Genomic DNA, 57,671 nt, shown 5'->3' on the forward strand with positions numbered 1-57,671 from the left:
GGGGGGGGGGGGGGGGGGGGGGGGGGGGGTGGGGGCGCGGCAGAGGAGCCCCTCATCCGCCCCTGCGGGGCACCTTCTCCCGCAGGCGGAAGAAGGGAATCAGCCGCGGCATGTCTGGGGCACCTTCTCCCGCGAGCGGGCGAAGGGAACCGGCCCGCACCTGACGAACACGACATGACCGCCGACGTGCCCGCCACCGCCCTCAAGTATCTCGGCGGCTATCCGCCCGAGGTGCTGGCACGCGTGCGTGCGCTCATCGCGCAGGATCGCCTGGGCGCCGTGTTGGCCGCGAAGTACCGTGATGTCCACGCCGTGCGCAACGACGGCCAGCTCTACACCTATGTCCAAGCGCTCAAGGAGCGCCACATGCGCAAGGCCGCGCCATTGGGCAAGGTGCTCTACGACGGCAAGCTGCAGGTGCTCAAGCACGCGCTGGGCACTCACACCACCATCTCCCGCGTGCAGGGCGGCCGGCTCAAGGCCAGCCGCGAGATCCGCATCGCGAGCGTCTTCCGCGACGCGCCGGCGGACTTCCTGCGCATGATCGTGGTCCACGAGCTGGCGCACATGAAGGAGGCCGACCACAACAAGGCGTTCTATCAGCTGTGTACCCACATGGCGCCGGACTACCACCAGTTGGAGTTCGACCTGCGGCTGTGGCTGACGCAGCTGGATCTGGCGCGTACAGCCTCGTCTCCAATGCCCCCCGGTTGAAGTCCCGTCGCCCATCCGTCGCGTCGCATCGCAAATCGCAACGTACGCGCTGCGCCACGAAAACCGCCGCCCTGCCGTCATCACCCTGGCCGCGCGGGCCAGGTGGCATCACTCGATCCGGCGCCAGGCCCGCCCGTCGAACGCGAGGATGTCGTCCTCACCGACGGACCAGAGCACGCCATCGGCGCTGCTGAGGCTGTGGCAACTGCGAGGGATGAGGTCGCCGCCCATGTCGACCAGTTCCAGTCGATCGTCGTGCAGCCGGTACAGCGCATGCCCGGTGGCGACGTAGAGCGTGCCGTCGAACCATTCCATATCCCGCAGATCGGCGTCGGTCGCCGCCTGGTCGACGATCGCCCAGCCCTCGTGCCAGCCGCGTATGAGCAGGCCCTGCAGGCCGCAGGCGTACACCCAGCCGTCGCCTGCGCAGACGACCCGCGTGAGCAGGCGGTCGGTGGGGCTGTCGCAGCGCGTCCAGGCCCGGCCGTCGCCGTGCCAGATCTCGCCGTGCCAGCCGACCGCGTAGACATCCTGCTCGCTGTAGCCGTGGATGGATTCGAACCCGAACACGACGTCCGGTGCGGGTTGGTCGGGCATGTCGCCGTGCAGCGCGACCCAGTGCCCCGGCTGCTCGCGCTTGAACACCTGGCGGTCCATGCCGCACACGTAGGCGAAGCCGCCGATGTTGCGTATCTCGCGCGGGGTGCCCGGGCTCACCCCGGGGCCGGCGATGTATTCGTCGTAGTCGTCGTTGTTGCCCATCACGCGAACGCAGCCGTTCTCGCCCAGCGCGATGGCCTGGTCCTTGGGGGTCTGGGTGATGCAGACCGAGTGCGCCGCCCAGCGGCCGATGTCGTACATGCCCCACCCGCCGTCATCCCAGGCGTAGAACGCGGTATGCGGCAGGCCATCGGCCTGGAGATCGGGATCGATGCACAGGACGTAGGCGAGGTCGGCATAGCGCACGGCGCCGCTGCGGTAGCGATAGCCGATGTCCTTGAACTGCATGAGGCAGTGCTCCTTGGGGCCGGGGTGCGGTGTCGCGCGTCGCGCGGTGGCCCGGCAGGCATCGCGCGACAGGCGGCGGCAGAGGTGGTGATACGGCGCTGCCGGTGTCGCCGGCTCGCAGGCGCATGGCGCACGTCGGCAGGCCGGGGTCGGCATGGTACCCCGGCCCGTGTGGTCGGTTCCCTAGCCATGCGCGATGCGTCACGCACCCCGGCGATGCCGATGCGAGCCGCCGTGGCCGCGTGCGTGCGCATGCGCGCGTAACGCTACGAAACGAGCAGGGGCAACGCGAGAGGGCGCCCGAAGGCGCCCTCTGCACATGTCGCGGATCTCCGCGCGATCGCGCCCGGTGCGCGATTCGCGCCGGCCTCACTTCAGCCCACGATGCTCCAGCAGCGGCTCCACGCTCGGGTCCTGGCCGCGGAACGCACGGTAGGCCTCGGCCAGATCGCGCGAGTGGCCGATGGAGAGGATCTGCTCGCGGAAGATCTGGCCGTTCTCGCGGGTGAGTCCGCCGTTCTCGCGGAACCACTGGAAGGCATCGTGGTCGAGCACTTCCGCGCCGAAGTAGGCGTAGTAGCCCGCGCCGTAGCCGCCGCCCCAGATGTGATTGAAGTAGCTGGTGCGATAGCGCGGCGGCACTGCGGGCAAGGCGACGGCGTACTTCTCCAGCGACTGCCGCTCGAACGCATCCACGTCCTGCTTCGCGTCGCCCGCGGGCAGGGTGTGCCAGGCGAGGTCCAGCAGCGCGGCCGAGAGATACTCCGTGGTGGCGTAGCCCTGGTTGAAGGTGCGCGCCTTGACGATCTTGTCCACGAGTTCCTGCGGCATCGCCTCGCCGGTCCCGTGGTGCTTGGCGTAGTTGGCGAAGACCTCGGGGTCCAAGGCCCAGTGCTCGTTGAACTGCGACGGAAACTCCACGAAATCGCGCGGCACATTGGTGCCGGCCAGGCTCGGGTAGCGGGTGTCGGAGAAGAACCCGTGCAGTGCGTGCCCGTACTCGTGGAAGAGGGTGATCACCTCGTCCCAGCTCAGCAGCGCAGGTTGCCCGGCTGCGGGCTTGGTGAAGTTCTCCACGTTGTAGACCACCGGGATGGTGCCGGTGAGTCCGTCCTGCTCGACGAAATTGCCCATCCACGCGCCGCCCTGCTTGCTGTCGCGCTTGAACGGATCGAGATAGAACAGCGCGATCTGCGTGCCGTCGGCGTCCTTGATGTCGAACACGCGCACGTCGGGGTGATACACGGGAAGATCGGTGCGCTCGGTCGCGGTGATGCCGTACAGCTGCTGGGCGGCGAAGAACACGCCGTCCTTGAGCACGCGGTCCAGCTCGAAGTACGGGCGGATCTGCGCCTCGTCCAGGTCGAACTCGGCCTGGCGCACCTGTTCGGCGTAGAAATCCCAATCCGCAGCACCCGCGGTGAAGCCGCCGCCCTGCGCATCCACCACACCCTGGATCTTGGCCAGCTCCGCGCGCGCGCGCGCCGTGGCCGCCGGCACGGTATCGGTGAGCAGCTTCAGCGCCACGTCGGGCGTGCCGGCCATCTGGTCGGCGATGCTGTAGGCGGCGTAGTTGGGAAAGCCCAGCAACTGCGCCTTGCGCGCGCGCAACTCGGCCAGGCGCTGCACGGTGGCGCGGGTGTCGTTGCCATCGCCACGTTCGGCGCGGCCGGTGGAGGCGGCCAGCACCTCCTCGCGCAGCGTGCGGTCGGTCAACGACGCCAGCACCGGCTGCTGGGTGGTGTTGAGCAGCGGGAGCAACCACTGGCCCTCGCGACCGGCGGCCTTGGCGGCATCGGCTGCCGAAGCGATCGCCGCGTCGTCCAGCCCGTCCAGCCGCGCCACGTCGGTCACGAACACGCCACCGGCATTGCCGGCCGCCAGCAGTTTGTTGCCGAACGCCGTGGACAGCGAGGATTCCTCGGCGTTGAGCTTGCGCAGCTCCGCCTTGTCCGTGTCGGACAGCAGGGCGCCGGCGCGTTCGAAGTCCCGGTAGGTGTGCTCCACCAGCGTGGTCTGTTCAGGGCTGAGATCCAGCCCGGCGCGTTCGTCGTGGATGGCTTTCACCCGCGCGAACAGCGCCGGGTCCAGGTGCACGGCATCGCTGTGCTCGGCAAGCTTCGGCGCCAGCGTTTCCTCGGCGGCCTGCAGGGTGTCGTTGGTGTGGGCGGAGGTGAGCGCGAAGAACACGCTGGTGGCGCGGGTGAGCAGTTCGCCGCTGCGCTCCAGCGCCTCGATGGTGTTCTCGAAGGTGGCCGGTTCCGGGTTGTCGGCGATCTGCCGCACCTCGGCCAGGTGCTGCCGCATGCCCTCCTCGATGGCCGGCTGATAGTTGCCATCGGACAACTTGTCGAACGGCGGTGCCTGGAACGGCAGCGTGCTGGCGGCGAGCAGGGCGTTCTCGGCCGCGGCGGCCGGGGCGGTTGTGTCGGTAGCGGGCATGGTGGATCCGGAATCGGGGCGCTCGCCGCAGGCGGCCAGCGCCAGGGCGATCGCGGAGGACAGGACGAGCGTGCGCAGCATGGGGCAACTCCCGTAAAGGCAACACGAAAGCACGGCCGCGGTCGGCCGGACCGCCTGCGGCACAGGCCGCGGGGCGGAGCAGGGGCATCGGCGGGCTGGCGCGGGCCGGGCGGGCGATGGGCGGGCCGTCGCAGGCGGGCGGGCACGGGCGGGCCGATGGCGCATCGTGCGCGATGGGACGGGGCCGGGCAATGAGGGAATCGGGCGTGTTCGTTGAGGAGGCGCGGGCACCGTCTACATGGACAAGAGCGAGCACTACTCCGGCGAAATCGTGCCGCCGAGTCCCTGACACGGCAAGCGGGAGGACATCGGCCCCTGGCGCGACCGAGTCGGGCCGCGGTCGTTGAATGGTGAGGACGACCGCGGCGGGATCGTGCCACGCCGCATTCACCACGCCTTGGCGTGCGATGGCCGATGGTGCCGGAACGGTCGCCCCTGCGCGATCCGCGCCCGTCGCCGACGAGATCTCCCATGAGCACCTATCCCGTTCCCGCGCAGCCGCCGTACCGGTCGCTGCATCCGCTGCACCTGTTGCTGGTGAGCAGCGCGTTCCCGTTGTTCCTCGGTGCGTTGCTGGCCGACATCGCCTACGCGCAGACCTACGAGATCCAGTGGACGAACTTCGCGTCCTGGCTGCTGGTGGGGGCGATGGTGTTCGCGGTACCGGCGCTGGTCTGGGGGCTGGTGTCGCTGGCGCTGCCCACCGCGCGCACTCCGCTGCGGTTCTGGTACGTGGGCCTGCTGGCGCTGACGTGCGTGCTGGGATTCGTCAATTGTCTGGTGCACGCGATGGATGCCTGGCAGAAGATGCCGCAGGCGCTGGTGTGGTCGGTGGTCTGCGTGCTGACGATCGCGGCCACGGTGTGGTTCGCACTGGGCGGCACCTTGCGTCGTCGCCGGGAGGTGGTGGCATGAACGTTCCGAACGCCCGACGCTCGAAGGCGACATTCCTCACACGTGCGCTGGTGCCCGCGCTGGCCCTGGCCCTGGCCGCCTGCGGCAGCGCACCCGACGAGACCTACGTCGGGACGTCGCCGGATCTGCCGCGGCCGCAGCGCGGCTTGTTCCCGACACTGAAGGTGTCGCTGCCGGCCGAGTGGGGCGACGAGCTGCCGCAGGTGCCGGAGGGCTACGAGATCACCGCCATCGCCGACAACCTGCTGATCCCGCGGCAGATGCTGGTGCTGCCCAACGGCGACATCCTGGTGGCCGAAGGCCGCGGCGGCCGCGCACCGAAGCTGACCCCCAAGGACATCATCGCCGGCGTCATCAAGGCGCGCGGCAACACGCAGGTGGAGAGCGGCGACAGGCTCACCCTGCTGCGCGACGCCGACGGCGACGGCACCTACGAGGGCCGTTCGGTGTTCGCCGACAACCTGGATGCGCCGTACGGGCTCGCCTATCACGACGGCTCGATCTACGTGGCCACGCAGGATGCCCTGCTGCGCTTCGCCTACACCGAAGGCGCGGTGAACGCGGCCGGTGCGCCGCAGGAGATCACCCGCTTGCCGTCGGCGGTGAACCACCATTGGACCAAGGCGCTGACCATCAGCGCCGACGGCCGCTACCTGTTCGTCGGTATCGGTTCGGACAGCAACATCACCGAGCGTGGCCTGGCGATCGAGGAGAACCGCGCCATGGTCTGGCAGGTGGATGCGCAGACGGGCTTCCACCGTGTATTCGCCACCGGCTTGCGCAACCCCACCGCGCTGGCGATGCAGCCGGGTATGGACCAGTTGTGGGCGGTGGTGAACGAGCGCGACGAGATCGGCGACGAACTGGTGCCCGACTATCTCACCAGCGTGCGTCCGGGCGGCTTCTACGGCTGGCCGTACAGCTATTGGGGCAGCCACGTGGACGAACGCGTGCGACCGCAGAAGCCGGAGCTGGTGGCGCGCGCGATCACCCCGGATTACGCGCTGGGCTCGCACGTGGCCGCGCTGGGAGTGGCGTTCTCCACCCCGGCGATGGGTGCGGAGTTCGCCAATGGCGTGTTCGTCGGCCAGCATGGCAGCTGGAACCGCAATCCGCCGGTAGGCTACAAGGTCTCGTTCGTGCCGTTCCGCGACGGTCGGCCGGCGGGCGAGGCGATCGACTTCGCCACCGGCTTCCTGGGCGCCGACGGCAAGGCCCGCGGTCGTCCGGTCGGTGTCACCGTGGACCCGCGAGGCGCGCTGCTGGTGGCCGACGATCTCGCCAACACGATCTGGCGGATCGTGCCGACCGGAGCCGCGGGGGCCGCGTCTTCGCCCGCGCCGGGCACGACGCCGGCACCAGCGCCCGATGCATCCGCCCCGGTGGACGAGCCACCCGCCGGTTGATCCCGGCGGGCTGGCGGATCGGTGGCGCGAGCGTCGCCGATCCCCTGTAGGAGAGAACCGCGGACGATGTCGCCGATCGCGCCCGTGGCAGACTTTCGCCATGGCGAGATCCCCCGATAGCCGGCCGAAGATGCCGACCCCTTCCTGCGGGCATCTCACGTCAGCCCGGTCGCGCGCGCTGTCCCGCCGGCCGATGCGCTGCGTTGCGGCCGGGACCATCTAGCGTGACAGCCGCCGAGACGTCGACCCGCCGCGCCGTATTGCGCGACGCGTGGCCGATCATCCTGGCCAATGCGGCCGTGCCCATGCTGGGGCTGGTGGACACCGCGGTGATGGGGCACTTCGGCACCACCGCCGATCTCGGCGCACTGGCGCTGGGGGCGTTGCTGTTCAATTTCGTGTACTGGAGTTTCGGCTTCCTGCGCATGGGCACGACCGGTTTCGTGGCCCAGGCTGCGGGCGCGGGCGACGAGCCGGAGGTGCGGGCGACGCTTGCACGCGGCATGCTGCTGGCGACCGGTCTGGGCCTGGCGTTGCTGGTGTTGCAGTGGCCGCTGGCACGGGCGTACTTCGGCCTGATGGACGGCAGCGCGGCGGTACAGTCGGCGGCGGCGGAGTACTTCCATGCGCGCATCTGGGGCGCGCCGGCGGCACTGGGACTTTATGCCATCAGCGGCTTGCTGATCGGGCTGGGCCGCAGCCGCGAACTGCTGACGGTGCAACTGCTGCTCAACGGCCTCAATGCGGCGCTCGACGTGTGGTTCGCCGGCGGACTCGGGCTGGGCGCGCGCGGCATCGGGCTGGGTACGGCGATCGCGGAATGGACGACGTTGGGCGTGGCGGGTGCGGTGGCGTGGCGTGTGTTGCGTGCACGCCATACCGATGCCGCGCCGTTCCTGGCCTGGGCGCGCATCGTCGATGCCGCGCGCCTGCGGAAGATGCTGGCGACCAACGGCGACATCCTCGTGCGCACGCTGTGCCTGCTGTTCGCGTTCGCATGGTTCGCCAAGACGGGGGCCGGCTTCGGCGATGCGCCGCTGGCGGCGAACCATCTGCTGCTGCAGCTGGTGGCGTTCAGCGCGTTCTTCCTGGATGGCTTCGCCTTCGTGGCGGAAGCGCGCGTGGGCGTGGCCTGGGGCGCGCGCGACCGGGCGCGGTTCGGCCGGGCGGTGCGGCTGACCAGCGAGCTCGCCGCCGGTGCGGCGCTGCTGCTGGCGTCGGCGATCCTCGTGCTGGGCGATGCGGCAGTGGCGGTGCTGACCTCGCTGCCGGACGTGCGCGCGCTGGCCACGGCGTTCCTGCCGTGGGCGGCGCTGTACGTGCTGCTGTCGGTGGCGGCGTTCCAGCTCGACGGGGTGTTCATCGGCACCACCCAGACCCGCGCGATGCGGCAGGCGGGGCTGTTGTCGCTCGGCGTGTTCCTGCTGGCGGCCTGGCCGGCCACTGCGCTGTGGGGCAACCACGGTCTGTGGGCGGCGTTCGTGCTGTTCGTGGTGGCGCGGGCGGTGGCGCTGCTGCCGCATTACCGGCGGATGCGGGATCGACTGAATGCGTAGGTGACAGGGCGGCCGCGCCCGACGGCGTGCCGCCGCATGCCATGCCCCTGTGCACCGAGGCGGAAATGGCGCAGATCATGGATTCGCTGCGTGTCGGCCGGTCGCGATGGTGCCCCTGCTGCGCGACGCTTCGCGACGGGGCTACTGCCGGGCACCGACTGTCGGGCCGGACGCGTCGGGGGCGCGGAAGGTCACGTTGCCGTCGGCGTCGCGGATCTCGATGGCCGCGTCGCCCGCAGCGTCCACGCGCAGGACGATGCGGTCGCGGCCTTCGCGGTCGGCCAGCAGGACCTCGGCGTCCTGGCCCGGTACCTGCAGCTTGATCCGGCGCCGGTCCTTGCCGTCGAGAGGCGTCTCGCCTTCCGGCGGGTATTCGGAGAAGTAGGTGCCGGCGGTACCGGTGCCGTCCGGGGCGACCCGGCGGAAGGTGGCGATGGCCTCGCCGCGGCCGTGGTCCCAGTCGATGGTGCGCAAGGTCAGCGAGCCTTGCTGCTCGGAGGCACCGGTCCCGTAGCCGCCCTGCTCCTCGCCGTCGGCGTCGTAGACGATCAGGCCGGCGAACGGGAAGTTGCGGGTGCCCTCGGCGGCGCCGTCGCGCGCCTCGGCCATGGGGCCCGGCGTGCGGGCCGCATTGGTGAGCACCGCGCGATACAGGCCATCCGGTTCCACGATGTTGATCCGTTCGGCGGTGATGGTGCCGAAGCGGGCGTCGCCCGGCGGCGAGACGGCGCCGGAGAGCAGTGCGGCGCCACCGCCGATCGCGACCAGGGCGAGCCCGAACTTCAGTCTGCGCACGTCGCGTCGCAGCGCGTTGATCGTGACGGTCGGATCGGTCATGCGGCACCTCGGCATCGGGCGGAGCCCTGAATCTAGACAGGCCCGGTCAAGAGCGCATGAATCTGGAGCACCGCCAGGCCTGGACCCGCCGGGCGGGCCGGCCCGATGCGGGGCGGCGGATGGCGCTGTCGCCGCGGAGCGGTGTGCGGCGGGTGGGCAGGCACGTGTGGGGACAGAAAATGGCGAAGTGGCCATCAGCGACCCGGCATGGCCCTCCGGGCAGGGGCTGCCCTCATCCAGCCCTTCGGGGCACCTTCTCCCGCAGGCGGGAGAAGGGAGTCGGCACGGCATGTCTGGGTCCTGCTTCCGCGAGCGGGAGAAGGGCATGCCTGAAACCCCTCTCCGCTTGCGGGAGAGCGGCAGGGGTGAGGGTGATGAAGTGGCGGCAGAGCCACCCATCCGCGCCTTCGGGGCGCCTTCTCCCACCTCGGGAGAAGGGACGCTGCCGTGGCCTGTCTGGAACCCTTCTCCCGCGTGTGCGTGAGCAGGGAAGCGGTCATGGCAGGGCGGGAAGACCCTCGATCCCCTTCTCCAGCGTGATCGGATACTCGCGCACGCGCACGCCGGTGGCGTTGTGGATGGCATTGGCGATCGCAGCGCTCACGCCGCACAGGCCGAGCTCGCCCACGCCTTTGGCCTTCATCGGCGAGCTCACCGGATCTTCTTCGTCCAGGAAGATCACCTCCTGCACCGGCACGTCCGCATGCACCGGAACCTCGTAGCCGGCGAGGTCGTGGTTGACGAAGAAGCCGATCCCCTCGTCCACCGCCAGTTCCTCGCTGAGCGCGGCGCCGATGCCCATGACCATCGCGCCGATCACCTGGCTGCGCGCCTGCTTGGGGTTGAGGATGCGGCCGGCCGCGCACACGGCCAGCATGCGGCGCACGCGGGTCTCGCCGGTGTAGACGTCCACGCCTACTTCGACGAAGTGCGCGGCGAAGGTGCTGAGCTGTTGCCGCTCGTCGAGATCGCCGAATTCGATGGCGTCCTCGACCACCAGCTGGCCGTCGCCGGCGGCCTGCGCCAGCGGTACGGCGGTGCCGCCGGCGCGCACCTCGCCATCGACGAACTCGGCCGAGGCGGGATCGAGTTGCAGGCGTTCGGCCACCACCTCGCGCAACTTCATGCAGGCCGCGTAGACGCCGGCGGTGGCACTGTTGGCGCCCCACTGGCCGCCGGAGCCGGCGGAGGCGGGGAAATCGGAATCGCCCAGGTGTACCTCGATCCGGTCGATCGGCAGGCCCATCACCTCGGCGGCGGTCTGGGCGATGATCGTGTAGCTGCCGGTGCCGATGTCGGTCATGTCGGTTTCGATGGTGACGCGGCCATCCTCATGCAACCGCGCGCGCGCGCCGGACTTGGTGACCGGGGCGTTGCGAAAGCCCGCAGCCATGCCCAGGCCGACCAGCCAGCGGCCGTCGCGCGTGGTGCCCGGCGCGGCGCGGCGGTCCCAGCCGAAACGGTCCGCGCCCTGGCGCAGACACTGCACCAGCTGGCGCTGCGAGAACGGGCGCTCGGGGTTCTCGGGATCCACCTGGGTGTCGTTGCGGATGCGGAATTCCACCGGGTCCATGCCGAGCTTGTCGGCCATCTCGTCGATGGCGATCTCCAGCGCCATCATTCCCGGCGTCTCGCCGGGTGCGCGCATGGCGTTGCCCTCGGGCAGATCCAGGGTGGCCAGGCGCATCCTGGTCATGCGGTGTTCGCCGGCGTAGAGCAGGCGCGTCTGTTGCACGGCCGCCTCGGGGCCGCCACCTTCGAGGTCGCCCGACCAGCTCTCGTGGCCGATGGCGGTCAGGGTGCCGTCGCGGGTGGCACCCAGGCGGATGCGCTGGATCGTAGCCGGACGATGGGTGGTGTTGTTGGCGATCAACGGGCGATGCAGGGCGACCTTGACCGGGCGTTTCGCCGCGCGCGCACCGAGCGCGGCGAGGACGGCGTCGGCGCGTACGAACAGCTTGCCGCCGAAGCCTCCGCCGATGTACGGCGATACCAGCCGCACCTTGTCGCGGCCGGTGCCCAGGGTGCGGGCCACGTCGCCCTGGCCCCAGGCGATCATTTGGTTGGAGGTCCACAGGGTGACGGTGTCGCCGTCCCATGCGGCCAGCGAGGCCATCGGCTCCATCATCGCGTGCGATTGGTCGGGCGTGGTGTAGGTGGCATCGAGGGTGACCTCGGCCCCGGCGAGCGCCGCTTCGAAATCGCCGACGGCCGAATCGGCTGGAATATCGCCGCCCTGTGGCTTGATGGCGTTGTCGCGTTCCTGCGCGAGCGAGAAACGGCCTTCCTCGCGCGCGTAGATCACGCGCACCAGGCCGGCGGCAGCGCGCGCCTGTTCGAAGGTCTCGGCCACGACCACGGCGATGGCCTGATGGTAATGCTGGATTTCCGGGCCGCCGAGCAGCGTCGCGGTGTTCATGCGGCCCTTGCCGAGCGTGCCGGCGTTGGCGGCGGTGACCACCGCCAGCACGCCCGGCGCGGCCTCGGCGGCCGCGGTGTCGAGGCTGGCGATGCGGCCCTTGGCGATGCCGGCGCCGATCACGTGGCCGTAGGCGGCCCTCGCGGTGGCGTCGTGCCACTCGTAGGCATAGGGCGCGGTGCCGGTGACCTTGAGCGGGCCGTCGATGCGGTCCAGCGGCTGGCCGACCACGCGCAGGCGGTCGACGGGATTGGTGCCGGCGGGCGTCTCGAATTTCATGCGCGGGCCTCCTGCGCCTCGGCCAGCACGGCGGCGATCGTGCGTTCGGCCAGCGCCAGCTTGAAGCGGTTGTCGTCGGTGGGGGTGGCGCCATCGAACAGGCGCGCGGATACGGCGCGCGCACCGCGCGGGAGTTCCGCATCGGCCTCGGCGCGGCGCCACGGGCGATGGGCCACGCCGCCGACGGCGACGCACCCGCGGCCGTCGTCCTGGACGATGGCCGCCACCGACACCAGCGCGAACGCGTACGAGGCGCGGTCGCGCACCTTGCGGTAGAGCTGGCGGCCGCCGACCGGCGGCGGCAGCACCACGGCGGTGATCAGCTCGCCGGCGGCCAGCGCAGTCTCGCGGTGCGGGGTGGTGCCCGGGGCGAGGTAGAGATCGTCGAGCGCGAGGCGGCGGATACCGCCATCGGCGGCGACGGTCTCCACCTCGGCATCGAGCGCACGCATCGCCACGGCCATGTCGCTGGGGTGAGTGGCGATGCAGTCACGGCTGCCGCCGATCACCGCCAGCTGCCGGCTGTAGCCTTCCAGCGCGCCGCAACCGCTGCCGGGCAGGCGCTTGTTGCACGGCTGCGCGGTGTCGTAGAAATACGGGCAGCGGGTGCGCTGGAGCAGGTTGCCGGCGGTGGTGGCACGGTTGCGCAACTGGCCCGACGCGCCGGCCAGCAGGGCGCGTGCGAGCAGCGGGTAGTCACGGCGTATGCGCGCGTCGGCGGCAAGGTCGGTATTGCGCACCAGAGCGCCGATGCGCAGGCCACCGTCGTCGGTGGCGGCGAGGGTGTCGAGGTCGAGCCCGTTGACGTCGATGAGCCGCTCGGGCGTCTCGATCTCGAGCTTCATCAGATCGAGCAGATTGGTGCCGCCGGCGATGAACTTCGCGCCGGGCGCACGCGAGGCGGCGGTCGCGGCCGCCGCCGGGGTCTCGGCGCGGGTGTAGTCGAAGGCCTTCATGCGCCGGCCTCCGTGCGGGTGCCGGCGACGTCCTCGATGGCGTCGAGAATGTTGGCGTAGGCACCGCAGCGGCACAGGTTGCCGCTCATGCGTTCGCGGATCTCGTCGGCGTCGAGTACGGGCGCCGCGGCGAGGTCGCCGGTGACGTGGCTGGGGATGCCGGCGCGCACCTCGTCGAGGACCGCCACTGCCGAGCAGATCTGCCCGGGCGTGCAGTAGCCGCACTGGTAGCCGTCGTGCTTCACGAACGCGGCCTGCATCGGGTGCATGCGCTCGGGCGTGCCGAGGCCTTCGATGGTGGTGACCTCGGCGCCCTCGTGCATCACCGCCAGGCTGAGGCAGCTGTTGATGCGGCGGCCGTCGACGATCGCGGTGCAGGCGCCGCACTGGCCGTGGTCGCAGCCCTTCTTGGTGCCGGTGAGGTGCACGTGTTCGCGCAGCAGGTCGAGCAGTGTGGTGCGGGTGTCGACGTCGTGCTCGACGCGGCGGCCGTTGACCTGCAGCGAGACGCGCTGCATGACCGGGGCGCGTGCGGGCGTCGGCGCGGCGAGCGCCTGTGCGGTCTGGGCGAAGGCCGGTGCGGCAACGGCAGAACCGGCGGTGGCCGCGCTGGCCTTGAGCAGCTCGCGGCGGGTGAGCGGGGGCATGGGGAATCCTCTGGCTGGCGGCGGGGCTGGCGAGGGCTGCGGGATCCCGCAGGTGTGTCGCGAGCTTGCGCGCGGCGATGTGGCGAGGCGGTCAACACCCATGTGAAGGTCGCGGCGGATGCGAGCGTGCGTCGGTTTCTGTGCGTCGCGTCGCAGACCGGGGCGCGTTCGGCGCGGGTCGTCGGCGGCAACCGGCTGATGTGTGCGGCGCGCGGGCGCCGATACCGGCGTCGCGACCGCCCCCGGTGCGGTCGTGGTCGAGTAGCGAGGTGACGCGCGACGCGCGGGGACGTACATCGCACGCCGCTGGCGGGCAGGCCGGTTGGCACGCCGCGCCACATCGTGCAGGGCATCGGCTACGGCCGGGGGCCGCGCACTGGGACTGAGCCGACCTCGCCTCAGGTCTGGGTACGGTCCCGGCCGAGCGCGTGCGCGCCGCGCAGCAGCATGCGGATCATCTGCGCGAGTTCGTCGACCAGGGTGGCGTCGCGCTCGGGCGGCGAGTCCAGCGCGGTGCCGCCCATGGCGAACACCAACCGGGTGATGGCGCGCGCGACCAGGGCCGGCTCGTGGAAGGTGATGCCCTGTGCGCTGGCGATGCGGATCAGGTCGATGCGCAGTTCTTCCTCGAAGAAGTGCAACTGCCGGTCGACCGCGCGCTTGAAGCCGTCGGAACCGACGGTGCCTTCGCGCAGCAGCAGGTGCAGCAGCTTGTCGTCGGCACGCAGCCGCGCCATGAAGGTCTCCAGCGAGCCGCGCACGATGCTGCGTCCGGACACCGCGCGCCGACGGGCGTCGCCGATGATCCGGCGCAGGGATTCGCCGGCCATGTCGATCAAGGCGATCGCCAGCTCGTCCATGTCGTGAAACTGGCGGTAGAAGCTGTTGGGCGCGATGCCGGCCTCGCGCGCCACCTCGCGCAGGCTCAGGGTGGACACGCTGCGGTGTGGCCCGATCAGGCGCAGGGCGGCGGCGAGCAGGTCGTCACGGGTGATGGTCGGCTTGCGGCCGGGGCCCTCGTGGACGGCGGTCTCGTCGCTGGCGGATGCGGGCGTGCTGACGGTCAAGGAGGCGGATCGGATCGGGCGAGGCACGAGCATAACAGTGCATCGGCAGGTGGCTTCGGGCTTCGCGGGGCCCGAGCGCTGCGCCGCGCTCGCAAAGCGTGTCGGGCGCAGGTCGACCGCGGGCGTACCTGGATGTGCGGCTGAACGGTGCCGTGTCGCGCCGCAGCATTTAATGTACACGTGTATGCACGGCTGTGCGGATGGGTGTACAGTCGCGTCCCATGTCAGCCGTCCCTCCCTTGCAGACCCCGCGACGCAGCCGCCTGCGTCGGGTTGCCGGCGCCTTCGTGACGCCGCCGGTATTCGATTTCTGGGCCCAGCGCCTGCACCCGACCTGGAGCTGGGAGCGACCGCTGGCCCGCATCGTGGGCCATGCGCCCGCCGCGACCGGCGCGGTCACCCTGACCTTGAAGCCGAACCGCCACTGGGCGGGGGCGCTGCCGGGCCAGCACGTGAACCTCACCGCGGTCATCGACGGTATCCACGTGACCCGCAGCTACAGCCTGGACGCGCCGGTGGGCGCGGACGGCCGGTTGACGGTCACGGTGAAAGGGATCGATGGCGGCCGGATGAGCCGCTATTTGCTGGATCCCGCACGCCGCGGCGATGTGCTCGACATCGGTCCCGGTTTCGGCGACCTGGTGCTTCCCGCCACGCAGACCGCACCCTGGCTGTTCCTGGCCGGCGGCAGCGGTATCACCCCGCTGATGGCGCTCGTCCGGGAGCTGGCCGGGCAGGGCATGCCGGTCCCGCTGACCCTGTTGTACTGGGCGCGGACGCGCGCGGAGTTCTGCTTCGCCGACGAGTTGCGCGCATTGGCCGCCGCGCACCCGCGCTTCGATGTGCGCTTCGTGCTGACCGGCGAGGCGCCTGCGGCTATCGATGAGGCGGGCGGTCGCATCGAGGCCGCGCATCTGGCGGCGCTGGTGCCTGATCTCCCGACGCGTCATGTGTATGCCTGCGGTCCGGGTGGTTTCGTCGCCGCAGCCGAGGCGTTGTTGAACGACCGCGTCGCGCGACTGGCCACCGAGGCGTTCACCCCGGTGCCGCGCCCGGCCCTCGACGACGCCGGCACCGTATCGGTGCGACTCGCGCGCAGCGGTCGGGATCTGCAACTGCCGCGCGGCGTATCGCTGCTGGCCGCGCTGGAAGCCGAAGGTCTGAAGCCCAAGTCCGGCTGCCGCATGGGCATCTGCAATACCTGCGCCTGCACCAAGCCCGCCGGTGCCACCCGCGACCTGCGCACCGGCACCGCCCACGACGAACCCACGCGCGCGCTGAAGCTGTGCATCAACAGTGCAGTGACCGATCTCGTTCTCGATCTCTGATTCCGGAATCCCGATGTCCAAGAAGAACGCACGGCGCCTGAGCGCCCAGGAACTCGACGCCTTCGGTGCCGAACTCGATGCGCTGCACACGCGCACGATGGCGCAGGTGGGCAAGGCGGACGCCGACTACATCCGCAAGGTGTTGCGCTGGGTGCGCTACACCGGCTTCGGGGGACGCCTGTTGCTGATGGTCGGCGCCATCGGCGGCGCGTTCGTGCCGTGGCTGCTGTGGCCGGCGTGCCTGCTGGGCGTGTTGTTGCTGGCGTTGTCGAAGATCATGGAGAACATGGAAGTCGGTCACAACGTGATCCATGGCCAGTACGACTTCATGAACGACCCGCAGTTCGACAGCCGGACCTACGAGTGGGACATCGTGGCGACGTCGGACAACTGGAAGCATTCGCACAACTACCGCCACCACACCTACACCAACGTGCGCGGCATGGACGACGACATCGGCTACGGCCTGCTGCGCATTTTCCCCGAGCAGCGCTGGAAGCCGTATCACCTGACCCAGCCGCTGATCGTCCCGGTGTTCGCGTTGTTGTTCCAGTGGGGCGTGGCGATCCAGGAGCTCAAGCTCGGGCGCTTCTTCGCCGGCAAGATGCCGCGCGCGAAGATGAAGCGCGACTTCGCACCGGTGGGCCGCAAGATGGGCCGCCAGTTGCTGAAGGACTACGTGTTGTTCCCGGCGCTGGCCGGCCCCTGGTTCCTGCCGGTGCTGCTGGGCAACCTGGCCGCCAACGGCATCCGCAACGTGTGGACGTTCGTGGTGATCTTCTGCGGCCACTTCACCGTCGACAGCGAGGTGTTCCCGAAGCAGTGCCTGCGCGACGAGTCGCGCGGCCACTGGTATCTGCGCCAGTTGCGTGGGTCGTCGAACATCGGTGGCGGCAAGGTGATGAACCTGCTGACCGGTAATCTGAGCCATCAGATCGAGCATCATTTCTTCCCGGACGTCCCGGCGCATCGCTACGGCGCGTTGTCGAAGGAGGTGCGCGCCATCTGCGCGCGGTACGGGCAGCGTTACGACGTGGGATCGTTGCCGCGGCAGTTCGGTGAGGTGTTGTGGCGGATCACGCGGCACGCGTTCCCGTCGCGTCCGAAGCGGGTGGCGCCGGAGGCGCTGCCGCAGCAGGCCTGAGGGCCCGGCCCGGGGAACCGGGCCCTCCGCAGCGCTGTATCGAGCCGCTGCGCCAACGGGCGCGGCGCACTCTTGTGTGGCTCTGCTGTCGCTTCAGATCTTGCCCTTGCCCCTGTTCTTGCTTTGGATCTGGATCTTGATCTTCGAGCCGTAAAGCGAGCCGAGCATCGCAGGACGGCGGGGCCGGAGAGCTGCCCATGTCTGAGCGCAGCGAGTTTGGGCAGCGTGCCCCGTCGTCCGAGAAGCGCAGGGGACCGGCGCGGCGCAGCCGTGCCGGCTCGCGTCCGGCGAAAGCGATTTTGCTTACTTTTGTCGCGACAAAAGTGAGTCGCGCTTCAGCGCGAAAGCTGTTGATCTTGATGTTGCCTTGTTCTCGTGCGCGCGCGTCATCGCATGCTGCAGAGAGAGCAAAGGGCACACGCGGGATCAAGAGCGGTTTCGCACGCTGCCGCGCGCGAGTTCCTTTTTGCAGGACCAAAAAGGAACCAAAAAGTCCTTTCGCCGGACGCGAGCCGGCACGGCTGCGCCGCGCCGGTCCCCTGCGCGCCTCGCCCGATGCGGCACGGCGCCCAAACTCGCTGCGCTCAAACATGGGCGCCCCCTCGGCCGCATCTGGCTCCGGTGCTCGGCTCGCTTTACGGCTCGAAGATCAAGATCAAGATCAAAGGCAACGGCAACGGCAAACGGCAAACGGCAAACGGCAAGGGCCACAGCGAGGGTCCGTCCGTGATCGCGGCGGCAGCCAGCGCGAGGTGCCGGAGACGGGCTGGGCGACGCATGCCTGGTCGTCTTCGGAAGCGGCCATGGTTTCGCTCTAGTGCTGTCATGGCATGCGCAGCCGCGCGACGACCGGCCGCATCTGCCGCCGCCGACCGCGATGGTCCGCAGACATGGCGGCCGGGATAATGGTCGACGTCCCCCCCCCGGACGTTGCCCGACCCATGCCCCGTTCCAGATCCAAGCCGGCCCCCGACTCCGGTCGGAAACCCAAGCCCGCCACAGAGCAGGGGGCTTCGCGGGGCGCCGCACCGGGAGGGGGGCGTGCGGCGGCGGCACCCGCTGGTGGCGGGGCGGGGAGCGACGGATTCGTCCGCGTGCGCGGTGCGCGCGAGCACAATCTCAAGGACGTCGACGTCGACATTCCCCGCGACGCGCTGGTGGTGTTCACCGGCGTCTCCGGCTCGGGCAAGTCCTCGCTGGCGTTCGGCACCCTGTTCGCCGAGGCGCAGCGGCGATACCTGGATTCGATCTCGCCCTATGCGCGCCGCCTGATCGACCAGGCCGGGGTGCCGCAGGTCGACGCGATCGACGGGCTGCCACCGGCGGTCGCGCTGCAGCAGGCGCGCGGCACGCCGACGGCGCGTTCCTCGGTCGGCAGCCTGACCACGGTCTCCAACAGCCTCCGCATGCTGTATTCGCGTGCCGGCGATTATCCGCCTGGGCAGGCCATCATCTACGCCGACGGGTTCTCGCCCAACACGCCCGCCGGGGCGTGCCCGACCTGTCACGGGCTGGGGCGGATCTACGACGCCACCGAGGCCTCGATGGTGCCGGACCGTTCCCTGACCATCCGCGAGCGCGCCGTGGCGGCCTGGCCCGGCGCCTGGCACGGGCAGAACCAGCGCGACATCCTGACCACGCTGGGCATCGACGTCGACGTGCCGTGGTCGACGCTGCCGAAGAAGACCCGCGACTGGATCCTGTTCACCGACGAGCAGCCGGTGGTGCCGGTGTACGCCGGTTTCGACCTGACCGAAGTGCGGCAGGCACTGAAGCGGAAGACCGAACCGAGCTACATGGGTACGTTCACCAGCGCGCGGCGGCACGTGCTGCACACCTTCGCCAACACCCAGAGTCCGCAGCAGAAAAAACGCGCCGCGCACTATCTGGTCAGTGCGGACTGCCCCGAGTGCGGTGGCAAGCGGCTGCGGCGCGAGGCGCTGGCGGTGACGTTCGCCGGGCTGGACATCGCCGCGTTCTCGCAGCGACCGCTGGACGAACTGGCGGCGTTGCTGGCGCCGGCGGCGGCCGGACGCACGCATGCGAAGGCGCACCCCGAGCAGGCGTTGGCCGCGCAGCGCATCGCGCAGGATCTGCTGGCCCGCATCGCGGTGCTGCAGGATCTTGGGCTGGGATATCTGACCCTGGCCCGGTCCACCCCGACGTTGTCGCCGGGCGAGCTGCAGCGGCTACGGCTGGGTACGCAGATCCGCTCGCAGCTGTTCGGCGTGGTGTACGTGATGGACGAGCCGTCGGCAGGCCTGCACCCGGCCGATGCGCAGGCGCTGTTGCGCGCGCTGGACCAGTTGCGGGCCGCTGGAAATTCGGTGTTCGTGGTCGAGCACGAAATCGATGTGATCCGCCACGCGGACTGGATCGTCGACGTGGGCCCGGCCGCCGGCCAGCACGGCGGGCAGGTGCTCTACAGCGGGCCGCCGGCGGGCCTCGCCGAGGTGACGGCCTCGGTCACGCGTCGGTATCTGGCGGCCGATCGCGCGCCGCCGGCACGGCAGGCGCGTCGGCCCGACGGCTGGCTGCAGTTGCGCGATGTGCATCGCCACAACGTGCGCGGCCTGGACGTGGACCTGCCGCTGGGGATGTTCACGACGGTCACGGGGGTCAGCGGCTCGGGCAAATCGTCGCTGGTGAGCCAGGCGCTGGTGGAGCTGCTGGCTGCGCACCTGGGGGCGGGCCGCGACGACACGGACACGCCGCTGGACCCGCTCGAACGCGAGACAGTGGTGCCGCTGGAAGGCCGCATCGTCGGTGACCTGGAGCAGGTGCGGCGGCTGGTGCGCGTGGACCAGAAGCCGATCGGGCGCACGCCGCGCTCGAACCTGGCGACCTATACGGGTCTGTTCGATCACGTCCGCAAGCTGTTCGCGGCCACGCCTGCGGCGAAGCGTCGCCGCTACGATGCGGGGCACTTCTCCTTCAACGTCGCCAAGGGCCGCTGCGCGACCTGCGAAGGCGAGGGCTTCGTGAGCGTGGAACTGCTGTTCATGCCCAGCGTCTACGCGCCGTGCCCCACTTGCCACGGCCGCCGCTACGATGCGAAGACGCTGGCGGTCACCCTGCGCGGCAAGAGCATCGCCGACGTGCTCGAACTCACCGTTGCCGACGCTGCGGCGTTCTTCGCCGATGACGCACCGATCGCGCGGCCGCTGCAGGCGCTGGCGGAGGTCGGTCTGGGCTACCTGCGGCTGGGCCAGCCGGCCACCGAGTTCTCCGGCGGCGAGGCGCAACGGATCAAGCTGGCCACCGAACTGCAGCGCCAGCAACGGCGCGGCACCGTCTACGTGCTGGACGAGCCGACCACCGGCCTGCACCCAAGCGACGTGGACACGCTGATGCGCCAGCTGCAAGGGCTGGTGGAGGCCGGTAGCACGGTGATCGCGGTGGAGCACGATATGCGCGTGGCCGCGGCCAGCGACTGGATCGTCGACATGGGCCCGGGCGCCGGCGATGCCGGTGGACGGGTGGTGGCGGCCGGGCCTCCCGCGCAGGTGGCTGCGCAGCGCGACAGCCGTACCGCCCCTTTTCTGAAGGCGGCGCTCTGACGAGGGCCGCGCATGGACGGGGCGTCGAGCGGCTGGACGCCGGTCCTGAGAAAACGCGCGCGGACCGTTCTTTGACACCGCCGCCCGGCTCTGGTCCCATCGCCGGCTGATTCCGCCGTGGATGCCCCGATGTCGACGATCCCGCCCGCGCTGCAGGCGCTCGAAACCGAGATGACCGAATGGCGCCAGCGCATCCACGCCTGGCCCGAACTCGGTTTCGAGGAAGAGCGCACTTCCGCGCTGGTCGCCGAGGTGCTCGAGGGGCTCGGGCTCGACGTGCATCGCGGGCTCGGCGGCACCGGCGTGGTGGCGGTGATCGACAGCGGTGTGCCGGGACCGTCGATCGGTCTGCGCGCGGACATGGATGCCTTGCCGATGGACGAGCAGAGCGATCTGCCGTTTCGCTCGCAGCGCCCCGGCGTTGCCCACACCTGCGGGCACGACGGCCATACCTCGGCGCTGCTGGGCACCGCCAAGCACCTGGCGGCGCATCCGCCGGCGCGCGGCCGGGTGGTGCTGATCTTCCAGCCGGCGGAGGAAGGCGGGCGCGGCGCGATCCGGATGATCGCCGACGGGCTGTTCGAGCGATTCCCGTGCGACGAGGTGTACGCGTACCACAACATGCCGCTGCTGGGTTTCGGCGAAGCCAGCGTGCGCAGCGGGGCGACGTTGCAGTCGCTGGCGGTGTTCGAGATCGCGGTGGAGGGCGTGGGCGGGCACGCCGCCGCGCCGCACAAGGCGACCGACCCGCTGCAGGTGGCCGCGCGCCTGGCCACCGAGATCCCGGCCATCGTCGGCCGCCACATCGACCCGATGGAGGCGGCGCTGATCAACGTGGGCTCGCTGCAGGCCGGCACCACCCACAACATCATCCCGTCGTCGGCGACGCTCAGCGGCACGTTCCGCGCGCTGTCGAAGGAGGTGCACGAGGAGTTGCTGAAGCGACTGCGCGCGCTGTGCGAGGGCTATGCGGCCATCTCCGGCTGCACGGTGACGCTCGAGATCCCGCACGCGTGCCCGCCCTGCGTCAACGCGGCCGAACAGGCCGCGCTGGCGGCCGAAGCGATCGGCGAGGTGCTGGGCGTGGACAAGGTGAGGACGGACATGCGGCCGTATCCGTTCTCCGACGATTTCTCCTACATGCTCGACCAGTGGCCGGGCGCCTACCTGTTCCTGGGCATGGACAGCGCGATGTGCCACCACCCGACCTTCCGCTTCGACGATGCGCTGCTGCCGGTGGCCGCGGCGGTGTTCGACCGCATCGTGCGCAAGCGGCTGGGGTAGGGCGCTTTCGGTTCGCGGGCGAGGCAGGCCCGCGATCGTCCTCACGCCATCGGCGGGGCGTCGCCCCAGACCCTGGCGTAGGCGGGCCGTGCGTGGAACCGGCGCAACCAGTCGCGCGCATGCGGATGCCCCTCGACCGACACGCCGCAGTACAGGCTGTAGGTGATCATGCAGGCCACGATGAGGTCGGCCAGCGAATAGGCCTCGCCCAACAGCCAGGGCCGGCCTGACAGCGCGGTATCCAGGCGTCCCAGCGCCGCGTCGATGCGCCGCAGGGCCTCCGTCGCCAGCGGAGGATGGTGCAGACCGGCATCCACCATCGGGCTCCGTGCGAAGTTGAGCGCGTTGACGAGGGTGCCGTAGCTCACGTAGACCCAGGCCGTCCACGACAGCGCCGTTAGCCGTTCCGGCGTGTCCGCGGCGGGCCACAGGCCGCGCTCGACGCCGTGCCGCTCGCCCAGCCACTGCAGGATTTCCAGGGCCTCGAACAGGGGCGTCCCGTCGACGACCAGCGTCGGCACCACGCCGTGCGGATTGAGGGCGAGATAGTCGGGATGCTTCTGCTCGCCCTTGGCGAGGTCGAGCATGACCACCTCGCAGTCGAGATCGAGTTCGGCCAGCGCACAGACCACCGGCGTGGCGCTGGACATGGGTGCGGCGAAGAGTTTCAGGGACATCGAGGACCTCCTGGCGATCGGGTGCGGTGTGGATGAGGCGCACAGGCTAGGGGCCATTGCGGACAGTTTCTGTCCTGAATCCGCGACTAGACTGACGCCGTGCTCGGAACCTCCGCCCGTCTGCTGCGTCTGCTCAGCCTGCTCCAGGCCCGCCGGTTCTGGACCGGTCCGGAGCTGGCCGGGCGATTGGAGGTGACGCCGCGTACGGTGCGCAGGGATATCGAGCGTCTGCGTGGCCTGGGGTATCCGGTGCGTGCCAGCGCCGGCCCCGCGGGCGGGTACGAACTGGCTGCGGGCGCGGCGTTGCCGCCGCTGCTGCTGGAGGACGACGAGGCGCTGGCGGTCGCGCTCGGCCTGCGCCTGGCGACGACGGAGGCGGTGACGGGGCTGGACGATGCCGGCCTGCGCGCACTGGCGAAACTCGAACAGGTGCTGCCGACCCGGTTGCGCGTCCGCGTGCGCGGTCTGCATGCGGCCATGGTGCCGCTGGCGGCGGCCGGTCCCGCGGTGGATGCGGAGCACCTGGGGCTGCTGGCGGGGGCCTGCCGCGACCACGTGCGCGTCGCATTCGGCTATGCGCGCCACGACGGCGCACGCAGCGAGCGCGAGGTCGAGCCGCACGCGCTCGTGTGTTCGGGCGGTCGCTGGTATCTGCTGGCCTGGGACCGTGTGCGCGACGACTGGCGGACGTTCCGCATCGATCGCATCCTGGGGGCATCGCGCACCGGTGTGCGCTTCCTGCCGCGACCGGTGCCGGGGAACGATCCGGCGGCCTATGTGTCGCGCGCGGTCGCGTCCGATGTCTACCCGCTGCGTGCCCGCATCGTGCTGCACGCCCCCCTGTCGCGCATGGCCGAAAGGATCCCGCCTCTGGCCGGGCGGCTCACCCGCCTGGACGACACGCGCTGTCTGCTGGAAGCCGGTGCGCGCGCGCCCGACATGCTGCTCGTGCATGTGGCGGCGCTGGGGGTGGCGTTCGACGTGATCGAACCGCCCGCATTGGTGGCGTGCCTGCGCGCGCTGACGGCGAGGCTGGTGGACGCCGAGACGCGCACGCGTGCAGCCGTCGACAAGGCGCCGGCCTGACAGGCCGCTCGCCTACAGGAGGCGATGTTCGGCGCGCACCGTATCCAGCAGGAAACGCACCACCCGCTCGCCTTCGCCACGCGCGACCAGCTGGTGCGCGGTGGCACCGCCGCAGGTGGCGATGGGGTCGCCGAGATACCAGGTCTTGATCTCGCTGCCCTCGACGCCGAGCTGGCGGGCGATGCAGAGGATCAGCTGCCGGATGTCGGACTGGGATGCGGTCGATGCTGGTGCGCTCATGAGTGGCTCTCCGCGGAGGAAAAAGTGACCACGAACCGCGCGCCTTCGTTCTGGCTGGACGGGGCGATGCGGATGTCCCAGCCCAGCGCGTGGCAGATTTCCCGGCAGATCGCGAGCCCGAGCCCGGCACCGCCGGTCGGCGCCTGCTCGCCGCGCCGGAAGCGTTCGAACAGATGCGCACGTCCGGTCTCGGGAATGCCCGGGCCGTCGTCGACGACCTGGAAGCCGTGCGGGCCCAGATGCAGCACCACCTTGCCGCCGGCGGGCGTGTGCTGGACGGCGTTTTCCAGCAGGTTCTTGATCAGCATGAAGACCGCGCCGGCGTCGGCCTCGACCTTCGCGTCGTGGGCGTCGTCGTCGATCTCGAGTTGCAGGTGCACATTGCGGCGATCGGCGACGCGCGTGAGGTAGTCCACCGCGTCCGAGGCGGCCTCGTGCATCGCGATCTGCGAGAAGCGGTAGTTGTGACCTTCGCTGGCTTCGGCCAGATGCAGCAGCTGGTTCACCTGGCGCGCCATCATGGCGATGTCGCGCAGGACCGCCTCGCGGTCGGGGGTGCCCAGTTCGATCTCGGCCTGCAGCAGCGACAGCGGTGTCTTGAGTTCGTGCGCGGCGGTGGCCAGGAAGTCCTGCTGGATGCGGAAGCCCTGTTCCAGCCGTGCCAGCGCGGCGTTGAGGGTGTCGATCATCGGCTGCAGCTCGCTGGGCATTTCGTCCACGTGCAGTCGCGCCGAAAGATTGCGCGGGCCGATACCGGCGGCGACGGTGGAGGCGCGGCGCAGCGGTTGCACCAGGCGCCGCGTGGTGAGGAAGGCGACGACGGCGAACGTCACCAGCGCCAGCACCACGGCGACGGAGCCCGCGCGCAGGTACAGCTTGCTGGCGTAATGCTGGAGTGCGGTGACCAGGCGCTCGCTGCGCACGACCTCGATCAGGTAGGGCTGGCCGTCGCGGATCACCGTGCGCCGTTCCAGGCGTAACACCAGCGCCTGCTCACCGTTGGGGACATGGACCGTGTCGGCACCCGGCGGCGCGGCGCGCAGCGCCTCCAGGGCCGGGCTTTCGAGGCTTTCCAGAACGGCCGCGCCGCGCGCATCGGTCACCCGGTAGGCGGCGTCCTTGGGCATCCCGTCGTAGGAGTTGGCGTTATGGCTCTTGAGCTCGAGCTGCGGCCGGCCATCGGCGTCGAGGGTGAAGGTGCGGTCGATGTCGTCGATCTGGTCGATGACCTCCGAGCGCATGATGTAGTCCGAGGGCGTGGGCCAGACCAGCAGGCAGAGGCTCAACGCCACCGCCAGCGCCGTCAGCAGACCGGTCATGGCCGACAGCATCATGCGGCCGAACAGGCTGCGCGGCATCCGCATCATGTGGGGCTGTCCTGCAGCGCGTAGCCCTGGCCGCGCAGGTTGACGAGGGTGGGGTTGGCGCAGATCGCGGCGAGCTTCTTGCGCAGGCGGTGCAGGGCGACATCGAGCGCGTTGGGCGTGACCGCTTCGCCGAGGCCCCAGGCGGCCTGTTCGAGCACTTGCCGGCGCACGGTCCGGCCGTTCGCACGCACGAGACAGATCATGATCTGCAGCTCGGCCGGTGCCAGGGAAACGGTGTCGTCGCCGCAACGCATGCTGCCGGCTTCGGGGGCCACCTGCAGTCCCGCGTACTCGAGCAGCGAGTCGCGCAGGGTGGGCGGACGGCGCATGAGGGCGCGTACACGGGCCAGCAGTTCCTCCAGGGCGAAGGGCTTGGTGAGGTAATCGTCGGCACCGGCTTCGAGCCCGTCGACGCGATCGCGCAGGGCGTCGCGGGCCGTCAGCATCAGGCACGGCACGCGGTGACCGTTGGTGCGCAGGCGACGGACGAGCTCCAGGCCGTCGCCACCGGGCAGGCCGCGGTCGACGATCACCGCCGCGTACGGATGTTCGATCAGCGGCCGCCACGCGGATTCGGCGTCGGGGAACACGTCCACGGCGATACCGGCGGCCGCCAGCCCGCGCTCCACCAGCGTGGCGAGGCGGGCGTGGTCTTCGACCAGGGCGATGCGGTTCATGGCGGACATCGTGGGGGAAACCCGGGCAGACGGCGAGCAGTGTGCGCGCCGGCCGCCTGGGCGGATCCTCAGAATCGGCGGCTGATGCCGATCAGCAGGCGGGCGGCGCCGTCGCTGTCGGGCTCGAGCAGCGGGCTGTCGGTGATCTCGGACGGCAGGAAGTCGTAGCCGATGTCGCCGATCAACGTCCAGTTCGCGCGGAGCGGCCTCACGACACCCACGCTGACACGTGGCACCACGGCCGAGCCGGGCCGATAGACGGGGGCACCGCGGGCGACTTCGGAATCCAGGGTGCCGTAGTAGTAGCCGACCAGGTCGCTGGACATCCAGCGTGCGCCCACGCCGGGTTCGATGATGTTGCCGCCCCAGCGGATCGGATAGCTGTAATGCAGCGAAGCTTCCTGGCCGTCGCTGGTGTCGGTGATGTCGGCCAGCAGACGCAGACGGACCCGGCCGGGCGTGCCGACCCATTCGGCCGAGAAACCAGCATCGACGCCGTCGTGGCGGTTTTCCAGGTGGGCCGCATCGACGCCGTTGGCGGCGAGATCGGCGGTGCTCAGGTCGTCGATGTCGAAGCCGTCCAGGCGGCCGGCGACGATCGCGCTGATCTTGATGTTGTCGCGGTTGATCAGGTGGTAGCCGGCGGTGATGCCCTGGAAAAAGAAGCGTTCGCCTTCGTAGCTGATCAGCGGGATCGGCCGGTAGCGGGTGCCTTCGCCCGCGTAGGGACTGTCGATGATGCCGGCGCCGACGCCGATGCTCCAGCCGTCGGCGCGACGTTCTGCGGGAGGCTGTGCGCCGGTGGGAACGGGACTCTGGGCGAAGGCGGCGCAGGGCAGGGCGAGCAGCAGCAGGGTCGACAGTCGGCGCATGGGGGAGGGTCGCGTGTGGTTGTGGGAGGTATGCAGCCTGCGAGGCGGGTCCTTACGAAGCACTTACGGCGGGTTCATGGGCGGAGGGCTGACGGGCCGGGCGCCGTGCAGCGCCGCGACCGGTGCCGTGCGTGACTGGATTCAGGATCGGAGCGCGTGGGGTCTCGCATCGTGCGACGACCGGGTGTACAAATGTACACCTCCGGCCGCCCGGCCTGCTTGCTGCGATCGCCATGTCCGATGATTTGCCACCTCGCCGCGCCGCCGTTCTCGCGTTCCTGCGCGAGCGCGCCGCGCAGGGCATGCCGCCGAGCCTGGCCGAGATCGCCGGGCAGTTCGGCTTCGCCTCGCGCAGCGCCGCACGCAAGCACGTACAGGCGTTGGCCGAGGCCGGGTTGATCGAGCACGACGCCGGCAGTGCGCGCGGCATCCGCCTGAGCGCACGCGAGCGGCCTGACCTGGTGGCGTTGCCGGTCCTGGGGCGGGTGGCGGCGGGCGTGCCGATCGGCGCCGACATCGGCCTGGACCAGCAGTTGTGGCTGGACCGGGGGCTGTTCGCCCTGCGGCCGGATTACCTGCTGCGGGTGCAGGGCGATTCGATGATCGACGACGGCATCCTCGACGGCGATCTGGTCGGCGTGCACCGCAGCGCCGATGCGCGCGATGGGCAGACCGTGGTCGCGCGGCTGGAGGGCGAGCTCACCATCAAGCGCCTGGAGCGACGCCGCGACCGTCTGCGCCTGTTGCCGCGCAACCCGGCCCATCGGCCGATCGTAGTGCCCGTCGGTGCGGATTTCGCCATCGAAGGGTTGTTCTGCGGCCTCGTCAGGCAGGGCTGAGGGGATGCGCTGCCCGTCTTCAATGGCCAGTCGCCTGCGTGGTCGTCACGGCAACCGGGAGAACATCCACCCGCAACCGGCGATGCGGCACGGGTGGTCGGGCGGTGGTCTCGTCGGCCATGCAGCCGGCCATGCCGTGACGGGTCGGGCCGCGTCAGTGTCCGTATCAGTGGATGCCGCCAGTACCGCGGTTGACGATGGGACGGCAGGGCGTGGGTGAGGTCCTGGCCCTCGACGCCTTGCTGGCGGCACGCACGGTGTGGCCTGCAGGCAAGAGTGCCGCACGGGTAGCCGATGGCGAGCCCACCGGGCATGCCGCGCTGGATGCGGTGTTGCCGCAGGGCGGCTGGCCGCGTCGCGCGTTGAGCGAATTGCTGTTGCCCGCCGACGGTGTCGGCGAGCTGGAACTGCTGTGGCCGGTCTTGGCGCGTCTCACCGCCGCTGCCAGCCCGGTGGTGCTGGTGGCGCCGCCGTACGTGCCGTATGCACCGGCCTGGCAAGCGGCGGGGGTGGATCTGGCCTGGCTGCAGGTGGTGGAGGCGACCCCGCGCGATGCGTTGTGGGCGTTCGAGCAGTGCCTGCGCTCGGGTGCGTGCGCGGCGGTGGTGGGGTGGCCGCGCACGGCCGATGCGCGCGCTTTGCGCCGGTTGCAGGTTGCGGCCGACAGCGGCAATTGCTGCGCTTTCGCAGTGCGCGACCGCCGTCATGCGGCCAATCCGTCGCCGGCGGCCTTGCGCATGGAATGGACGGCCGGAGCGTGGCATGTACGCAAATGCCGTGGCGGGCAGGTGCCGCCACAAGCGCTGCACCTGCCCGTTTCGGCATCCGCTGCGCGGTCGGCGCATTGAGGCCTTGGCGATGCTCTGGGCCTGCATCCTGTTGCCGAGGCTGGCGCTCGACGCCGTCCTGCGTCGTTGCCCGGATCCCGACGCGCCGCTGGCACTGGTGACCGGGCCGGCGCAGCTGCGCAGCCTGCATGCGGTCAATGACGCGGCGGCAACCGGCGGCCTGCGCCCGGGCCTGCGATTGGCCGCCGCCCAGGCGTTGTTCCCGGGCTTCGCGATGGTCGATCACGATCCCGCCCGCGATGTCGCGGCCCAGCGATTCCTCGCCGCCTGGGCCTACCGTCACAGTTCGCTGGTCAGTACGGCCTGGCCGGGCGCGATCGTGCTGGAGGCACGGGCGAGCTTCCGGTTGCTCGGCCCGTGGCCGCGCTTCGAACGTCGCCTGCGGGACGAACTGGAGGCCCTGGGGTTTCGCCACCGCATCGCGCTGGCGCCCACGCCGCGTGCGGCGCGGGTTCTGGCCGGGCTGCGTGACGGCTTCGCGCTGACCGATATCGGCGCGCTGGCACGTGCGCTCGATCCGGTGCCGGTGCGCCGCGCCGCCTTGCCCGACGACCTGGGCGAACGCCTGCAGCGGATGGGCGTTCGCACGTTGGGCACCTTGCGCGGGCTGCCCGCCGCCACGTTGCGGCGTCGCTTCGGTGCGCCGTTGCTCGATCACCTGCAGCGGCTCTACGGAGAAGTCGACGACCCGTTGCCCTGGTATGCGCCGCCGGACCGCTTCGATGCGCGCATCGAGATGGGCTACGAGGTGGAGAGCCACATGGCGTTGCTGTTTCCGCTGCGACGGATGATCGGCGACCTGTGCACCGCGCTGTCGATCCGCGACGGCGGCGTACAGCGTTTCGAACTGCAGCTCGAACATGAGCACGGGCACACGACGGTGGAGGTCGGCCTGCTGGCGCCCGAGCGCGATTCCGCCTTGCTGTTCGAGGTGGCGCGCAGCCGGCTGGAGCGGGTGGAGATCGATCGCCCCGTGGTGGCCGTGCGGTTGTTCGCCGCCACGCTGCCGCCGTTCGTGCCAGCCAGTCGTGACCTGTTCGACCAGCGCTTGCAACAGGGCACGCCCTGGCCGCAATTGCGCGAACGCCTGCGCGGCCGGCTGGGTGATGGTGCGGTCTATCGCCTGGCGCCGGCCGGCGACCCGCGGCCGGAACGCGCCTGGTGCAAGGTAGAGGGCAATGCCGATACGGTCGACGCCGCACCGCCACGCCCGCCGCGTCCCGGCTGGCTGCTGCCGCAAGCGCTGCCGTTGCGCGACCCGAGGTTGGAGATCGTGCACGGGCCGGAGCGCCTGGAAAGCGGCTGGTGGGATGGCGACGATGTGCGTCGCGATTACTACGTGGTGCGTACCGCACAGGGACAGCACGCCTGGGCGTTCATGCCGGCGGGCGAACGCGAGGGCTGGATGCTGCACGGGTGGTTCGGATGAAGCAGATGCCCGGCCTGCTCTCCGCCTTCTTCTCCCGCATGCGGGAGAAGGTGCCCGGAGGGCGGATGAGGGCGCTTTCCAGATGAGCCATTGGCGTCCCCCGGCAGGCGTCGATCGCGACACGCCAGGCGGGCAGGTGCCGCGCGCCTGGGCGGTCGGCCAGCGCCTGCGCGAAGCGGCCAACGATGCGATCGGCGACGACGACACCCTGCCGGCCTACGCCGAGCTGCACTGCCTGTCGGACTTCTCGTTCCTGCGTGGCGCCTCCAGCGCCGAGCAACTGTTCGCACGCGCCGCACGCTGTGGCTACGAGGCGCTGGCGATCACAGACGAGTGCTCGCTGGCCGGCATCGTGCGCGCGCTGGAAGCGGCCGAGGCCACCGGCGTGCGTCTGGTGGTGGGCAGCGAGTTCCGGCTCCTGGACGGCGTCCGCTTCGTGTTGCTGGTCGAGCACGCCGCCGGCTACCGCCGGCTGTGCGCGCTGATCACCGCCGGCCGGCGCGCAGGCACGAAGGGCACCTACCGCCTCGCGCGTGCGGACGTGGAGGCGGTGTTCCCGGTGCCGGCAGCGGGAACACCGGCGGGTGGAGAGGAGCGCGACGCCTGCGGCGTGTTCGCGCTCTGGCTGCCCGACCAGACGCCGGACCCGGCGGCCGGCGCCTGGCTGCGCACGGTGTTCGGCACGCGCGCGCACCTCGCGGTTGAATTGCATCGCGAGCGCGGCGACGACGCGCGGCGGCTGCACGACCTGCTCGCGCTGGCCGATGCGCTGGGCCTGCCGGCACTGGCCTGCGGCGACGTGCACATGGCCACCCGCCGCGAGCGCATCGTGCAGGACACCCTGACCGCGATCCGCCACAACACCCCGCTGGCCGACTGTGGCGCGCATCTGTTCCGCAACGGCGAGCGCCACCTGCGCAGCCGCCGCGCGCTGGGCAACATCCACCCGCACGGCCTGCTCGAGGCGGCGGTGGCGCTGGCGCGGCGCTGCACGTTCGACCTGCGCAAGGGGCTGGACTACAGCTATCCGAAGGAACTGGTGCCCGACGGCCACACCGCGACGACATGGCTGCGGACGCTGACCGAGCGCGGCATGCGCACGCGCTGGCCCGAAGGCGCGACGGCGGCCGTGCGCGCGCAGATCGACGGCGAACTGGCGTTGATCGCGAAGAAAGGCTACGAAGCGTTCTTCCTGACCGTCCACGACGTGGTCCGGTTCGCCAAGGAACGCGGAATTCTTTGTCAGGGCCGCGGTTCCTCGGCGAATTCCGCGGTCTGCTACGCGCTGGGCATCACCGCGGTCAATCCCGACGAGACCCGCCTGCTGATGGCGCGGTTCCTGTCCGAGCATCGCGATGAGCCGCCCGACATCGACGTCGATTTCGAGCACGAACGCCGCGAGGAGGTGATCCAGTACGTCTACGCCAAGTACGGCCGCGAACGCGCCGCGCTTGCCGCCACGGTGATCAGCTACCGCGGCAAGAGCGCGGTGCGCGACGTGGCCAAGGCGTTCGGCCTGCCGCCCGACCAGATCGCGCTGCTGGCCAACTGCTACGGCTGGGGCAACGGCGAGACGCCGATGGAACAGCGCATCGAGGAGGCCGGCTTCGATCTCGCCAATCCGCTGATCCAGCGGGTGCTGCTGGTCACCGAGCAACTGCGCGACCACCCGCGCCACCTGTCGCAGCACGTGGGCGGATTCGTGATCTGCGACGGCCTGCTGGCCGACGTGGTGCCGGTGGAAAACGCCGCCATGCCCGAGCGCACCATCATCCAGTGGGACAAGGACGACCTGGAGACGATGAAGCTGCTCAAGGTCGACTGCCTGGCGCTGGGCATGCTGACCTGCATCCGCAAGACATTGGCACTCGTGCGGGACCACCGTGGCCGCGATTACGAGATCGCTACGATTCCCGGCAAGGATGACGATACCTACGCGATGATCCAGCGCGCCGACACCGTGGGCGTGTTCCAGATCGAGTCGCGTGCGCAGATGGCGATGCTGCCGCGCCTGAAGCCGAAGGAGTTCTACGATCTGGTGGTCGAAGTGGCGATCGTGCGGCCGGGGCCGATCCAGGGCGACATGGTGCATCCCTACCTGCGGCGGCGGCAGGGGCGCGAGGCCGTGGTGTACCCCAACGACGAGATCCGCGACATCCTCGCGCCCACGCTCGGCGTGCCGCTGTTCCAGGAACAGGTGATGGAACTGCTGATGAAGGCGGCCGACTACACCGACAGCGAGGCCGACAACCTGCGTCGGTCGATGGCGGCCTGGCGGCGCGGCGGCGACATGGAGCAGCACCGCGAACGGGTGCGCGAGCGCATGCTCGGCAAGCAGTACTCACCCGAATTCATCGACCAGATCTTCGAGCAGATCAAGGGCTTCGGATCCTACGGCTTCCCGCAGAGCCACGCCGCCTCGTTCGCCAAGCTGGTCTACGCCAGCTGCTGGCTCAAGCGCCACGAGCCGGCGGCGTTCGCCTGCGGTCTGCTCAACGCGCAGCCGATGGGGTTCTACTCGCCCAGCCAGATCGTGCAGGACGCGCGCCGCGGCAGCCCGGAGCGTGAAGCGGTCACGGTGCTGCCGGTGGATGTGCTGCACAGCGACGTCGACAGCACACTCGTCGGTGGCACGCCCTGGAGCGATGCGGATCGCGGCGGACAACCGGCGATCCGGCTCGGCCTGCGTCTGGTGTCGGGACTGGCCGCCGCCGCGGCCGCGCGCATCGTGGCTGCGCGCGCGCAGCGGCCGTTCGTGGACATCGCCGACCTGTGCCTGCGCGCGGACCTCGACGCCAAGGCCCGCACCGCGTTGGCCGAGGCCGATGCGTTGCGAGCGCTGGCGGGGCACCGCAACGCCGCGCGCTGGGCGGTGTCGGGCATCGAACGCCGCCTGCCGTTGCTGCCCGGCAGTCCGGACGAAGCCCCGGTGACGTTGCCGGCCCCGCGCCGCGGCGAGGAACTGCTGGCCGACTACGGCAGCACCGGCCTGACCCTGCGCGAACATCCGATGGCGCTGCTGCGACCGCAGATGACCGCGCGCCGCATCCTCGGCCTGCAGGCGCTGCGTGGGCGCCGCCACGGCAGCGGCGTGCACGTGGCCGGACTGGTCACCCAGCGCCAGCGCCCGGCCACGGCCAAGGGCACGATCTTCGTCACCCTGGAGGACGAGGCCGGGATGATCAACGTGATCGTGTGGCCGAAGCTGGCGTTGCGTCGCCGCCGTGCGTTGCTGGAGTCGCGGCTGCTCGCGGTGCGCGGGCGCTGGGAGCGGGTGGACGGGGTGGAGCACCTGATCGCCGGCGATCTCGAGGATCTCAGCGGCCTGCTCGGCGAGATGCGGCTGCCGTCTCGGGATTTCCATTGATGGCGCCCGCGGCGGATGCCCCGCCCGGCGATCCGCCGCGGGCGCGCCGCACCGGCGTCGAGGCCGTCACGGGCATCGCGACGTCAGCGGCCGGGCCCGGCGGCATGCCGCACGACCTGTTCCAGGCGCCGGTGCAGGTGCTCGACGATGCCGGCGGCGGCATTCGTTACTGGCCCGGCGTGATCGCGCCGGACGTGGCGCAGGACTTGTTCGATGCGTTGCGGGCGGACGTGGACTGGCGGTGTCTGCGCCGTCCCATGTACGACCGTGTCGTGGAGGTGCCCCGCCTGCTGGCCGCCTTCGCGGTCGATGCGCTGCCGGTGGCGTCGCCGCTGGCGACCCTGCATGCCCATGTGCAGGCGCTGGCACCGGCGCCCTACAACGCGATCGGGCTCAACCTCTATCGCGACGGTCGGGATTCCGTGGCCATGCACCACGACACCCTGCGCACGCTGGTCGCACCGTATCCGATCACGCTGGTGTCGCTGGGCGCGCCGCGCCGGATGCTCATCCGTGCCCGCGCCGGCGACCGGGCGACGATGCGGATCGTGCTGGCGCCCGGCAGCGTGTTGCGCATGAGCCATGCCTCGCAGATCACTCACGAGCACGGCATTCCCAAGACCGCGCGCGCCCAGGGTCCGCGCGTGAGCGTGGTGTTCCGGGTGCGTCCGCCGGCCCCGGGGTGAGGCGGGGCGCCATCGCCGGGCGGCTTCACGGCTGCTTTCCGGTGGGCTGCCCATCGTCTGCGGACAACTTCCCAACCGGACCCGGCGCATGCCCGCATCCTGGCGACCGTTCGCACGCTGGTTCCGCCTGCGCCGCAGGCTGTGGCGATGGGGTCGCAGCGCGACCCAGAAGCCGCTCGCGCGCGAGGCACCATTGCGCGCGCAGTTGTTCGGGGCGGACCAGATGGAGGCGCACGGCCGCCTGCTGGCAGCCCAGCACCGGCTTCAGGACGGGCCGGCCCCGGAGCTGCTGCTGGCGCGGCTGCGCGAGAACGCCGGCGTGCTGGAGGACGCCACCACGCTGCTCACGACGCTCGTGCACGACGGCCTGCGCATCACCCCGGCCGGCGAATGGCTGCTCGACAACTACTATCTGATCGAGGAGCAGATCCGCCTGGCGCGACGCCACCTGCCGCGCGGTTACAGCCGCGAGTTGCCCTCGCTGGCGCAGGGGCCGTCGGCCGGCCTGCCGCGGGTCTACGACATCGCGATGGAAGCCGTGGCCCACGGCGACGGTCGGGTCGATGCCGAAACCCTGACCCGCCTGGTCGCCGCCTACCAGGGCGAGCGGCCGCTCAAGCTGGGCGAGCTGTGGGCGATCCCGATCATGCTGCGGCTGGCGGTGCTGGAGAACCTGCGCCGGATCAGTGCGCGGATCATGCGCGACGCCGCCGACCACCGCCTGGCCACCGACTGGGGGCAGGCGCTGGAGGCGGCGGTGCAGGCGCCGGGCGACATGGTGATGGTGCTCGCCGACATGGTGCGCGCGAGACCGCCGGTCACCAGCGCATTCGTGGCCGAACTGATGCGCCGCCTGCAGGGGCGCGGAGCGGCCCTGGCCATGCCGCTGGGCTGGATCGAGCAGTGGGTGGCGCAGGGCGGCCGTAACGTGGAGGCGCTGGTCCACGGCGAGGGCCAGAAGCAGGCCGCCGACCAGGTGTCGATCCGCAACAGCATCGGCAGCCTGCGCTTCCTGACCACGATGGACTGGCGCGAGTTCGTCGAGACCATGAGCCTGGTCGAACAGACCCTGCGCCAGGATCCGGACGGCACCTACGCGCGCATGGACTTCGCCACCCGCGACCACTACCGCCACGTGGTGGAGCGGATCGCGCGGCAGAGCGGTGCGGCCGAACACGACGTGGCCCGGTTCGCGCTGCAGGCCGCGCGCGACCACGCCGGCGGCGACGACGGCAGCGCCCACGTGGGCTACTACCTGATCGACGACGGGTTCGAGCGCCTGCGTGCGGACGTGGCCGCGTTGGGCGACGGCGTGCGGCGGGTGCCGCGCAGCCTGCGCCGGGTCCCGTTGCCCGCCTATCTGGTGCCGATCGGGCTGGTGACCGCGGGCTTCGCGATCCTGCTGTTGACCGATTCCGGCGCCCGATGGCGCGAGTGGGGCACGATCGCCGCGCTGTCGGTGCTGGCGACGATCGTGTTCAGCGAGATGGCGATCGCGCTGGTGAACTGGGCCGCCACCCTGCTGGTCCCGCCGCGCCCGTTGCCGCGGCTGGATTTCTCGCGCGGCATCGCCAGCGACGCGCGCACCCTGGTGGTGGTGCCGACGCTGGCCGGCAGCCGTGCCGCGGTGGATGCCCTGGTCGAGGGGCTGGAGGTGCGGTTCCTGGCCAACCGCGGGCCGCATCTTCACTTCGGCCTGCTGATCGACCCGCCGGACGCCGACCAGGCATCCCTGCCGGGCGACGCCGAGGTGCTGGCGCATGCGGAGCAGCGGATCCGCGGCCTCAATGCGCGCTACGCCCCCGAGCACCAGGAGGCGGGCGGCGACCTGTTCTTCCTGTTCCAGCGCGGGCGCGAATGGAACCCGCGCGAAGGGGCGTGGATGGCGCGCGAGCGCAAGCGCGGCAAGCTGGCCGCGCTCAACCGGCTGCTGCGCGAAGGCGATGCGGGCGGCTTCGTGAGCGTGGTGGGCAACACCCGCGTGCTCGGCAACGTGCGCTACGTCATCACCCTGGACACCGACACCCTGCTGCCGCGCGATGCCGCGCGCGAACTGGCCGGCACCATGGCGCATCCGCTCAACCGGCCGCGCGTGGATCCGCGCCTGCAACGCGTCGCGCGCGGCTACGGCATCCTGCAGCCCGGGGTGGGGGCGACGATGAGCGGGCGCCGCCGCTCGCGCTTCGCACGGCTGTTCGGCAGCGAGTCCGGCATCGACCCGTACACGCGCACGGTGTCCGACGTCTACCAGGACCTGTTCGGCGAGGGTTCGTTCATCGGCAAGGGCATCTACGACGTCGCCGCGTTCGAGGAGGTTCTGGCCGGGCGCCTGCCCGACAACCGCATCCTCAGCCACGATCTGCTGGAAGGCTGCTACGCGCGTGCCGGCGTGGTCAGCGACGTGCGCCTGTACGAGGACCATCCGACCCGCTACGCCGCCGACATGACCCGGCGCCTGCGCTGGGTGCGCGGCGACTGGCAACTGCTGCCGTGGCTGCTGCCGTGGGTGCCGCGTGGCGACGGCCGCCGCGCGCCCAATCCGCTGTCGTGGCTGTCGCGCGGCAAGCTGCTCGACAACCTGCGCCGCAGCCTGGTGCCGGCGGCGGCGCTGGCGCTGCTGCTGACCGGCTGGGCGCTGCTGCCGCAGCCGCTGGCATGGACCCTGTGGCTGGCCTGCCTGTGGCTGCTGCCGGTGCTGTTGCCGGGCGTCCACGATGCGGTCGTGCGCCCGGCCGACATGGCGCCCGAGCCGCACCTGCTGCAGGTTGGTGCCGGCGTGGGCCGCGCCCTGCTGCGCGCCCTGGTGTCGATCGCCTGCCTGCCGTACGAGGCCGCCGCCAACCTCGGCGCGATCGGCCGCACGCTGTGGCGCATGGCGATCAGCCGCCGGCGCCTGCTGCAGTGGCGGGCATCGCACGAAGTGGAACGCGCGCTGGCCGGGCGTGGGGCGACCGAGTCCTGGACGATGCTGCCGGCCGCGCTGTTCTCGGTCGCGGTCGGCATCGCGCTGTGGCGGTTCAATCCGGCCGCGTTGCCGGTCGCCTTGCCCTGGCTGCTGCTGTGGCTGGCGGCCCCGTCGCTGATGGCCTGGCTGGGGCGGCCGCCGGCGCCCGAGCGCACGCGCCTGTCCACGTCGGACCGGGCCTTCCTGGGCCGGCTGGCGCGCCGGACCTGGGCGTTCTTCGAACTGCACCTGCGCGCCGAGGAGCACTGGCTGCCGCCGGACAACCTGCAGGAGCACCCGGCCGAGGTGGTCGCGCACCGCACGTCGCCGACCAACATCGGCCTCGGCCTGCTGTCGGGCCTGGCCGCCTGGGATTTCGGTTACCTGCAGGCCGACGAACTGGCGGCGCGGACGCGGCGCACGCTCGACACGCTGGAACGGCTGGAGCGCCACCGCGGCCATTACTACAACTGGTACGACACCCGCACCCTGCGGCCGCTGCCGCCGCGCTACGTCTCCACCGTCGACAGCGGGAACCTGGCCGGGCACCTGCTGACCCTGCGCCAGGGCCTGCTGGCGCTGGGCGACGCGCCGGTGCTGACGCCGCAGTTCGCCGACGGCCTGGACGACACCCTGGGCGTGCTGGGCGAGGAGGCGGCACGGCTGCCGGCGCCGGAGGCGGACGCGGTCGGTCGTGCCTCCGAGGCGTTCGCGCGCGCGCTGGGCGCCTGGCGCGCGCAGCCGGCGACCACCCTGGTCGATGCCGCGGACGCGCTCGACGCCCTGGCCGAGGAGGCGCAGGCGATCGTCGACGCTTGGCCGGCGGCCCCCGACGCGGCGCCGCCGCACTGGCCGCGCGTCCTGCTGGAGACCTGCCGGCAGGCGCGGCAGGGTGTCGCCGCGTTCGCGTCGCCGCAGGTGCGGGCCGGCGCAGACGGGACCTGGCCGTCGCTGCGGGCGTTGCGGGCCAGCGAGGTGCCCGAGATCCGCGCCGCCGCCCGCACGCGCCTGCTGGAGCTGGAGCGGCTGGCGCACGTGGCCGGCCAGTGTTCACTGATGGAGTACGGGTTTCTCTACGATCCGGCGCACCGTTTGCTGTCGATCGGCTACGACGTCGACGAACGCCGGCTGGATGCCGCCTTCTACGACCTGCTGGCGTCGGAGGCGCGGCTGGGCGTGTTCGTGGCGATCGCGCAGGGCCAACTGCCGCAGGAGAGCTGGTTCGCGCTCGGCCGCCTGCTCACCGAGGTCGACGGCGAGGCCACGCTGCTGTCGTGGAGCGGCTCGATGTTCGAGTACCTGATGCCGCAGCTGGTGATGCCGAGCTATCCCGACACCCTGCTCGACCAGACCGCCCGGCGTGCGGTGGCCGCGCAGATCCACTACGGCCGCCAGCGCGAGGTGCCCTGGGGGGTGTCCGAGTCCGGCTACAACGCGGTCGACGCGCAGATGAACTACCAGTACCGCGCGTTCGGCGTGCCGGGGTTGGGCCTCAAGCGCGGGCTGGCCGAAGACCTGGTGATCGCGCCGTACGCCGTGATGATGGCGACGATGGTCGCGCCGGACGCCGCGACCGCCAACCTGCGGCGCATGGCCGGGCTCGGTTTCCACGGCCGCTTCGGCATGTACGAGGCGGTGGACTACACCCGTGCCCGCGTGCCGCGCGGTCAGGACCATGCGCTGATCCGCTCCTACATGGCGCACCACCAGGGTATGGGCTTCCTCGCCCTGGACGCGCTGCTGCGCGACCAGCCGATGCAGCGTCGGTTCGTCGCCGATCCCGAATTCCAGGCGACCCTGCTGTTGCTGCAGGAGCGTATCCCGCGCACCGGCGTGTTCCATCCGCATGAAGCCGAGGTGGCCGGCGTGCAGGCGGTGCAGAACGTACAGGAGACCCGCCTGCGCGTGGTCCGCGACCCGGACCACGCGCGCCCGGAGGTGCAGTTGCTGTCCAACGGCCGCCTGCACGGCATGCTGAGCAGCGCCGGCGGCGGTTGGCTCAAGCGCGGCGACACCGCGCTGTCGCGCTGGCGCGAGGACGGCACCCGGGATGCGTGGGGGCAGTGGTGCTACCTGCGCGACGTCGACGACGGCGCCGTGTGGTCGGCCACGCACCAGCCCACCTGCGCGCGGGTGGACCGCCACGAGGCGATCTTTTCCGACGCCAAGGTGGAATACCGCTGCCGGCGCGACGGCTACGACAGTCACCTGGAGATCGCGATCTCGCCCGAGGACGACATCGAGCTGCGCCGCCTGCGCATCGGCAACCGCGGGCGGCGCCGGCGTACGGTGGAGATCACCACCTATGCGGAGGTGGTGCTGGCGCCGTCGGCCGCGGACGAGGCGCACCCGGCGTTCGGCAACCTGTTCGTGCAGAGCGAGATCGTGCGCGAGAAGCAGGCCCTGCTGTGCACCCGGCGCCCGCGTGCGCACGACGAGGCGGCACCGTGGCTGCTGCATCTGGTGGCCGTGCACGGTGCCGACGTGGCCACGATCTCGTACGAAACCGACCGCGCGCGCTTCATCGGCCGGGGCCGCACGCCGCGCCTGCCGCAGGCGCTGGTGGACGACGGGCCGCTGTCGGACACGGCGGGGTCCGTGCTCGACCCGATCGTGGCGATCCGCATCCGGATCGCGCTGGAGCCCGACCAGGCGGCGGTGATCGACATCGTGACCGGCGCCGCCGACGCGCGCGAGACCTGCATCGGCCTGATCGACAAGTACCGCGACCGGCATCTGGCCGATCGCGTGTTCGATTTGTCGTGGACGCACAGTCAGGTGGTCCGGCGCCAGATCAACGCCAGCCAGGCCGATGCCCACCTGTACGAGCGCATGGCCGGGTTGGTGGTGTACGCGCATCCGCTGCTGCGCGCCGAGCCCGCGGTGCTGCGGCAGAACCGGCGCGGGCAACCGTCGCTGTGGGGGCAGGCGATCTCCGGCGACCTGCCGATCGTCGTGTTGCAGGTGTTCGACACCGAGTCCCTCGATCTGGTGCGGCAGATGGTGCGCGCGCACGGCTACTGGCGCTCGAAGGGGCTGCAGACCGACCTGGTGATCTGGAACGAGGGACAGACGGGCTACCGCCAGCACCTGCAGGAGCAGATCCTCGGCATGCTCTCGCGCGATTCCGATTCCAGCCTCCTGGACCGGCCGGGCGGCATCTTCGTGCGTCCGGCCCAGCAGTTGTCGCAGGAAGAGCGGGTGCTGCTGCAGACGGTCGCGCGGGTGATCGTCAGCGACCGCGCGGGCAGCCTGCAGGACCAGCTCGGGCGCCAGGTCGCGGCGGAGCGGGACCCGCCGCCGCTGTTCGACGGCGAGACCCGCGTGCCGGCGGCAGCGTCCGATGCCGTGCCGGCGACGACGGCCGCGACGGCAGGCGCGGAGCCGGGGCTCCCGCCCGCGCTGCCGGCTGCGGACGGCGACGACCCCTGGCCCTTCGATGCCGCGCCGCAGACGCTGGCATTCGACAACGGCACCGGCGGCTTCTCCGCGGACGGTCGCGAGTACGTGATCCTGTCGCGCGAGGGTGCACCGACGCCCGCACCGTGGTGCAACGTGATCGCCAACCCGGTGATCGGCACCGTGGTCAGCGAATCGGCCGCCGGCTACACCTGGTCCGAGAACGCGCATGCGTTCCGGCTCACCCCGTGGCACAACGACCCGGTGTCGGACCTCAGCGGCGAGGCCTACTACCTGCGCGACGAGGAGACGGGCCGGGTCTGGTCGCCGATGCCGCTGCCCTGCCGCGGCGTCGGCGCGTACCGCACGCGGCACGGCTTCGGCTACAGCGTCTACGAGCACGTCGAGGACGGGATCGCCAGCGAACTGTGGCTGTATGTCGGCCCGGAGGACGCGGTGAAGTTCGCGGTCCTGCGGCTGCACAACCTGTCCGGCCGCGCGCGCCGGCTGACGGCCACCGGCTACGTCGAGTGGGTGCTGGCCGACGTGCGCACGCGATCGCACATGCACCTGGTGAGCGAGATCGATCTGGGCAGCGACGTGCTGACCGTGCGCAACCCGTACAACGTCGAGTTCGAGGGCCGCTGCGCGTTCTTCGATGCCGACGCCGAGCCCGATGCCGACGACGGCAGCGCCCGCCGCGGCTTCACCGCCGACCGGATGGAGTTCATCGGCCGCAACGGCAGCCTGGCCGCACCGGCGGCGCTGGCGCGCGCGGGGCTGTCGGGCCGCACCGGCCCGGGCCTTGATCCCTGCGCCGCGCTGCAGGTGCCGGTGACGCTGGCGCCGGGGCAGGTGTTCGAGACCACGTTCCGGCTCGGCGTCGCCGCCGACCGTGAGGCGGCCATCGCGATGGCGCTGCGGCTGCGCGGGAGCGGGCCGGCGCACGACGCACTCGATGCGGTGCGCCTGCACTGGCTCGGCCTGCTGGGCACGGTGCGGGTGTCCACCCCCGACCCGGCGCTGGACCTGCTGGCCAACGGCTGGCTGATGTACCAGGTGCTGTCGAGCCGCTGTTTCGGTCGCAGCGGCTACTACCAGTCCGGCGGCGCGTTCGGTTTCCGCGACCAACTGCAGGACACCATGGCCAGCATCCATGCACTGCCGCAGCTCAGCCGCGAGCATCTCCTGCGCAGCGCCGCGCGGCAGTTCCCGCAGGGCGACGTGATGCACTGGTGGCACCCGCCGGGCGGCCGCGGGGTGCGTACCCGTTGTTCCGACGACTACCTGTGGCTGCCGCAGGCGGTGTGCCGGTACGTCGAGGTGACCGGCGACGACGGCGTGCTCGGCGAGGTCGCGGCGTTCGTGGAGGGGCGCGCGGTCGCGCCGGACGAGGAGTCCTATTACGACCTGCCGGTGGTCTCCGGCCTGCAGCTCACGCTCTACGAGCACTGCACCCTGGCGCTGCGGCGCGGCGCGTCGCTGCTGGGCGTGCACGGCTTGCCGCTGATCGGCACCGGCGACTGGAATGACGGCATGAACCGGGTGGGTGAGCAGGGGCGGGGCGAGAGCGTCTGGCTGGCGTTCTTCCTGCACGACGCGCTGATGCGATTCGAGCCGGTGGCGCGGCGTCGCGACGATGCGGTGTTCGCCCGCTGGTGTCTGGAGCAGGCGCAGGCGCTGCGCTCGAACCTGGACGCGCACGCCTGGGACGGCGCGTGGTACCGGCGGGCGTGGTTCGACGACGGCACGCCGCTGGGATCGCATGAGGCCGACGAGTGCCGCATCGATTCGATCTCGCAGAGCTGGGCGGTGCTGTCGGGGGCCGGCGAACCCGCGCGCGCGCGTCAGGCGATGGCGGCGCTGGACGCGCACCTGGTGCGCGAGGAGGCCGGCCTGATCCAGCTGCTCGACCCGCCGTTCGACCGCATCGGTCAGGGCCCCGGCCACAACGACCCCGGCTACATCGGCGGCTACGTGCCGGGCGTGCGCGAGAACGGCGGCCAGTACACTCACGCCGCGGTCTGGGCGGTGATGGCGTTCGCCCGCCTGGGCGACGTGGATCGGGCCTGGGCGCTGGCCGGCATGATCAACCCGATCCGGCACGGCGCAACCCCCGAGGCGGTCGCCCGCTACCGGGTGGAGCCCTACGTCATGGCCGCCGACGTCTACGCGGTGGCGCCGCACGTCGGTCGCGGCGGCTGGACCTGGTACACCGGCTCGGCAGGCTGGATGTACCGGCTGCTGGTGGAGTCGCTGCTGGGGCTGGACCGGCGTGGCGACGTCATGCACCTGGCGCCGTGCGTGCCCGCGGACTGGGACCGGTACCGTCTGCAGTACCGGTTCGGCGCGACCGTGTATCGGATCGAGGTCGAGCAGATCGCGACCGGCGCGCGGTCCCGGCTCAGCCTGGACGGCGTGCCGTGCGAGGGGCTCGACTTCCCGCTGGTCGATGACGGCGTGCTGCACGACGTCGCGCTGGCCTGGCCGCGGGCGGCGCGATGACGCCGCCCGACCCGCACGCGCTCGACCGCGACGCGCTCGACGAGGCGCTGGACCGGCTCGCGGCGATGCTGCCCGCCTGGTGCAGCCATCTGCGGCACCAGGCGCAGTTCCGGCCGCAGTTCGATGCGCTCGCCGCGCGCATCCTCGCCCGGACCCGCCCCGGCGACCGTGCGTACGCGCTGGCCCGGATCGACGCGATGCTGGCCGCGGAGAGCGCGGCGGACTCGGATGCAGGGCCGCATCGCGGCGACTGAGCGATGTGGGCACCGGGTGGCGATGCTCGCGGCGGTCGACCGGCGGACGTGAGTCTCCGGCCGGTCGACCGGACGATGCCCGCGGCGCATGCACGTCCGCGGGCAGGGTCGGGTCAGGCCAGCATGCGGACCTTCTTCTCGCGGTCCCACTGCCGGACCTTCGCCGCCTGGATGAACGCCTTCGCGTCGCCGGCGTCGACGGTGCCGGCATCCTTGCCCACGCCACCGGCCTTGAGCACCGCCTGCGCGCCCGCGTCGAAGGCGATCGCCTTCAGGTGGCCCCAGGCATCACGCACGAAATCGACCGCGGCGGCCTCCTTCGACAGCAGCTTCCCGCTCTCGGCCGACAGCACCACGGCGACGGCGTCGAACACCGTCGACGGCGTTCCGGCCAGTTGCCCGTCGGCGGGAAGTCGCTTGCCGTCGGAGAGTTTCGCGCCGCCCAGCTTCGGCGCGACGATCTTGACCGTCGCGCCCGCGGCTTCCACCGCCTTGCGCAGCGCCTTGATCGTGGCGGCATCGGAACCGTCGTGCACCAGGATGCCGACCGCGCGTCCCTGCAAGGTGTCGCGCATGCGGTCGATGATGCGCAGGGCAGGCGAGGGCGGCATGTCCTGCGGGGGGATCTGCGCATCGGGTGCGGGTGGCAGATCGTCGAGACCGAGGCCGTCGGCGACGCGGCGCGACAGGTCGGGATCCACGTGTCGCAAATGTCCGACGATCGCCTCGCGCACGTGCGCGGTCTCGACCTTCGACAGTTCGAACACCAGCGATGACGCGATGTGCGCCTGCTCGATCGCGCTCTGGCTGCGGAAGAACAGCCGCGCCTGCGTGTAGTGGTCGGCGAACGATTCCGCGCGCACACGGCCCTTCACCCCGTCGTCGGGGCGGGTGCCGTGGCTGCGGAAACCGTCCGGCACTTCGCGCGGCGAATCGGCCTGCAGCGAGCTGGGCTCGTAGTTCACCCGGCCCTTGGGCACGTGCATCTGCATGTGGCCGTCGCGCTGCAGGTTGGCGAACGGGCACTTCGGCGCGTTGACCGGGATCTGGTGGAAGTTCGGCCCGCCCAGGCGCGAGAGCTGGGTGTCGAGGTAGGAGAACAGCCGGCCCTGCAGCAGCGGGTCGTTGCTGAAGTCGATGCCGGGCACGATGTTGGCCGGGCAGTAGGCCACCTGCTCGGTCTCGGCGAAGAAGTTGTCCGGCCAGCGGTCCAGGGTCATGCGGCCGATCACCTGCAGGGGCACCAGTTCCTCGGGGATCAGCTTGGTCGCGTCGAGGTGGTCGAACGGGAACGCATCGGCTTCCTCCTCGGTGAACAGCTGCACCGCCAGATCCCATTCCGGGTACTGGCCGGCCTGGATCGCCTCGAACAGGTCGCGACGATGGAAATCGTTGTCGGCGGCCTGCAGCTTCATCGCCTCGTCCCACACCGTGGACTGGATGCCCAGCTTCGGCCGCCAGTGGAACTTGACGAAGGTGCTGTTGCCCTCGGCGTCGAGCAGGCGGAACGAATGCACGCCGAAGCCCTCGATGGTGCGCAGCGAGCGCGGGATGGTGCGGTCGCTCATCGCCCACATGATCATGTGCATGGTCTCAGGGGTGAGCGACACGAAGTCCCAGAACGTGTCGTGCGCGCTGCCCGCCTGCGGGTAGCCGCGGTCGGGTTCCATCTTCACCGAGTGCACCACGTCGGGAAACTTCATCGCGTCCTGGATGAAGAACACCGGGATGTTGTTGCCCACCAGGTCCCAGTTGCCCTGCTTGGTGTAGAACTTCACCGCGAAGCCGCGCACGTCGCGCGGGGTGTCGACCGAGCCGGTGCCGCCGGCGACGGTGGAGAAGCGGGTGAACACCGGGGTCTTCTCGCCGACCTCGGTCAGGATCTTCGCGGTGGTGTACTTCGCCAGCGACTTGGTCAGCTCGAAGGTGCCGTGCGCGGCCGAACCGCGCGCGTGCACGATGCGCTCGGGGATGCGCTCGTGGTCGAAGTGGGTGATCTTCTCGCGGAGTACGAAATCCTCCAGCAGGGTGGGACCGCGCGGAGTGGCACGCAGCGAGTTCTGGTTGTCGCTGACGGGGATGCCCTGGTTGGTGGTCAGCACCGGGTGTTCGCCACCGGCCTGCTGGTGCAGTTCGTCCCCCTGGCCGCGGGTTTCGTCGGCGGTGCGCGGCGCGGCGGCCTGCGTGGACGGGGTGGCGGGGCTGGGCTTGCGCTTGGCGGCCATGGATCGGCGTCTCCTGGGGAAAGGACGGGGTGAGCGAGGGGAAGACCGGATCGACGCCCGGGTGGGCCGCGGTCTCCAGGCATCCTGCGCACCGCCTCATCAAGGCGCCGTGTGTTTTCGCGGATCCGCAGACGCGCACGGCCCCACTGCGCATTCAGACCGCCGTTCTGTGCCGGCGTCCGCATTCACTTCCGTCTCACGGGATCCTGCACAGGCTGCGCCATCGCAGGCGCGGTGCACGGGAGTGCGCATGGATCTCAAGAGCGGATATCCGTTCTGGTCGGTCAAGAACGGGCTGATGTACGCCTTCCCCCGGCTCGAGGCCGACCTGCGCTGCGACGTCGCGGTGATCGGGGGCGGCATCACCGGCGCGCTGATCGCCGACGAGTTGGCGCGTCACGGGCACGATGTCGCGGTGGTCGAGCAGCGCGACATCGGCTGGGGCAGCACGTCGGCCTCCACCGCGCTGCTGCAGTACGAGATCGACACTCATCTGCTGGATCTGGCGCTGCGCTTCGGCGAGGACGCCGCCGTGCTCGCGTACCGCGCCTGCGCCGAGGCCATTCCGATGCTGCGCTCGGTCGCCGCGGACCTGCGCGATGTGGCCTTCGAACCGCGCGACAGCCTGTACTACGCCAGCCATCGCTGGCATCGCGGCACGCTGGAGGACGAGGCGCGCCTGCGCGCGCGGCACGGGTTCGAGGTCGAATGGCTCGATCGCGATGCGCTGCAGACGCGGTACGGGTTCGAGGCGCCGGGCGCGATCCTGAGCGCCTGCGCGGCGGTGGTGGACCCGTACCGGATGGCGTCGCGCCTGTTCCATCGCCTCCTGGCCGGCGGTACCGGCGTCTACGACCGCACCCGCATCGTCGACCTGTCGCCGGGAGCGCGGCAGGTGACGCTGCGCACCGAGGGCGGTCAGCGCATCGTCGCCAGGCATGTCGTCGTCGCCGCAGGCTACGCCAGCCAGCACTGGCTGTCCGCGCGCGTGGCGAGCAACCGCAGCAGCTACGCGATGATCACCGACCCCATCGACGACGCGCATCTGGGCGTGCTGGCCCACACCCTGGTCTGGGAATCGGCCCGTCCGTATCTCTACATGCGCACGACCGACGACGGCCGCCTGCTGGTCGGCGGCGAGGACGACGCCGTGGACGTGCCCGCGCGCCGCGACGCACGGGTGCAGAAGAAAGCGGCACGCCTGCGACGCAAGGTCAAGGCGTTGTTCCCGAGGCTGGCGATCAATCCCGCGTTCTCGTGGGCCGGCACTTTCGCCGAGACCGACGACGGGCTGCCGTTCTTCGGCGCCCACCCGCAGCAGGGGCCGCGCGTGCACTTCGCGATGGCCTACGGCGGCAACGGCATCACCTACTCGATGCTCGGGGCCGGACTGTTGCGCGCGGCGATCGAGCGGCGCCGGCATCCGCTCGCGTCCCTGTTCGCGTTCTCGCGGGTCTAGCGCGCCGGCGGCCGGTGCGGGCGCCGACGTGCCGCACCGGCCGCGTCGATCGATGCCGCTCGCCCGGTGACGAGGCGTTCGCGCGCAGTCCGGGCGGGTGGCCGTGGCGGCCTTGTCAAGCCGGTGGCGATCGTTTCGCCATTCGCACCGCGCAGTTATCCACGCAGCCTGTGGACAAACTTGTGGAAGCGGGCGGGAGACGGGTGCGGAAACGGCGTCGCACGGGCGTTCCCGGCGATGTGGCGATTTCATGACCATGCCCCGCAACGACGAACCGCCCCGGGTGGGGCGGTTCGTGACGATGCGCGGCAGTTGACGGCTACGCGGTTTCGGTGTCGTCCTTGAACGCCTCGATCGGGATGCACGAGCACATGATGTTCTTGTCGCCGTGCACGTTGTCCACGCGCGCCACCGGCGGCCAGTACTTCTGCCGCTTCAGCGTCTCCAGCGGGAACGCCGCCAGTTCGCGCGGGTAGGCGTGCGCCCACTCGCTGCCGGTGACCATGGTCGCGGTGTGCGGGGCGTTGCGCAGCGGGTTGTCCTCGCGCTCCAGCCGGCCGTCCTCGACCGCACGGATCTCGTCGCGGATCTGGATCATCGCGTCGACGAAGCGATCGAGTTCGTGCAGCGACTCGCTTTCGGTGGGTTCCACCATCAGGGTGCCGGCGACCGGGAAGCTGAGGGTCGGGGCGTGAAAGCCGAAGTCGATCAGGCGCTTGGCGACGTCCTCGGCGCTGATGCCGGTGGCGTCCTTGATCGGACGCAGGTCGAGGATGCACTCGTGCGCCACCAGGCCGTTGCGACCGGTGTAGAGCGTCTCGAAGTGCGGGGCCAGGCGCTTGGCGACATAGTTGGCGTTGAGGAGCGCGACCTGGGTGGCGCGACGCAGGCCGGCGGCGCCCATGAGGGTGATGTACATCCAGCTGATCGGCAGGATCGAGGCCGAGCCGTAGCTGGCGGCCGAGACCATGCCGACCCGCTGCGCGGGTGCGTCGCCCTCATCCGCCCTGCGGGCACCTTCTCCCGCAGGCGGGAGAAGGGGATATGCCGATGGCAGAAAGGGGGCGAGATGCGATTTCACCGCGCACGGGCCGACGCCCGGGCCGCCGCCGCCGTGCGGGATGCAGAAGGTCTTGTGCAGGTTGAGGTGGGAGACGTCCGAACCCCACTTGCCGGGTTTGGCCACGCCGACCAGGGCGTTCATGTTGGCGCCGTCGGTGTACACCTGACCGCCGTACCGGTGGACGATCTCGCAGATCTCGACGATGGCCTCCTCGAACACGCCGTGCGTGGACGGGTAGGTGACCATCAGCGCCGCGAGCTTCTCGGCGTGCTTTTCGGCCTGCGCGCGCAGGTCGTCGATGTCGACGTTGCCGTCGCGGTCGCACTTCACCACCACCACGCGCATGCCGACCATCTGCGCAGACGCCGGATTGGTGCCGTGCGCCGATTCCGGGATCAGGCAGACGTCGCGATGCGCCTCGTCGCGCGACGCATGCCACGCGCGGATCGCCAGCAGGCCGGCGAACTCGCCCTGCGCGCCTGAGTTGGGTTGCAGGCTGACCGCGTCGTAGCCGGTGCACTCGACCAGCATCGCCTCCAGGCCTTCGATCAGCTCGCGGTAGCCCGCGGTCTGTTCGGCCGGCGCCAGCGGGTGGATGTTGCCGAACTCGGGCCAGGTCACCGGGATCATCTCGGCGGTGGCGTTGAGCTTCATCGTGCACGAGCCCAGCGGGATCATCGTGCGGTCCATGGCCAGGTCCTTGTCGGCCAGGGCGCGCATGTAGCGCAGCAGTTCGTGCTCGCTGTGGTGGGTGTTGAACACCGGGTGCTGCAGGAATTCGGAGGTGCGACGCAGGCCGGCCGGCAGCGCGTCGGCGGTGGCGGTGTCGAGCGCGTCGATGTCGTCGATGGTGGCGCCGAACAGGTCGGCCAGCGCGATCACGTCGGCGCGGGTGGTGGTCTCGTCCAGGCCGATGCCGAGGCTGGTGCTGTCGATCGTGCGCAGGTTGAAGCCGGCATCGCGTGCGCGGGCATGGATCGCGTCGGCGTCCACATCGAGCACGTGCAGGGTGTCGAAGAAGTCCGGACCGACGGTGACGCCGGCCTCGCCGAGCGCGCCCGCGAGGATCGCCGCCAACCGGTGGGTGCGTCGGGCGATGCGCGTCAGGCCCTCGGGGCCGTGGTACACCGCGTACATGCCGGCCATCACCGCCAGCAGCACCTGCGCGGTGCAGATGTTGGAGGTCGCCTTCTCGCGGCGGATGTGCTGCTCGCGGGTCTGCAGGGTGAGGCGGTAGGCGGGGTTGCCCTCGGCATCCACCGACACGCCGATCAGGCGGCCCGGCATCGAGCGTTTGAATGCGTCGCGGCAGGCCAGGAACGCGGCATGCGGGCCGCCGAAGCCGAACGGCACGCCGAAGCGCTGGGAGTTGCCGATCACGATGTCCGCGCCCCATTCGCCGGGCGCCTTGATCAGCGTGAGCGCGAGCAGGTCGGCGGCCACCGCCACCAGCGCGCCGCGCGCGTGCACGGCCTCGGCGAGTGCGGCGTGGTCGTGCACCTGGCCGAAGGTGTCGGGGTATTGCAGCAGCACGCCGAAGCTCTCGGCCTGCGCGGCCTCGCTGTCCGGTCCCACGCGCAGCTCGATGTCCAGGCCGTCGGCGCGGGTGCGCAGCACCTCCAGCGTCTGCGGATGCACGCGCTCGGAGACGAAGAACACGTTGGACTTCGACTTGCCGGAGCGCTTGGCCAGCGTCATCGCTTCGGCGGCCGCGGTGCCCTCGTCGAGCAGCGAGGCGTTGGCGATGTCCATCGCGGTCAGGTCGGCGACCATGGTCTGGAAGTTGATCAGCGCTTCCATCCGGCCCTGCGAGATCTCCGCCTGGTAAGGGGTGTAGGCGGTGTACCAGGCCGGGTTCTCGAGGATGTTGCGCAGGATGACGTTCGGCGTGTGGGTGCCGTGGTAGCCCTGGCCGATGAAGCTGCGGAACACGGTGTTCTTCTGCGCGATCGCGCGGATCTTGGCCAGCGCCTCCTGCTCGTCGATCGGGGCGGGCAGGTCGAGCGGCGCGGCAGCGCGGATGCTGGCCGGGACGATGGCGTCGGTCATCGCATCCAGCGAAGGCTGCCCGATCGTCTCGAGCATGTGGGCGATCTCGGCGTCGTTGGGGCCGATGTGGCGTTCGAGGAACGCGTCGTGGTGTTCGAGATCGCGCAGGGACGGAGCGGACGCGGAAGAAGAGGACATGGCGGCTTTCCGGCAGGACGGGCGGAGGGACACCGACGGCATCCCCGTGCCGGGGCGGCGCGAACGCCGGCCTCCCGCAGACGGGAACGACGCGCCGGTGACCGGCGGTCGGTGCGCCCCTCTGTCCTTTTGCCTGAGAGTTTGGAGGCGCGTGCCGCTGCGTCTCGTGCCCCTTCGGCGCCGGATCGAACCGGTCTCTCCAGAGTTGTGCCGACGATGGTTCGGGGAGCCTGAGCGATTGCGGGCGGTTGCGCCTTCGGCAGCGGCCGGCCCCTGAGGGGCGGACGCTTCTCCCACCGACGGTTTCGCCGCGAAGTATAACCCCGCCGATGATCTCGCCATCCCGCTCCCGTCCGCCCGCGCCCGCCGCGGATGGCGTCACCCGCGTGCCTGCCGCATCCCGTCGTGCGTGTGGGCGCCGCGGCCGAAACGGGCTGGCCGCGCGTGGCCGGCGTCGACTAAGCTGCGGCCCCCGAAGCCAGCCAGCGCCGCGCACGCCAGCCGATGGGTTCCATCCGGGCCATCGCCGCCCGCCCACCGGAGCGCAGCCGTCATGACATACCGCCTGTTCGACGTCGAGGTCGTTCGCCGCATTCAGCTGTCGCCGTCCATGGTCCGGCTGGTGTTCGCCGATCCCGATGTGCGGCATATGGCGATCGGCGGTCCCGACCAGCGAATCAAGATTTTCTTCCCGTCGGCGGGACAGGCGACCCCGCAGCTGCCGCGCGACGTGAACTGGTACGCCGGCTACCGCGCCCTGCCGCCGACGACGCGCCCGCCGATGCGCAGTTACACGATCCGGCGGCTGGATGCCACGGTCGCGGAAGTCGAGGTGGACTTCGTGCTGCATGGCGACGGTGGTCCGGCCTCGCGCTGGGCGATCCGGGCCAGGCCGGGCGATCGCACCGTCCTGTCCGCACCCGATGGCCGCGACGGGGCGATCGTCAGCGGCTTCGAGTGGCGTCCGCCCGCCGGTACGCGTCGCCTGCTGCTGGTTGGTGACGAGACCGCCGTGCCGGCGATGGCGGCGATTCTCGAGCATCTGGCCGACACAGGCTGTGGGGCGACCATCGACGTGGTGCTGGAAGTCGCCGGCCGGGACGACATGCTGTCGCTGCGGGCGCCGCCGCAGGCGCGTATCGACTGGCGTGCGCGCGACGGCGCGGCGCACGGCCGATGTCTGCTGGATGCGCTCGCCGGCGGCGCCGGGCCGCCGGGCTCAGCTGGCCCGGTCGTCGCGCGGCCTGCGCACATACCTTCGGGCGACGCGGAGATCGACATCGATCGCGCCATCCTCTGGGAGACCGACAGCGCGGCGGAGGCGGGCGGCGGGCTGTATGTCTGGATGGCCGGCGAGGCGGGCGCGGTGGTCGCGTTGCGGCGTCATCTGGTCGGTGTGCGCGGCATCGACCGGCGTGCGATCGCGTGCATGGGCTACTGGCGCCTGGGGCGCAGCCTGGATTGATCCACCTGTTCCCGCACGCGTCCGCTGGCGCAGGGAGCCGTATCCTGTGGGCATGAAACGTTCTTCGCCCCGCCTGACGAAGGCATTCGTGGATGCGGCGTGTCGCCGCGTCGGATCGCACGCGTGAGTCCGGCCGTGTCCACCCGCCGCATCGCCCTGCTGCTGGCCGGGCTGGCGATGTTCGGCCCGTTCTCGATCGACACGATCTTCCCGGCGTTCGCGCAGATGGGCGAGCAGTTCGACGCCGACAAGCTGGCGATGCAGCAGACCATCGCGGTGTATCTGATCGCCTACGCGCTGATGAGTATCGTCCACGGCCCGCTGTCGGACGTGCTGGGACGGCGACGGGTGATCCTGGTCGGGCTGTCGGTGTTCGCGCTGGCCTCGGTGGGTTGTGCGCTGGCCGGCGACCTGACCACGTTGCTGGTGTTCCGCGCACTGCAGGGGTTGTCGGCCGGCGTCGGCCTGATCGTCGGGCGTGCGGTGATCCGCGACATGTTCGACGGCGACGACGCCCAGCGTTTGATGAGCCAGGTGTCGATGATCTTCAGCATCGCGCCCGCGATCGCGCCGATCATCGGCGGCTGGATCCTGGGCTGGCAGCGCTGGCCGATGATCTTCTGGTTCCTGGTGGTGTTCTCGCTGGCGTTGCTGTTCGCCACCTGGCGCTGGCTGCCCGAGACCCATCCGCGCGAGGCCCGCAGCAAGCTCGTACCCGCCTGCCTGTTGCGCGATTACGCGGCGATCCTGCTCAACCCGCGCTTCCAGCGCCTCGCGGCGGCCGGCGCGTTCAACTTCTCCGCGCTGTTCCTGTACATCGCCTCGGCGCCGGCCTTCGTCATGGACATCCTGCGGCTGGACGAGCGGCAGTTCGGCTGGTTCTTCGTGCCGATGATCAGCGGGATGATGCTGGGGTCGTGGGTGTCGGGCCGCGCCGCGGGCCGGATCAGCGGCGCGCGGCTGGTCGACATCGGCTTCGTCTGCAGCGGTGCGGCGATCGTCGTCAACATCGCCTACAACCTGACGGTGAGCCAGCCGCAGTTGCCGTGGGCGGTGCTGCCGATGACGCTCAACGCCTTCGGTATCGCGCTGGTGTTTCCGATCCTGACCCTGGCCATTCTCGATATGTACCCGCGCCAGCGTGGAGCAGCCTCGTCGATGCAGGCCTCCACCAGCCTGATCCTCAACGCTGCGGTGGCCGGCCTGCTGTCGCCGATGCTGAGCCATTCGGCGCTGTGGCTGGCGGTGGGTGGCGCGGTGTTCCTGGCGATCGGCTGGAGCTTCTGGCGCTGGGAGCGGCGACGCGACCGCACGCCGCCTCGGCCGTCGCCGGGCCCGCCGCCGATCGAGCCGAGCGAGCCGCTGTAGGAGGCATGTGGGGTGGAACCCCTTCTCTCATCAGCGGGAGAAGGGGGGCGGTCATGGCATGTCGGGTCAGTGCAGACCCGCGCCCCCCGGGCCGCCGGCCGTACTGCTCCAGCCGCAGCTCTGGCCTTCGTTCTGGGCCTTGAGCCAGTCCTGCAGCGGCGCGAAGTATTCCAGCAATGCCTCGCCGTCCATGCGGTCGCTGCCGGTCATCTCCTGCAGGGTGGCCTGCCAGGGCTGGCTGGCACCCTGGCCGAGCATGGTCCAGAGTTTCTCGCCGGCGGCCTCGCTGCCGTAGAAGCTGCAGTCGTACAGCGGACCGTCGTGGCCGGCGGCGTCGCACAGGGCCTTGTAGAACTGGAACTGCAGGATGTGGGCGAGGAAGTAGCGGGTGTACGGCGTGTTGCCCGGCACGTGGTACTTGGCACCTGCGTCGAAGAACTCCTCGCCACGAGGGGCGACCGGGGCCACGCCCTGGTAGCGCGCCTTCAGAGCCCACCAGGCGGCGTTGTAGTTGTCCTCGGTGATCGAACCGTCGAACACGCCCCAGCGCCAGCGGTCGATCATCAGCCCGAACGGCAGGAAGGCCACCTTCGCCAGCGCCATGCGCATCTGCGAGTTGATCAGTGCGGCCTGGCTCTGCTGCGGGGTGTCGACGAGATCGATCGAGGCGAGATAGCCCGGCGTCATCGCCAGCACGATGGTGTCGCCGATGGCTTCGTGGAAACCGTCGTGCGCGCCCTCCTGGAACAGCGGCGGCTGGTGCTGCTGGGCCAGGTAGTAATAGATGTGCCCGAGTTCGTGGTAGATGGTGGTGAAATCTTCCTCGTTGGGACGGATGCACATCTTGATGCGCACGTCGTCGTCGAGATCCATCGACCACGCGCTGGCGTGGCAGACCACGTCGCGGTCGCGCGGCTTGATCAACTGGCTGTTCTGCCAGAAGGCGTCCGGCAGCTGCGGCAGGCCGAGCGAGGTGTAGAAGTCCTCGGCACGGCGGGTCATGTTGGTGGCCGTGGCCAGATGCGCGGTGCGTTCCTCTTCGGCCAGCGCGGGCGGCTCGGGCAGGGTGTTCAGTGCGGCGAGGCGGCGCTCGTAGGCGAGGCGGTACTGGCGCTGCAGCGCGGCGCCCACGTCGAGGCTGCCGGCGTTGGTGTACGGGGCCAGGATGTCCCAGAGATTGCTCCAGTCCTGTTGCCACATGTTGCCCATCAGGTGGGCCGGCAACAGGCCGTCCACCGAGCCCTGGCCGGGATAGCGCGCTTCCAGGCGCGCGCGCGCGTAGCAATGCAACTGGTCGTACAGCGGCTTGACCTGAGTCCACAGGCGATCGGTTTCGGCCGACAGCTCGACCGGCGACATGTCGTACCCGGAGCGCCACATCTCGCCGGCATCGGCGAAGCCCATGTCGCGGGCGCCTTCGTTCACCAGCGACACGAAGCGGGTGTAGTCCTGGCGCATCGGCTGGGCGATGCCGTGCCAGCCCTGCCAGGCGTCGAGCTGGACGTCGTAATCGCGCTCGCTGCGCAGCACGTCCTCGAGCTCGCCGAGCTGGCGGCAGCGGCGCCGGTCGCCTTCGCCGTCGCAGTAGCTGCCGGCGCCGTACAGGCCCTCCAGGCGGGTGGCGATGCGGGTCAGCTCGGAGAGCTTTTCGGTGTCCTGCGGAGCCGGCATCGCGGTCTTGAGCTTGAGCAGGTGCAGGCCGCGCGCGCTATCGGCCGACATCCGCTGGCCCTCGTGGCGACGCGACTGCTCGATCCAGCCGTTGAGCTTGGTCAGCCAGCGCTCGCTGCCGCGTGCGGCCAGCAGTTGGCTGTCGTCGTTGATGTAGGTGGACGACAGCCACTGCGCTGCGGTGGTTTCCGGATACAGCGCCCGGTACTCGGTATTGACCCGCTCGATGAACTGGTCGGCGGTTTCGTTCTTCGGAACCTCCGGCGCGGCGGCCGGTCCGGCATCGCGCTGGCAGGCGGACAGCGCCAGGCAGGCGCCGGCGAGTAGGGTCAAGGGCAGGCGATACGTCACGGCGTGCTCGGGAAAAGCTGGAAGACCGGCAGGCTAGTGGGGGGGCTGCGTGCCCGCAAGTGGCGCATGGGCCAGGATGCGCTGGCGCAGGCGTTCCGCACGGCGGGCGATCTTGCGTCGCATCAAACGACGCGACCAGCGCGATACCGGAATCGGCTCTTTGCCGCCCAGCACCGATTTCACGTCAACGCAGACCAGTTCGGGCAGGCCGTCGCGCTCCACCACCACGAGATTGCCGCTGTTGAGATCGAACAGCGGCAGGGCGTGCCGCTGCAGCCACGCCTCGAAGCGGGTGACCGCGGCGCACAGAGCAGGCGCGTCGTAGCGACCGCGAGCCGGGCCGAACAGCAGGGCGTACAGACTCGGCGCGGCGCCGGAGCCTTCGTTGGACGGGACGAGCCGGCACCGCAGCGCCGGGCCGTTGGCCGTGGACGCGATGCCGAGACAGCGGGCCACGCGCAGATCGAGCGCATCGCCCTGACGCGCGTGCAGCCAGCGCCAGGCCTGCCATTCCAGGGCATTGGCATCTCGACCGGGTCCGTGCACCTGCCACCAGGCGCGCAGACGGTGACGCAGCGCGCGTGGCCGCTGCGGATCCGGCGCCTGGAGGTACTTCAGGCAATGCCCGGGCATGTCCGGATCGAGCACACAGACGCGATTGGCGCCCGCAGCGACGACGGGCATGCCTTGCCAGAGGCGTCCATCGGCGGAAAACGCCGATCCGGACGCGTCGGCCTGCGGTGGAAGCGCGGGTGCCAGCGGCATGGCGTGCGACCGGTCAGCCCGGCAACAGACCACGCGCGGCGAGCCAGGTCCGCGCATCGTCGGCATCCTGTTCGAACCACGCCCGGGTGGAGCCCAGCCGGAAGCTGTAGCCCCAGGCATCCATGTCCGCCATCAACCGCGCCCGGCCCACGCCGGGGAGGGCATCGGCGAGCAGGATCTGCAGATAGCAGGTCGCGTCCTCCTCCTCGACCGAGTCGGTGGCGTCGGTGTGCACGGCCGCGCGTCGTTCGGGCGGCAGCACGAGCAGGTGACAGGCCTCGTGCAGCATCGAATGCACCGGGGTGTCGTCGCGGACATAGACGTTCGGGCCGATCAGACCGGCTTCCGGTTCACCCCAGAAGCTGCCGGGGATCGGCGCGTCGGCCTCGACACGGTGCAAAGCCAGGCCGTGACGGGCGAGCAGCGCGGCGGCCACGCCGGGCGTCAGGTCGCCTACGCGCAACACCGATCCCTCGGCATGGCGGCCGTGCGGTGGATGCTGGGCGCCGGCGGAGCCGGCGACGTCGGCCCCGACATGGGCGAGAGCGGAAACGGGCGTCGTTTCGGACATGCGGGGCGTCCGCGGGTGCCGGCAGTGGAGGGGAGACGCCAGGCGGCTCGGGGCCGGCCCGGCGGATGTCAGCTCGCGTCCTGGCGCCCTTCGGGCAGGGCGACGGAGATGTCGAGGACGTCATGATCGCCGTCCTTGGCCAGGTCCACCTTCACCGCTTCCGCGTCGATGCTCACGTACTTGCGGATGACTTCCAGCAGTTCGCGCTGCAGCAGCGGCAGGTAGTCCGGCGCATCGCGGCCGGTACGCTCCTGCGCGACGATGATGCGCAGGCGTTCCTTGGCGATGTTGGCGGTGTTTTTCTTGGCTTTCAGGAAGTCGAACATCCCCATCGTCAACCTCCGAACAGCTTGCTGAAGAAGCCTTTCTTCTCCGCTTGGGTGAAGCGCATCGGGCGGTCTTCGCCCAGCAGGCGCGCCACCGCGTCGTCGTAAGCCTGGCCGGCATTGGACTCCATGTCGAGGATCACCGGCTCGCCCTTGTTGGAGGCGTTGAGCACGTCGGGCGATTCGGGAATCACGCCGATCGTCTTCAGGCCGAGCACTTCCTCGACATCGGTGATCGACAGCATCTCGCCGGTCTCGACCCGGCTGGGGCTGTAGCGGGTGAGCAGCAGATGCTCGCCGACGCGCTCGCCGTTCTCGGCACGGCGGGTCTTGGACTGGAGCAGGCCGATGATGCGGTCGGAGTCGCGCACCGAGGACACCTCGGGATTGACCACCACCACGGCCTTGTCGGCGAAGTACATCGCCAGGAACGCGCCTTTCTCGATGCCCGCCGGGGAATCGCACACGATGTGCTCGAAGCCTTCGTCGGCGAGTTCCTTGAGCACGCGCTCCACGCCTTCCTTGGTCAGCGCGTCCTTGTCGCGCGTCTGCGAGGCGGCCAGCACGTACAGGGTGTCGAAGCGCTTGTCCTTGATCAGGGCCTGCTTGAGCGAGGCTTCACCGTTGACGACATTGACGAAGTCGTACACCACGCGGCGCTCGCAGCCCATGATCAGGTCGAGGTTGCGCAGGCCCACGTCGAAGTCGATCACCGCGACCTTCTTGCCGCGCCGGGCGAGTCCGCTGGCGAGGCTGGCGCTGGTGGTGGTCTTGCCGACACCGCCCTTGCCCGAGGTGACTACGATGATTTCGGCCAATGTCGTTCTCCTGGAAGACCGCGCCGGCGGGGCGCGGCTTGAAATGGGGGATGGTTCACGGGGGATGGAGCGGGGCGGCGCCGGCAGGCGGCCGCGGCAGGCGCTAGCGTAAACGCTGGCGGGCGGCCCGGAAACCGGGCTGTCGCATTCGGGTCAGTCCAGGGCGGCGATCCGCAACTCCTCGCCTTCGAGCCAGACCTGGACGGCCTTGCCGTGGAGCTCCTTCGGAATCTCCTCCAGCACCTTGTAGTGGCCGGCCACGGCGACCAGTTCGGCCTGGAAGTCGCGGCAGAAGATCCGGGCCTTGGCATTGCCCTGTGCGCCGGCCAGCGCGCGGCCGCGCAGCGGGCCGTAGATGTGGATGGAGCCGTCGGCGATCACCTCGGCACCCGCGCCGACCGCGCCGAGGACGGTCAGGTCGCGGTTGTCGGCGTAGATCTGCTGGCCGGAGCGGACCGGCACCGCCTGGATGCGGCCAGGTTCGCCGGTCGCGGGGGCGGCGGGCGCGGCCGCAGGCGGCGGCGCTTCGGGCTCGGCCGCACGCGGGGGCGGCGGCTCGTCGGCCGGTG

39 protein-coding genes and 1 riboswitch (1 of these 40 only partly in view) are annotated in these 57,671 nt (G+C 70.7%); of the genes, 19 read left to right on the plus strand and 20 right to left on the minus strand.

The features are described from left to right. The first annotated feature begins 174 nt into the window (after window positions 1-174). A complete protein-coding gene (locus tag RG19_RS04500; protein WP_058834223.1) occupies window positions 175-714 on the plus strand; it encodes a M48 metallopeptidase family protein in 540 nt (179 codons plus the stop codon). Between the two features lie 108 nt (window positions 715-822). On the opposite strand, the gene RG19_RS04505 is transcribed toward RG19_RS04500, so the two are convergent. Beyond that, entirely contained in the window at window positions 823-1,722 is a 900-nt protein-coding gene (locus RG19_RS04505) for a beta propeller repeat protein (RefSeq protein WP_058834224.1), read from the minus strand. A gap of 369 nt (window positions 1,723-2,091) precedes the next feature. After that, window positions 2,092-4,245 (minus strand): peptidyl-dipeptidase Dcp, encoded by a 2,154-nt coding sequence (dcp, locus tag RG19_RS04510; protein WP_058834225.1) that lies wholly within the window; start codon window positions 4,243-4,245, stop codon window positions 2,092-2,094. Window positions 4,246-4,716: 471 nt separating this feature from the next. Between dcp and RG19_RS17515 the strand changes: the two genes are divergently transcribed. From RG19_RS17515 to RG19_RS04525, 3 genes are all read left to right on the plus strand, one after another. Continuing rightward, a complete protein-coding gene (locus tag RG19_RS17515) occupies window positions 4,717-5,160 on the plus strand; it encodes a DUF2231 domain-containing protein (RefSeq protein ID WP_157515157.1) in 444 nt (147 codons plus the stop codon). Then, window positions 5,157-6,566 carry a PQQ-dependent sugar dehydrogenase gene (locus RG19_RS04520; protein ID WP_058834226.1) on the plus strand — a complete coding sequence of 470 codons (1,410 nt, stop codon included), beginning with the start codon at window positions 5,157-5,159 and terminating at the stop codon, window positions 6,564-6,566. The genes RG19_RS17515 and RG19_RS04520 overlap by 4 nt, the downstream gene beginning before the upstream one ends. Before the next feature lie 224 nt (window positions 6,567-6,790). After that, window positions 6,791-8,122 (plus strand): MATE family efflux transporter, encoded by a 1,332-nt coding sequence (locus tag RG19_RS04525; RefSeq protein ID WP_058834227.1) that lies wholly within the window; start codon window positions 6,791-6,793, stop codon window positions 8,120-8,122. Window positions 8,123-8,263: 141 nt separating this feature from the next. On the opposite strand, the gene RG19_RS04530 is transcribed toward RG19_RS04525, so the two are convergent. From RG19_RS04530 to fabR, 5 genes are all read right to left on the minus strand, one after another. Further along, window positions 8,264-8,959: a hypothetical protein gene (locus RG19_RS04530; RefSeq protein WP_058834228.1), complete on the minus strand. Its 696-nt coding sequence runs from the start codon at window positions 8,957-8,959 to the stop codon at window positions 8,264-8,266. 496 nt (window positions 8,960-9,455) lie between these two features. Continuing rightward, window positions 9,456-11,657: an aldehyde oxidoreductase molybdenum-binding subunit PaoC gene (gene paoC, locus RG19_RS04535; RefSeq protein WP_058834229.1), complete on the minus strand. Its 2,202-nt coding sequence runs from the start codon at window positions 11,655-11,657 to the stop codon at window positions 9,456-9,458. Then, on the minus strand, window positions 11,654-12,613 hold the full coding sequence (locus RG19_RS04540; protein WP_058834230.1) for an FAD binding domain-containing protein: 960 nt from the start codon (window positions 12,611-12,613) through the stop codon (window positions 11,654-11,656). The genes paoC and RG19_RS04540 overlap by 4 nt, the downstream gene beginning before the upstream one ends. Beyond that, window positions 12,610-13,260, minus strand: coding sequence for an aldehyde dehydrogenase iron-sulfur subunit PaoA (gene paoA / locus RG19_RS04545; protein WP_058834231.1), 651 nt, complete (start codon window positions 13,258-13,260; stop codon window positions 12,610-12,612). The genes RG19_RS04540 and paoA overlap by 4 nt, the downstream gene beginning before the upstream one ends. A gap of 398 nt (window positions 13,261-13,658) precedes the next feature. Beyond that, the gene (fabR, locus tag RG19_RS04550; protein WP_082672468.1) at window positions 13,659-14,360 is read right to left on the minus strand and encodes an HTH-type transcriptional repressor FabR; all 702 of its coding nucleotides are present in this window, start codon (window positions 14,358-14,360) and stop codon (window positions 13,659-13,661) included. 188 nt (window positions 14,361-14,548) lie between these two features. On the opposite strand from fabR, the gene RG19_RS04555 reads away from it, so the two are divergent. The 4 genes from RG19_RS04555 (at window position 14,549) to RG19_RS04570 (ending at window position 21,643) form a co-directional block, all read left to right on the plus strand. After that, window positions 14,549-15,655, plus strand: a complete 1,107-nt coding sequence (locus tag RG19_RS04555) for a ferredoxin reductase (RefSeq protein WP_058834233.1) — start codon at window positions 14,549-14,551, stop codon at window positions 15,653-15,655. A 13-nt stretch (window positions 15,656-15,668) separates the two neighbouring features. Further along, entirely contained in the window at window positions 15,669-16,799 is a 1,131-nt protein-coding gene (locus RG19_RS04560) for a fatty acid desaturase family protein (protein ID WP_058834234.1), read from the plus strand. A 941-nt stretch (window positions 16,800-17,740) separates the two neighbouring features. Further along, window positions 17,741-20,359: an excinuclease ABC subunit UvrA gene (locus RG19_RS04565; protein ID WP_082672471.1), complete on the plus strand. Its 2,619-nt coding sequence runs from the start codon at window positions 17,741-17,743 to the stop codon at window positions 20,357-20,359. A gap of 129 nt (window positions 20,360-20,488) precedes the next feature. Continuing rightward, on the plus strand, window positions 20,489-21,643 hold the full coding sequence (locus tag RG19_RS04570) for an amidohydrolase (protein WP_058834236.1): 1,155 nt from the start codon (window positions 20,489-20,491) through the stop codon (window positions 21,641-21,643). A gap of 41 nt (window positions 21,644-21,684) precedes the next feature. On the opposite strand, the gene RG19_RS04575 is transcribed toward RG19_RS04570, so the two are convergent. Further along, window positions 21,685-22,320 carry a glutathione S-transferase family protein gene (locus tag RG19_RS04575; RefSeq protein ID WP_058834237.1) on the minus strand — a complete coding sequence of 212 codons (636 nt, stop codon included), beginning with the start codon at window positions 22,318-22,320 and terminating at the stop codon, window positions 21,685-21,687. A 99-nt stretch (window positions 22,321-22,419) separates the two neighbouring features. Between RG19_RS04575 and RG19_RS04580 the strand changes: the two genes are divergently transcribed. Then, window positions 22,420-23,406: a helix-turn-helix transcriptional regulator gene (locus RG19_RS04580; RefSeq protein ID WP_058834238.1), complete on the plus strand. Its 987-nt coding sequence runs from the start codon at window positions 22,420-22,422 to the stop codon at window positions 23,404-23,406. Window positions 23,407-23,418: 12 nt separating this feature from the next. Here the strand turns inward: RG19_RS04580 and RG19_RS04585 are convergent, their stop codons facing one another. From RG19_RS04585 to RG19_RS04600, 4 genes are all read right to left on the minus strand, one after another. Next, on the minus strand, window positions 23,419-23,646 hold the full coding sequence (locus RG19_RS04585) for a hypothetical protein (protein WP_058834239.1): 228 nt from the start codon (window positions 23,644-23,646) through the stop codon (window positions 23,419-23,421). Next, complete coding sequence (locus RG19_RS04590; RefSeq protein ID WP_157515159.1) at window positions 23,643-25,013, minus strand: sensor histidine kinase; 1,371 nt, start codon at window positions 25,011-25,013, stop codon at window positions 23,643-23,645. The genes RG19_RS04585 and RG19_RS04590 overlap by 4 nt, the downstream gene beginning before the upstream one ends. After that, entirely contained in the window at window positions 25,010-25,690 is a 681-nt protein-coding gene (locus tag RG19_RS04595; protein WP_058834241.1) for a response regulator transcription factor, read from the minus strand. Before RG19_RS04595 ends, RG19_RS04590 begins: the two co-directional genes overlap by 4 nt. Before the next feature lie 68 nt (window positions 25,691-25,758). Beyond that, window positions 25,759-26,562 (minus strand): MipA/OmpV family protein, encoded by an 804-nt coding sequence (locus RG19_RS04600; RefSeq protein WP_058834242.1) that lies wholly within the window; start codon window positions 26,560-26,562, stop codon window positions 25,759-25,761. Between the two features lie 233 nt (window positions 26,563-26,795). Between RG19_RS04600 and lexA the strand changes: the two genes are divergently transcribed. From lexA to RG19_RS04635, 7 genes are all read left to right on the plus strand, one after another. After that, window positions 26,796-27,401, plus strand: coding sequence for a transcriptional repressor LexA (gene lexA / locus RG19_RS04605; protein WP_058834243.1), 606 nt, complete (start codon window positions 26,796-26,798; stop codon window positions 27,399-27,401). 173 nt (window positions 27,402-27,574) lie between these two features. Continuing rightward, entirely contained in the window at window positions 27,575-28,249 is a 675-nt protein-coding gene (imuA, locus tag RG19_RS04610) for a translesion DNA synthesis-associated protein ImuA (RefSeq protein ID WP_058834244.1), read from the plus strand. A gap of 10 nt (window positions 28,250-28,259) precedes the next feature. Then, entirely contained in the window at window positions 28,260-29,678 is a 1,419-nt protein-coding gene (locus RG19_RS04615) for a Y-family DNA polymerase (RefSeq protein ID WP_058834245.1), read from the plus strand. Window positions 29,679-29,760: 82 nt separating this feature from the next. Continuing rightward, the gene (locus RG19_RS04620) at window positions 29,761-33,045 is read left to right on the plus strand and encodes an error-prone DNA polymerase (RefSeq protein WP_058834246.1); all 3,285 of its coding nucleotides are present in this window, start codon (window positions 29,761-29,763) and stop codon (window positions 33,043-33,045) included. A gap of 104 nt (window positions 33,046-33,149) precedes the next feature. Next, on the plus strand, window positions 33,150-33,731 hold the full coding sequence (locus tag RG19_RS04625; protein ID WP_058836408.1) for an alpha-ketoglutarate-dependent dioxygenase AlkB: 582 nt from the start codon (window positions 33,150-33,152) through the stop codon (window positions 33,729-33,731). 88 nt (window positions 33,732-33,819) lie between these two features. Next, complete coding sequence (locus tag RG19_RS04630) at window positions 33,820-42,579, plus strand: glycoside hydrolase family 94 protein (RefSeq protein WP_157515160.1); 8,760 nt, start codon at window positions 33,820-33,822, stop codon at window positions 42,577-42,579. Further along, complete coding sequence (locus tag RG19_RS04635) at window positions 42,576-42,833, plus strand: hypothetical protein (protein WP_058834247.1); 258 nt, start codon at window positions 42,576-42,578, stop codon at window positions 42,831-42,833. Before RG19_RS04630 ends, RG19_RS04635 begins: the two co-directional genes overlap by 4 nt. 113 nt (window positions 42,834-42,946) lie before the next feature. Here the strand turns inward: RG19_RS04635 and RG19_RS04640 are convergent, their stop codons facing one another. Continuing rightward, window positions 42,947-45,058 carry a catalase gene (locus RG19_RS04640; RefSeq protein ID WP_058834248.1) on the minus strand — a complete coding sequence of 704 codons (2,112 nt, stop codon included), beginning with the start codon at window positions 45,056-45,058 and terminating at the stop codon, window positions 42,947-42,949. A gap of 250 nt (window positions 45,059-45,308) precedes the next feature. On the opposite strand from RG19_RS04640, the gene RG19_RS04645 reads away from it, so the two are divergent. Continuing rightward, a complete protein-coding gene (locus tag RG19_RS04645; RefSeq protein ID WP_058834249.1) occupies window positions 45,309-46,517 on the plus strand; it encodes an NAD(P)/FAD-dependent oxidoreductase in 1,209 nt (402 codons plus the stop codon). Window positions 46,518-46,836: 319 nt separating this feature from the next. Here RG19_RS04645 and gcvP read toward each other — a convergent pair whose 3' ends face one another. Then, a complete protein-coding gene (gene gcvP, locus RG19_RS04650) occupies window positions 46,837-49,767 on the minus strand; it encodes an aminomethyl-transferring glycine dehydrogenase (protein ID WP_058834250.1) in 2,931 nt (976 codons plus the stop codon). 111 nt (window positions 49,768-49,878) lie between these two features. Then, window positions 49,879-49,980, minus strand: a riboswitch (glycine riboswitch). Between the two features lie 340 nt (window positions 49,981-50,320). On the opposite strand from gcvP, the gene RG19_RS04655 reads away from it, so the two are divergent. Next, window positions 50,321-51,232, plus strand: a complete 912-nt coding sequence (locus RG19_RS04655; protein ID WP_058834251.1) for a siderophore-interacting protein — start codon at window positions 50,321-50,323, stop codon at window positions 51,230-51,232. A 123-nt stretch (window positions 51,233-51,355) separates the two neighbouring features. Further along, the gene (locus RG19_RS04660; RefSeq protein ID WP_058836410.1) at window positions 51,356-52,600 is read left to right on the plus strand and encodes a multidrug effflux MFS transporter; all 1,245 of its coding nucleotides are present in this window, start codon (window positions 51,356-51,358) and stop codon (window positions 52,598-52,600) included. A gap of 66 nt (window positions 52,601-52,666) precedes the next feature. On the opposite strand, the gene RG19_RS04665 is transcribed toward RG19_RS04660, so the two are convergent. The 6 genes from RG19_RS04665 to minC all read right to left on the minus strand — a co-directional run. Then, complete coding sequence (locus tag RG19_RS04665; RefSeq protein WP_058834252.1) at window positions 52,667-54,622, minus strand: M2 family metallopeptidase; 1,956 nt, start codon at window positions 54,620-54,622, stop codon at window positions 52,667-52,669. A gap of 33 nt (window positions 54,623-54,655) precedes the next feature. Continuing rightward, window positions 54,656-55,306: a YrbL family protein gene (locus tag RG19_RS04670; protein WP_162267049.1), complete on the minus strand. Its 651-nt coding sequence runs from the start codon at window positions 55,304-55,306 to the stop codon at window positions 54,656-54,658. 94 nt (window positions 55,307-55,400) lie between these two features. Next, window positions 55,401-55,853 carry a hypothetical protein gene (locus tag RG19_RS04675; RefSeq protein WP_058836411.1) on the minus strand — a complete coding sequence of 151 codons (453 nt, stop codon included), beginning with the start codon at window positions 55,851-55,853 and terminating at the stop codon, window positions 55,401-55,403. Window positions 55,854-56,026: 173 nt separating this feature from the next. Beyond that, window positions 56,027-56,290 carry a cell division topological specificity factor MinE gene (gene minE / locus RG19_RS04680; RefSeq protein ID WP_058834254.1) on the minus strand — a complete coding sequence of 88 codons (264 nt, stop codon included), beginning with the start codon at window positions 56,288-56,290 and terminating at the stop codon, window positions 56,027-56,029. A gap of 2 nt (window positions 56,291-56,292) precedes the next feature. After that, a complete protein-coding gene (gene minD / locus RG19_RS04685) occupies window positions 56,293-57,102 on the minus strand; it encodes a septum site-determining protein MinD (protein ID WP_058834255.1) in 810 nt (269 codons plus the stop codon). A gap of 153 nt (window positions 57,103-57,255) precedes the next feature. Next, window positions 57,256-57,671, minus strand: partial view of a septum site-determining protein MinC gene (gene minC, locus RG19_RS04690; protein WP_058834256.1) — the 3' portion only. 367 nt of this gene lie beyond the right edge of the window; only the last 416 of its 783 coding nucleotides appear in the window; its start codon lies beyond the right edge, outside the window; the stop codon is at window positions 57,256-57,258.

Source organism: Luteimonas abyssi (genome assembly GCF_001482195.1).
In the GTDB taxonomy this organism is placed as follows: domain Bacteria; phylum Pseudomonadota; class Gammaproteobacteria; order Xanthomonadales; family Xanthomonadaceae; genus Luteimonas; species Luteimonas abyssi.

Coding starts and splice junctions, on each gene's coding strand:
- RG19_RS04500 (WP_058834223.1), top strand. CDS start 175: ATGACCGCCGACGTGCCCGCCACCGCCCTCAAGTATCTCGGCGGCTAT.
- RG19_RS04505 (WP_058834224.1), bottom strand. CDS start 1,722: ATGCAGTTCAAGGACATCGGCTATCGCTACCGCAGCGGCGCCGTGCGC.
- dcp (WP_058834225.1), bottom strand. CDS start 4,245: ATGCTGCGCACGCTCGTCCTGTCCTCCGCGATCGCCCTGGCGCTGGCC.
- RG19_RS17515 (WP_157515157.1), top strand. CDS start 4,717: ATGAGCACCTATCCCGTTCCCGCGCAGCCGCCGTACCGGTCGCTGCAT.
- RG19_RS04520 (WP_058834226.1), top strand. CDS start 5,157: ATGAACGTTCCGAACGCCCGACGCTCGAAGGCGACATTCCTCACACGT.
- RG19_RS04530 (WP_058834228.1), bottom strand. CDS start 8,959: ATGACCGATCCGACCGTCACGATCAACGCGCTGCGACGCGACGTGCGC.
- paoC (WP_058834229.1), bottom strand. CDS start 11,657: ATGAAATTCGAGACGCCCGCCGGCACCAATCCCGTCGACCGCCTGCGC.
- RG19_RS04540 (WP_058834230.1), bottom strand. CDS start 12,613: ATGAAGGCCTTCGACTACACCCGCGCCGAGACCCCGGCGGCGGCCGCG.
- paoA (WP_058834231.1), bottom strand. CDS start 13,260: ATGCCCCCGCTCACCCGCCGCGAGCTGCTCAAGGCCAGCGCGGCCACC.
- fabR (WP_082672468.1), bottom strand. CDS start 14,360: ATGCTCGTGCCTCGCCCGATCCGATCCGCCTCCTTGACCGTCAGCACG.
- RG19_RS04555 (WP_058834233.1), top strand. CDS start 14,549: ATGTCAGCCGTCCCTCCCTTGCAGACCCCGCGACGCAGCCGCCTGCGT.
- RG19_RS04560 (WP_058834234.1), top strand. CDS start 15,669: ATGTCCAAGAAGAACGCACGGCGCCTGAGCGCCCAGGAACTCGACGCC.
- RG19_RS04565 (WP_082672471.1), top strand. CDS start 17,741: ATGCCCCGTTCCAGATCCAAGCCGGCCCCCGACTCCGGTCGGAAACCC.
- RG19_RS04570 (WP_058834236.1), top strand. CDS start 20,489: ATGTCGACGATCCCGCCCGCGCTGCAGGCGCTCGAAACCGAGATGACC.
- RG19_RS04575 (WP_058834237.1), bottom strand. CDS start 22,320: ATGTCCCTGAAACTCTTCGCCGCACCCATGTCCAGCGCCACGCCGGTG.
- RG19_RS04585 (WP_058834239.1), bottom strand. CDS start 23,646: ATGAGCGCACCAGCATCGACCGCATCCCAGTCCGACATCCGGCAGCTG.
- RG19_RS04590 (WP_157515159.1), bottom strand. CDS start 25,013: ATGATGCGGATGCCGCGCAGCCTGTTCGGCCGCATGATGCTGTCGGCC.
- RG19_RS04595 (WP_058834241.1), bottom strand. CDS start 25,690: ATGAACCGCATCGCCCTGGTCGAAGACCACGCCCGCCTCGCCACGCTG.
- RG19_RS04600 (WP_058834242.1), bottom strand. CDS start 26,562: ATGCGCCGACTGTCGACCCTGCTGCTGCTCGCCCTGCCCTGCGCCGCC.
- lexA (WP_058834243.1), top strand. CDS start 26,796: ATGTCCGATGATTTGCCACCTCGCCGCGCCGCCGTTCTCGCGTTCCTG.
- imuA (WP_058834244.1), top strand. CDS start 27,575: ATGCCGCCAGTACCGCGGTTGACGATGGGACGGCAGGGCGTGGGTGAG.
- RG19_RS04615 (WP_058834245.1), top strand. CDS start 28,260: ATGCTCTGGGCCTGCATCCTGTTGCCGAGGCTGGCGCTCGACGCCGTC.
- RG19_RS04620 (WP_058834246.1), top strand. CDS start 29,761: ATGAGCCATTGGCGTCCCCCGGCAGGCGTCGATCGCGACACGCCAGGC.
- RG19_RS04625 (WP_058836408.1), top strand. CDS start 33,150: ATGCCGCACGACCTGTTCCAGGCGCCGGTGCAGGTGCTCGACGATGCC.
- RG19_RS04630 (WP_157515160.1), top strand. CDS start 33,820: ATGCCCGCATCCTGGCGACCGTTCGCACGCTGGTTCCGCCTGCGCCGC.
- RG19_RS04635 (WP_058834247.1), top strand. CDS start 42,576: ATGACGCCGCCCGACCCGCACGCGCTCGACCGCGACGCGCTCGACGAG.
- RG19_RS04640 (WP_058834248.1), bottom strand. CDS start 45,058: ATGGCCGCCAAGCGCAAGCCCAGCCCCGCCACCCCGTCCACGCAGGCC.
- RG19_RS04645 (WP_058834249.1), top strand. CDS start 45,309: ATGGATCTCAAGAGCGGATATCCGTTCTGGTCGGTCAAGAACGGGCTG.
- gcvP (WP_058834250.1), bottom strand. CDS start 49,767: ATGTCCTCTTCTTCCGCGTCCGCTCCGTCCCTGCGCGATCTCGAACAC.
- RG19_RS04655 (WP_058834251.1), top strand. CDS start 50,321: ATGACATACCGCCTGTTCGACGTCGAGGTCGTTCGCCGCATTCAGCTG.
- RG19_RS04670 (WP_162267049.1), bottom strand. CDS start 55,306: ATGCCCGTCGTCGCTGCGGGCGCCAATCGCGTCTGTGTGCTCGATCCG.
- minE (WP_058834254.1), bottom strand. CDS start 56,290: ATGGGGATGTTCGACTTCCTGAAAGCCAAGAAAAACACCGCCAACATC.